Source organism: Morganella sp. TYF_1 (genome assembly GCF_043105645.1).
In the GTDB taxonomy this organism is placed as follows: domain Bacteria; phylum Pseudomonadota; class Gammaproteobacteria; order Enterobacterales; family Enterobacteriaceae; genus Morganella; species Morganella morganii_B.
Map to the genome: position 1 here is coordinate 1 of NZ_JBICLU010000028.1, position 57,671 is coordinate 57,671.

General features: G+C 49.7%; 46 protein-coding genes and 1 pseudogene (1 of these 47 running past the window's edge). 14 read left to right on the top strand and 33 right to left on the bottom strand.

The window, feature by feature from the left end; all coding sequences use genetic code 11:
• From ACF8OF_RS19785 to ACF8OF_RS19835, 11 genes and pseudogenes are all read right to left on the bottom strand, one after another.
• Positions 1–506, bottom strand: a pseudogene (locus ACF8OF_RS19785) (hypothetical protein); the annotation flags it as partial.
• 61 nt (positions 507–567) lie between these two features.
• The gene (locus ACF8OF_RS19790) at positions 568–2,196 is read right to left on the bottom strand and encodes a hypothetical protein (RefSeq protein WP_262862384.1); all 1,629 of its coding nucleotides are present in this window, start codon (positions 2,194–2,196) and stop codon (positions 568–570) included.
• Between the two features lie 27 nt (positions 2,197–2,223).
• Positions 2,224–3,156, bottom strand: coding sequence for a DUF4123 domain-containing protein (locus tag ACF8OF_RS19795; protein WP_392497456.1), 933 nt, complete (start codon positions 3,154–3,156; stop codon positions 2,224–2,226).
• On the bottom strand, positions 3,149–5,203 hold the full coding sequence (locus tag ACF8OF_RS19800; RefSeq protein WP_262881783.1) for a type VI secretion system Vgr family protein: 2,055 nt from the start codon (positions 5,201–5,203) through the stop codon (positions 3,149–3,151). The genes ACF8OF_RS19795 and ACF8OF_RS19800 overlap by 8 nt, the downstream gene beginning before the upstream one ends.
• Positions 5,204–5,313: 110 nt before the next feature.
• Positions 5,314–5,832, bottom strand: a complete 519-nt coding sequence (locus ACF8OF_RS19805) for an Hcp family type VI secretion system effector (protein ID WP_025152584.1) — start codon at positions 5,830–5,832, stop codon at positions 5,314–5,316.
• Positions 5,833–6,486: 654 nt separating this feature from the next.
• Entirely contained in the window at positions 6,487–7,752 is a 1,266-nt protein-coding gene (locus ACF8OF_RS19810; RefSeq protein ID WP_279796834.1) for an ATP-grasp domain-containing protein, read from the bottom strand.
• A 16-nt stretch (positions 7,753–7,768) separates the two neighbouring features.
• Complete coding sequence (locus ACF8OF_RS19815; protein WP_392497459.1) at positions 7,769–8,056, bottom strand: 2Fe-2S iron-sulfur cluster binding domain-containing protein; 288 nt, start codon at positions 8,054–8,056, stop codon at positions 7,769–7,771.
• A 55-nt stretch (positions 8,057–8,111) separates the two neighbouring features.
• Positions 8,112–9,017: a diiron oxygenase gene (locus ACF8OF_RS19820; protein ID WP_337999359.1), complete on the bottom strand. Its 906-nt coding sequence runs from the start codon at positions 9,015–9,017 to the stop codon at positions 8,112–8,114.
• Between the two features lie 30 nt (positions 9,018–9,047).
• Positions 9,048–10,229, bottom strand: a complete 1,182-nt coding sequence (locus ACF8OF_RS19825; RefSeq protein ID WP_392497496.1) for an MFS transporter — start codon at positions 10,227–10,229, stop codon at positions 9,048–9,050.
• Positions 10,222–10,794, bottom strand: coding sequence for an alpha/beta hydrolase (locus tag ACF8OF_RS19830; protein ID WP_262861196.1), 573 nt, complete (start codon positions 10,792–10,794; stop codon positions 10,222–10,224). The genes ACF8OF_RS19825 and ACF8OF_RS19830 overlap by 8 nt, the downstream gene beginning before the upstream one ends.
• Positions 10,795–10,805: 11 nt before the next feature.
• Entirely contained in the window at positions 10,806–11,585 is a 780-nt protein-coding gene (locus ACF8OF_RS19835; RefSeq protein WP_392497462.1) for an arylamine N-acetyltransferase, read from the bottom strand.
• Between the two features lie 361 nt (positions 11,586–11,946).
• On the opposite strand from ACF8OF_RS19835, the gene ACF8OF_RS19840 reads away from it, so the two are divergent.
• Positions 11,947–12,192 carry a YmjA family protein gene (locus ACF8OF_RS19840; RefSeq protein WP_045137977.1) on the top strand — a complete coding sequence of 82 codons (246 nt, stop codon included), beginning with the start codon at positions 11,947–11,949 and terminating at the stop codon, positions 12,190–12,192.
• A 74-nt stretch (positions 12,193–12,266) separates the two neighbouring features.
• Here the strand turns inward: ACF8OF_RS19840 and ACF8OF_RS19845 are convergent, their stop codons facing one another.
• Positions 12,267–14,960 carry an autotransporter outer membrane beta-barrel domain-containing protein gene (locus tag ACF8OF_RS19845; RefSeq protein WP_392497464.1) on the bottom strand — a complete coding sequence of 898 codons (2,694 nt, stop codon included), beginning with the start codon at positions 14,958–14,960 and terminating at the stop codon, positions 12,267–12,269.
• Positions 14,961–15,920: 960 nt separating this feature from the next.
• Between ACF8OF_RS19845 and ACF8OF_RS19850 the strand changes: the two genes are divergently transcribed.
• Entirely contained in the window at positions 15,921–16,259 is a 339-nt protein-coding gene (locus ACF8OF_RS19850) for a helix-turn-helix domain-containing protein (protein WP_262881788.1), read from the top strand.
• Positions 16,260–16,441: 182 nt separating this feature from the next.
• Entirely contained in the window at positions 16,442–17,374 is a 933-nt protein-coding gene (locus tag ACF8OF_RS19855) for a VWA domain-containing protein (protein WP_262861200.1), read from the top strand.
• Positions 17,375–17,431: 57 nt separating this feature from the next.
• On the opposite strand, the gene nikE is transcribed toward ACF8OF_RS19855, so the two are convergent.
• From nikE to nikA, 5 genes are read right to left on the bottom strand one after another with little or no spacing between them, the layout of a single operon-like run.
• A complete protein-coding gene (nikE, locus tag ACF8OF_RS19860) occupies positions 17,432–18,241 on the bottom strand; it encodes a nickel import ATP-binding protein NikE (RefSeq protein WP_349466285.1) in 810 nt (269 codons plus the stop codon).
• Positions 18,238–19,032: a nickel import ATP-binding protein NikD gene (gene nikD, locus ACF8OF_RS19865; protein WP_392497467.1), complete on the bottom strand. Its 795-nt coding sequence runs from the start codon at positions 19,030–19,032 to the stop codon at positions 18,238–18,240. Before nikD ends, nikE begins: the two co-directional genes overlap by 4 nt.
• The gene (nikC, locus tag ACF8OF_RS19870) at positions 19,023–19,877 is read right to left on the bottom strand and encodes a nickel ABC transporter permease subunit NikC (RefSeq protein ID WP_197539461.1); all 855 of its coding nucleotides are present in this window, start codon (positions 19,875–19,877) and stop codon (positions 19,023–19,025) included. The genes nikD and nikC overlap by 10 nt, the downstream gene beginning before the upstream one ends.
• Positions 19,878–19,882: 5 nt before the next feature.
• Positions 19,883–20,827 carry a nickel ABC transporter permease subunit NikB gene (nikB, locus tag ACF8OF_RS19875; protein ID WP_025152574.1) on the bottom strand — a complete coding sequence of 315 codons (945 nt, stop codon included), beginning with the start codon at positions 20,825–20,827 and terminating at the stop codon, positions 19,883–19,885.
• 13 nt (positions 20,828–20,840) lie between these two features.
• Positions 20,841–22,415, bottom strand: coding sequence for a nickel ABC transporter substrate-binding protein (gene nikA, locus ACF8OF_RS19880; protein ID WP_392497469.1), 1,575 nt, complete (start codon positions 22,413–22,415; stop codon positions 20,841–20,843).
• A gap of 388 nt (positions 22,416–22,803) precedes the next feature.
• Here nikA and ACF8OF_RS19885 point away from each other — a divergent pair, with 388 nt between their 5' ends.
• Positions 22,804–23,139: a zinc ribbon domain-containing protein YjdM gene (locus ACF8OF_RS19885; RefSeq protein WP_025152572.1), complete on the top strand. Its 336-nt coding sequence runs from the start codon at positions 22,804–22,806 to the stop codon at positions 23,137–23,139.
• Between the two features lie 150 nt (positions 23,140–23,289).
• Here ACF8OF_RS19885 and ACF8OF_RS19890 read toward each other — a convergent pair whose 3' ends face one another.
• From ACF8OF_RS19890 to ACF8OF_RS19930, 9 genes are all read right to left on the bottom strand, one after another.
• Positions 23,290–23,646, bottom strand: coding sequence for a helix-turn-helix domain-containing protein (locus ACF8OF_RS19890; RefSeq protein ID WP_262861204.1), 357 nt, complete (start codon positions 23,644–23,646; stop codon positions 23,290–23,292).
• Positions 23,647–23,712: 66 nt separating this feature from the next.
• A complete protein-coding gene (locus ACF8OF_RS19895) occupies positions 23,713–24,531 on the bottom strand; it encodes an adhesin (RefSeq protein ID WP_262861205.1) in 819 nt (272 codons plus the stop codon).
• A 19-nt stretch (positions 24,532–24,550) separates the two neighbouring features.
• Complete coding sequence (locus ACF8OF_RS19900; RefSeq protein WP_262861206.1) at positions 24,551–25,096, bottom strand: fimbrial protein; 546 nt, start codon at positions 25,094–25,096, stop codon at positions 24,551–24,553.
• Between the two features lie 10 nt (positions 25,097–25,106).
• Entirely contained in the window at positions 25,107–25,589 is a 483-nt protein-coding gene (locus ACF8OF_RS19905) for a fimbrial protein (RefSeq protein WP_025152557.1), read from the bottom strand.
• A gap of 11 nt (positions 25,590–25,600) precedes the next feature.
• A complete protein-coding gene (locus ACF8OF_RS19910; protein ID WP_392497473.1) occupies positions 25,601–26,137 on the bottom strand; it encodes a fimbrial protein in 537 nt (178 codons plus the stop codon).
• 18 nt (positions 26,138–26,155) lie between these two features.
• On the bottom strand, positions 26,156–26,914 hold the full coding sequence (locus ACF8OF_RS19915) for a fimbria/pilus periplasmic chaperone (RefSeq protein WP_262862377.1): 759 nt from the start codon (positions 26,912–26,914) through the stop codon (positions 26,156–26,158).
• Positions 26,911–29,568 carry an outer membrane usher protein gene (locus tag ACF8OF_RS19920; RefSeq protein WP_392497475.1) on the bottom strand — a complete coding sequence of 886 codons (2,658 nt, stop codon included), beginning with the start codon at positions 29,566–29,568 and terminating at the stop codon, positions 26,911–26,913. Before ACF8OF_RS19920 ends, ACF8OF_RS19915 begins: the two co-directional genes overlap by 4 nt.
• A 21-nt stretch (positions 29,569–29,589) precedes the next feature.
• The gene (locus ACF8OF_RS19925; RefSeq protein WP_262861210.1) at positions 29,590–30,147 is read right to left on the bottom strand and encodes a fimbrial protein; all 558 of its coding nucleotides are present in this window, start codon (positions 30,145–30,147) and stop codon (positions 29,590–29,592) included.
• A gap of 69 nt (positions 30,148–30,216) precedes the next feature.
• Positions 30,217–30,744 carry a fimbrial protein gene (locus tag ACF8OF_RS19930; protein WP_025152552.1) on the bottom strand — a complete coding sequence of 176 codons (528 nt, stop codon included), beginning with the start codon at positions 30,742–30,744 and terminating at the stop codon, positions 30,217–30,219.
• Between the two features lie 651 nt (positions 30,745–31,395).
• On the opposite strand from ACF8OF_RS19930, the gene ACF8OF_RS19935 reads away from it, so the two are divergent.
• Both ACF8OF_RS19935 and ACF8OF_RS19940 read left to right on the top strand, forming a co-directional pair.
• Positions 31,396–31,959: a tyrosine-type DNA invertase gene (locus ACF8OF_RS19935; protein WP_262861211.1), complete on the top strand. Its 564-nt coding sequence runs from the start codon at positions 31,396–31,398 to the stop codon at positions 31,957–31,959.
• A gap of 179 nt (positions 31,960–32,138) precedes the next feature.
• A complete protein-coding gene (locus tag ACF8OF_RS19940) occupies positions 32,139–33,089 on the top strand; it encodes a nucleoside hydrolase (protein ID WP_349466292.1) in 951 nt (316 codons plus the stop codon).
• Positions 33,090–33,516: 427 nt separating this feature from the next.
• On the opposite strand, the gene ACF8OF_RS19945 is transcribed toward ACF8OF_RS19940, so the two are convergent.
• From ACF8OF_RS19945 to ACF8OF_RS19960, 4 genes are all read right to left on the bottom strand, one after another.
• Positions 33,517–34,665, bottom strand: a complete 1,149-nt coding sequence (locus tag ACF8OF_RS19945) for a porin (protein WP_025152549.1) — start codon at positions 34,663–34,665, stop codon at positions 33,517–33,519.
• Between the two features lie 400 nt (positions 34,666–35,065).
• Entirely contained in the window at positions 35,066–36,313 is a 1,248-nt protein-coding gene (locus ACF8OF_RS19950; protein WP_392497479.1) for a sigma-54-dependent transcriptional regulator, read from the bottom strand.
• A complete protein-coding gene (locus ACF8OF_RS19955; RefSeq protein ID WP_275984208.1) occupies positions 36,306–38,228 on the bottom strand; it encodes an ATP-binding protein in 1,923 nt (640 codons plus the stop codon). The genes ACF8OF_RS19950 and ACF8OF_RS19955 overlap by 8 nt, the downstream gene beginning before the upstream one ends.
• A gap of 77 nt (positions 38,229–38,305) precedes the next feature.
• Positions 38,306–39,562: an ABC transporter substrate-binding protein gene (locus tag ACF8OF_RS19960; RefSeq protein WP_392497481.1), complete on the bottom strand. Its 1,257-nt coding sequence runs from the start codon at positions 39,560–39,562 to the stop codon at positions 38,306–38,308.
• 525 nt (positions 39,563–40,087) lie between these two features.
• Between ACF8OF_RS19960 and ACF8OF_RS19965 the strand changes: the two genes are divergently transcribed.
• Entirely contained in the window at positions 40,088–41,491 is a 1,404-nt protein-coding gene (locus ACF8OF_RS19965) for an MFS transporter (RefSeq protein WP_392497483.1), read from the top strand.
• Between the two features lie 112 nt (positions 41,492–41,603).
• Here ACF8OF_RS19965 and ACF8OF_RS19970 read toward each other — a convergent pair whose 3' ends face one another.
• Both ACF8OF_RS19970 and ACF8OF_RS19975 read right to left on the bottom strand, forming a co-directional pair.
• The gene (locus tag ACF8OF_RS19970) at positions 41,604–47,687 is read right to left on the bottom strand and encodes an autotransporter outer membrane beta-barrel domain-containing protein (protein ID WP_392497485.1); all 6,084 of its coding nucleotides are present in this window, start codon (positions 47,685–47,687) and stop codon (positions 41,604–41,606) included.
• Positions 47,688–47,861: 174 nt separating this feature from the next.
• Positions 47,862–48,890, bottom strand: a complete 1,029-nt coding sequence (locus ACF8OF_RS19975; RefSeq protein WP_392497486.1) for an ESPR domain-containing protein — start codon at positions 48,888–48,890, stop codon at positions 47,862–47,864.
• Positions 48,891–50,033: 1,143 nt separating this feature from the next.
• On the opposite strand from ACF8OF_RS19975, the gene ACF8OF_RS19980 reads away from it, so the two are divergent.
• The gene (locus ACF8OF_RS19980; protein WP_262860109.1) at positions 50,034–50,405 is read left to right on the top strand and encodes a DnaJ family domain-containing protein; all 372 of its coding nucleotides are present in this window, start codon (positions 50,034–50,036) and stop codon (positions 50,403–50,405) included.
• A gap of 12 nt (positions 50,406–50,417) precedes the next feature.
• On the opposite strand, the gene ACF8OF_RS19985 is transcribed toward ACF8OF_RS19980, so the two are convergent.
• Positions 50,418–50,873 (bottom strand): regulatory protein RecX, encoded by a 456-nt coding sequence (locus ACF8OF_RS19985; RefSeq protein ID WP_262881801.1) that lies wholly within the window; start codon positions 50,871–50,873, stop codon positions 50,418–50,420.
• A 73-nt stretch (positions 50,874–50,946) separates the two neighbouring features.
• Here ACF8OF_RS19985 and ACF8OF_RS19990 point away from each other — a divergent pair, with 73 nt between their 5' ends.
• From ACF8OF_RS19990 to ACF8OF_RS20015, 6 genes are all read left to right on the top strand, one after another.
• On the top strand, positions 50,947–51,129 hold the full coding sequence (locus ACF8OF_RS19990) for a hypothetical protein (RefSeq protein ID WP_025152541.1): 183 nt from the start codon (positions 50,947–50,949) through the stop codon (positions 51,127–51,129).
• Positions 51,130–51,748: 619 nt separating this feature from the next.
• Positions 51,749–52,381 (top strand): fimbrial protein, encoded by a 633-nt coding sequence (locus ACF8OF_RS19995; RefSeq protein ID WP_262862372.1) that lies wholly within the window; start codon positions 51,749–51,751, stop codon positions 52,379–52,381.
• A gap of 35 nt (positions 52,382–52,416) precedes the next feature.
• The gene (locus ACF8OF_RS20000; protein WP_262881803.1) at positions 52,417–53,130 is read left to right on the top strand and encodes a molecular chaperone; all 714 of its coding nucleotides are present in this window, start codon (positions 52,417–52,419) and stop codon (positions 53,128–53,130) included.
• An 11-nt stretch (positions 53,131–53,141) separates the two neighbouring features.
• Positions 53,142–55,631: a fimbria/pilus outer membrane usher protein gene (locus tag ACF8OF_RS20005; RefSeq protein WP_392497489.1), complete on the top strand. Its 2,490-nt coding sequence runs from the start codon at positions 53,142–53,144 to the stop codon at positions 55,629–55,631.
• A gap of 14 nt (positions 55,632–55,645) precedes the next feature.
• On the top strand, positions 55,646–56,713 hold the full coding sequence (locus tag ACF8OF_RS20010; RefSeq protein WP_262860114.1) for a fimbrial protein: 1,068 nt from the start codon (positions 55,646–55,648) through the stop codon (positions 56,711–56,713).
• Positions 56,714–57,011: 298 nt separating this feature from the next.
• A protein-coding gene (locus tag ACF8OF_RS20015; RefSeq protein ID WP_262860115.1) for a protein bax crosses the window boundary here: on the top strand, positions 57,012–57,671 show its 5' portion. It continues 132 nt past the right edge of the window; the window shows 660 of its 792 coding nt (coding positions 1–660); the start codon lies at positions 57,012–57,014; its stop codon lies beyond the right edge, outside the window.

The window sequence follows — 57,671 nt, forward strand, 5'->3', positions numbered from 1 at the left end:
TTGTGTAACGCCTCATAAAACGCTTTAACGGCAGGGATATCATCTTCAGTCACCGGCCTTGCATTGACCCATGGCCACTCCGGTAAATCCGCCGCGTGAAACGTCTGTGACACCTCACGGGTCATTTTTTCACTTCCGTCCGCTCTCGGACTGTCACCAAAGGACGTATACTGCCCGGTGTAATAACCGGTATCCGGCGTAATCCTGCCGTCACGGACAATCAGCTTCACCGCCGCCACGTATTCATCGGTTCCGTCCTGCCGTGTATCCTGTATCTTCGCCGAGCACCACATATCATCCGGCAGTTTATCACCGCCACCAACCGGCTTCTGCAGCATTGTGATACTCAGGGTATTCTGCCCGTTCTGCAGGTACGAACTGACCGTCTGTCCCAGGGTAAACTGCCCTTTCCACATACCGCCGTTGTCCGTCACCAGCATGTCATTGACTTTGACCAGACAGAACGCATCATTGGCGTTAAATGATACCGTGTAATTTGTTTTCATCGTTTCCTCTGCATAAAGCTGACAGCTCAGCAATAATCCGGCAGACAATACTAATCCCCGCTTAACCCAGTTTAAATTTCCAGTCAGACTTGTCTTTCGGCAGCTCTTCATAAATCACCCATTCCTCGTATTTTCCCTCTATCTCAGAATTGTCACGCATATCGACCTTATTTGCCCCAGAAATCTTTTCCTTGCTTTTTTTCACATACACCTGAGCTTTTATCCCGTCATGGTAAATCACCCCGGTCAGGTCATCACCCTCGTCCCGGTCAAAGCCCATCTTCAGCGTGGATTTAAATTCCGCACCCACTCTGAAAAAACCACTGACACCGAAGACATTCACTCCGGCCTCAATATGGGCATCCCCGGTAATTTCCCCGTGAATCTCAACTTCGCGGCCCGCTGACGAAAACCGGCCGTTATCGTCGGTTTTAAACTCATAAAACCCGTGTATCCCGAAACTGAACGTCAGTTCCAGTTTCAGAATGACATATGCCCCATCCTCTCCCGCTTTGACCGCTTCCTCTTTAGTCGCAGCTACTGTCCGTGCGGTATTGACAACATGACCATACGGCCCCAGAAACCGTGTTAGTGCCGTCAGTAAATCCAGCGTGATTTTAAACCCGAAGAATGGCGCAAAACCGACAATAACCTCGCCCCGGTTAATCACCCGGTTCTCCGCAGACATGTCAGTTTTAATACTGCCCTCTATCTCCAGTTTCGGGTAAAGAAACTCCGCACTCACCAGCGGAAACAGCCCCTCATCCTTCCCTTTGCGCAAAGCCTTGTTGATGGTGTTAAACCCGGTATCCATATAGTCGAGCAGCGACAGTTTGTTTTTGTCCTTCGTAAAGACCTGTTTCAGTTCTTTATTGTGACCAATACGGTCACTGCCGATAACGGACAGTATATCTCCTTCAATCGTGAGACTTTTTTTGATCTGGTATTTATTCGTGCGCTTCGTCCAGCCATTTGCTGTCGGGCGTTTTCCCGCCTTTGCGTTATTCCGTATCTGCTCTTTTTTCCTATCCTTCGTGCTTTTTTCATTAATCTCCGACTCCAGGCCTATGCTGACCTTCGCGATTAACTCACGGTTCAGAATCAGATGGAAACGAGCGTCCGCCAGCGCGCGGGCCCCCTCCGCGAACAGGACCGGCAGGCCATGTGTCACCGGAAGTATCGCCGCCGCACCTATCTGCACTGCACGGGGCAGGGACAGAAACGGCTTACCGTCACACTCCGACAGCCGCATGGTGTAATGCTGGCGGTAACGGGGGTCTGTCTCCGTGTTATCCCGCGTTATCAGCCGCTCCAGTATCACGACAGGATTGTGCTCTTCCAGCGAAAAACCGCTGATTTTGTTTGTATACAGCAGTGAGCCTGTAAACGGGCTTGCCGGGTTAAACTCCGCGAACAGGGCACGGTCTTCCGTGAAAACATTCCCTGTCGGACAGGTCTTACTGTTCGATATGCAGTGTTTTGGGGTTGCGGTTAATTCCAGCGGAATACGGGTATACGGTTTTTTATCCGGATCAACCAGATAATAATAGTGCCGGGAAAAAGAGGGTTCCTGACGGTATGTATCCTGAATACTGCCAAACGTGATACTGGCACCCAGTGTGCAGCGCGGGGGAATATGACACGTCTGGCAGACATTGCTCATCATGAAGCGGATACGGTTTGCTGACATAATAATCCTTGTTATGTAAAAATACAGTTATTGGTTATAGATATCAGGAAGCGCACCAAACAGAGAATCCAGTAACTGACAGACTCTGTAGTTAACTTCACCCTCTGATTCCGATAAGAAACGCAGCCATTCCGGCGGAATATCACTGAAACGTTTTATCCGGTAAAATGACAATGCATAGCAAAAATACAGATAAGATTCCGTATCCGGAGACGATAGCCCGCTGAAAAAATTAATGACATCCTGAGACAGAGTGAGGCATCTTTCGAGACCGGACGGGGACAGCCCCACAGATAACCGATCATAATCAAAACGATCATCCGTCAATGTGCGGTGCATTATGTCAACGATAGATAACGTCATGACGGTATTACTGCTGTTTGCTTCATTCATTAAAAAATAAACAGCCATTTTTTTTGCCAGCTCTTGATCGAAAGCCATCGTAATTTTGGCATAGTCATCAGCAGAGAACTTCATAAACATACCACGCAGCGTTGCCTGTTCCGGATATCCCTTCCGCTGTGCCTCAAACCGGTCCGATTTTTTGTTTCCCCACAGGTTTGTTTCCAGTTTGGTTACCGGCCCGAGAAACGTATGCAGCCGCCAGTCATCAAACGTGGCTAAAATTTCCCAGACATTTCTCGGATCATAAAAACGCCAGAAGACCGGTTTTTCCTGACCGGGAATGATCACCATGGTGAATTTCCGCAGATGGTGCCGTAACTCCCGCATCGTCACTGTGGTATAAACAACCATTCCCCACGGCGTATTACGTGTATCCAGCCATTTTCTGACATCCTCTGTCACTTCAACCAGATACGGGGCTAATTCCGCCATATCCGGTTGCAGGGGCTCACTGTACAGGCAGCACGCCGGCGGACTGTATTCATCCAGCAATGAAAAAATGTCCGGCTCTGACGCCGCATCAATGATTGCGTAACCGGTTTCCGGTTTAGCCATTGTCTGTTTCCTCCGGCGTCTCCTCCAGCGGGCAGTGCGCCACAAACGCAGACCCGCTGGCCGCTGCGGCTTTCAGCACGGCAGGATTGGTGGCCTGCAACAGCTCTCCGGGACTGCCCCCGGAGTTCAGATTAATCAACGGCCCTTTGATATCGACACCACCGCTGTGGATCACCACAAAACTGCCGCCGACCTTCAGGGTGATTTTTCCCTGACTCTGCAGCGTGATATCACCATTGGCATCGGTGCTGACCGCGCCCTGTATACGCGCCACATGATCCCCGGCCACAATCCGGTGGCGGTCTCCGTCGACCTGCTCCTGATAATTACCGGTCGTTTTATGCGCCTGATTTCCTTCAACCGTCACTGTCCGGTTTCCGGCGACAACCAGCTCATCGTTATGTCCGATGCTGGCAGTTCTGTCGTAATGGATCCGCTCTCCGCGTGAATTCAGGACATTGATGGCCAGATTTTTCTGGGCATGAATATACACCTCTTCCTGCCCGGCCAAATCCTCAAACCGTAATTCATTAAACCCGTCCCCTTTATGGGTTTTCGTGCGGAAAATAGTCCGGGTTTTTTCCTTCGGCAGGTTCAGCGGCGGGCGGTTGCGCCCGTTATAGGTGCAGCCGGTGATAACCGGGCGATCGATGTCCCCGCTGAGATACGAAACAATCACTTCCTGCCCGATACGGGGGATCGACATAAATCCGAAACCATCCCCGTTCCAGCCATGAGCAACCCGCACCCAGCAGGAGGCGCTGTGATCCGGTTTGCCCCGGCGATCCCAGTGAAAATAGACTTTCACCGCGCCCTGCTCGTTGGTGTAGATTTCTTCCCCCTCCGGGCCGACCACCGTTGCCAGCTCGTCACCGTCCGCCTGCGGACGGAAACGGTATGGCGGGCGCCATTCGCGGGTGCCGGGAATGAACTGCACGGTATTACTGAATGTTGTGCCCTCGCCGCCGCCGTTATCCGCCAGCGGCTGGCGGCCGCGATGAGTCACGGTGACCACCTGCCATGACTGATTCATGGCCCCTGACGGGTGATTTTTCAGGGTGAAAATTTTCCCCGGCATCAGCGCAAAACAGTTAGTGCCTGCAGTGCCGATCTGACGCGCGTTCTGGGATTGTTCATAGCGCAGCATCGTAAAGTAGCCGCCCTGCTCATCCTGCTGAAAACGGCCGTAACTCTCGAACGTTCCGTGCTGCCGGTGTATATCCCCGGACAGCTGATGCTCAAGAGGGTAAGACGGATTCTGCGGGTTGTAATCTTTGTGAGTCTGAATATCACTGCACAGCTGTTCGGCATAGCGCCAGGAGAACGCCGTGCTGTCACGGGTGTCCGTATCCGCCTGCGGGTTATAGGTCAGATGAATACCGGCGGTCATGCCGAGATGACTGTCGCTGTAAAACAGTTTCGGACCTTCCTCGAACCAGAAGTTAATTCCCTCTTCTGCCGCCAGACGGCACCAGAAATCATAAGCGGATTCCCGCTTCTGGGTGATGTAATCGCGCTTCCCGTGCAGTGCGCCGTCATAAAATTTCAGATCATTTTTGACGTGGGCTTCATCCAGCAGGGTGGCGAGGACTTCCGGTACCGATTGTTTCTGAAAGATACGGCTGTCCTGGTTGAGCGTCATGATCCACATTTCCGGACGGATCAGAAAGTGATACCAGGTTTTGTTACCGTCAGTATTGCCCTGTTCAGCGGAGGCCAGCAGTCCCTGCACGGTACGCACTTTGACACCGTTGCGGGTGACGGTCAGTGACGCGGCGGAGCCGAGATGATCCTCAAAGGTGATCGACGGCAGCAGGCTGACGGCACTGATGGTCAGCGAAAACAGCGAAGACAGGGATTCACTGAGTGAAAACTCGGTGACCAAAAAGGTCTGTTCCGGTAAGCGGCCGATTTTACAGGTAAATACCAGCCCGGAAGGCGAATTGCCGGAAAGCAGCGATAACGCCGTCTGCGCCGGTTGTTGAACAAGGGAGTCTTTCAGTGCGGCAATATCTGCCGCCTTCTTTTTGGGGTCTTCAGCAAGCATGCCGGCTCCGGTACGGGTCTGACGGATGAATGCCCGGCATGCCGGTGTTCTCCGTAATAAAGCAAAAACACCACAAACCCCGGACGGGATTTGTGGTGTCAATCAGTACATTACGCTTCGATTGGCGCACGCCAGTCATCAGCACCGGAGGTGCCTGCAACGGTGTGATCCCAGCTGACTTTACGGTAGGACAGTGAGACTTCAATCAGCTGCGTGTAATCCGATTTGGACGGATCCTGGCAGTGAGGCATTTTGCAGTCGATATTGACGATAGTGGCATCTTCCAGTGACGTGGTGAAGAAGTGCTCCTGTTTACCTTCAACAGACGTGCGGTACCATTTCAGTTCGACATTCGGCAGCATTTCACCGGCCGCCAGGGCGTTGTACAGCAGCGGAACCGCTTTGTTCATTGCCACAGTAAATTTGAACGGACGGTGTGCACGCTGACCGGACGGCTGACCGGACTGCGGATCTGTCGGAACGGTGACGATATGGTCAAACTGCTGTACCAGCATCTCATCTTCGTGACCCTGTACATAGATGTTGCCGACAGACTCAGCGGTAAAGGCACCGGCAGTGATGTTGCCCTGGGTTTTGCCTTCGATGGAGATATAGCACGGAGTTGGCATGGTAAATTCCTTATAATATAAAATGATAACAATGAGTTATCTGACAATATGTTGCCATCAGCCAATGCGCATGGTGGTAAGCCGCGAAATAATAAATTTCACTTACCGGCCTGTAAAGACCAGAAAGACGTTTGTATCTCACAGGATCCGTCACTTAAGTTAAAATCGTTGCAAAAACAGGATATATGACTACAGGAAATGGCTGATTAAGAGTGAGGAGGTGCAATAGTTTAGATCACAAAAGAAACAAATCACTACGTTTTTTAACATAACTATCTAACGTATTGTAAAAAATAAGAAAAAAGTCATTTTTTTTCAGATCACAGAAATAAAATATGTAACAAAATACAAAGCATCAATAACAATATGAATAATAACAATAAAAATGAAATTTCAGGGAAATATTACAAAAATACCGTATTTTTCACTCTGTCCGATGCGACATAACCGGCCGAAAACACTATATTCTGCTGTTTTATTTTTATTTTTTCCTTTTTAAGAAAAATAATACAAGTATTTCAATAGATTAAAAAGACAGGAAATCGCCCGCCACTGCAGCCAAACTGCACATCTGTGCTTCAGCCGGGATCTGCGCCCCGGGTAAAGGTGTATCGCCGGACATTAACGCTGTTGGTGCGGAGGCGCTATGTGTCATCATGCCGGCGGATATCGTAATGTCATAAGCATGCCCTTTTTTTCCAGTTCAGTGATAACCCGTACATCCGCAATCAGTTTCGTTTTATCGGAATTAAACAGCACAATCCTGCCATACGATGTCACCAAATCCGTTGTTTTTTCCAGCCAGTCCCCGGGGCGGTATTTGCATACACAAAATCCGTAGCTTTCGAGAAATGAGCACTGTGACTCAATATTCAGTGTATTCAGGACACCGGATTGCGGTGAGCTGAGAAAGTATTCTGCCGCATATTTTTTCAGAACAGGGGGGGTTTGTACCTTATTCTCAAATTCACGGGGGGCTATCCGGGCCAGCAGACTCAGGTCAATCAGAGAGTGCGAATTACATTCCTCCGCAAGCTGCGGACCTAATCCGCCATGCATCCTGGCACCGGATTCAACCAAAACCGGTCCACCGTCAGACATAATCACTTCATTATGTGATGCGCCGTTGCGAATACCGAGGGAATCCAGTACCTCTTTAACGTAGCTGATTAATACCGGATGTTCATCAACCGGCTCAGTCACCATTTGATGATAAACAGGAACACCATTAATCTCCTGCTTAACATACCTGAATATATTCACAATAAAATGGTTTCCGTCACAGCTGACTGCATCAGCCACATATTCAGTGCCATGAATTTTTTGCTCAACCAGAACAACAGTGTTGTTATTGCCGGCATAGTCAGTTGTGTTTATCAGAGAATGGAATGCATGTGTAATTTCAGCGGTATTCTTACAGAACAAAACACTGTCAGTGCCAAAGGAGTTAACCGGCTTGATCACATATTCATCAAACGGGTTTTCCTTGCACCAGTGTAATATATGCGCCAAATCACCGGACTGATAATGAGGAATGCAGCGAATACCATCCAGCATAAGTTGTTGCTGCATAAGATATTTATCCCGTCTGGCAGTACTGCGCGCAGGCACATTAGGGCGTAATCCCCAGTGATAGCAAAGTTTATCAAAGATAAGCACACCCGGCTCTGAACCACAGACAATGAAATCAGGCGCACGCCCAATGACAGACTCAATATCCTGTACCGTCCTGCCAAGAGAGTGGTAACTGAAAACAGCGGAGTAATCCTCCTGACGAAAGGTCGCCATTACCGCTGAAGGCAGTGCCTGATTCGTAATAAGAGCAACAACATCATAGCCAAAAAGCGTTCTTATTCTGTTTGCAAAAACAGCACCGCTGGAGAAAGGATCAACAATCAGTACATATTTATTTTCCATCATTTCTCTCCGTTCCGGCTCAGAGAATATCGATAACGGTATCACTCTCAGGAAAAGAGCAGCAGGCAAGATGTATGTGTTGTTCTTTCTCTTTTACCGATAAACAGAAATCCGGTTCACTGCGGATATATCCGTTTTTCAGTCTGAATTTACAACTCCCGCAAATACCTGATCGGCATTTATTTCTGATGAAAATATTGTGCAGTAATAAATTATCCAGAATGGTTTTATTTGTATCCACGCTTATTTTTTGATTTCTGTTTAATACCTGAAGGGTAATACTCTGCGAATCATATGAATCCATCATTATTTTTCCGTTTTCTGTGCTGAAGTGAATGTCATTTTAACGTCGCCGTATATATTCAGAGACCAATTCTTGAGATAATCAGTTCTGCTGAATCAAGATAAATGTTTATTTCATTACTGTTTTCAGTTTCAGAAATGATATCGCCGGCACAGGGCATTTTCGTCAGCTTAAAGATTACATCCCAGGCTCCGAGTTCATTATCGGCAAAAAAATGCGCTGTTTTCAGCATGGTATTTCTCAGGTACCGGCGTTCACTTAAACTGAGATCGCGTACAATGTCATACGCAACATAACTGAAAACACTTGAGTGGCTCCATTCATCCTCAGCATGAATCCGGGTAACGTCATGGCATATTTTCTGAATACCATTATCCTCAGCCATAACTTTCAGGTAATCCGTTATCAGCGTCTCACTGGCACACGCAATGGCAAAACGGGTTAAACGCCTTTGCCATTCTGCACCGCAATCGGCCAGAATGTTGTCCTTCCATTTTATAAGGTTAAAGTCAGTATAGTTGAGTGGCTCAAGCTTACGCTGATCACAGATGTAATTACACGCTATTACTGACATCCTTGTATGAAGCGCTTCATCCAGCAATGTTTCTGACATCACATCCTGCAACCCCGCTCTGTTGGGGGAATTAACCGGCGGATATTTTATGATGTCCTCACAGGCCGGCGTCACAATGTCGCATTCGATACAGATAGTCTTAAGATTGTACATAACCCATGCATAAGAAAGGCAGGTATTTTTAATTTCATCCGATGCTTCCCGCCAGGCATCATGTTGCCTGAAAGGCAGCAATGATTCACTGAAATCCTGTTTGGCTGAATCAAATTCAGACTCAGGATATTCCGGCTGCACGTTATTAACGGCAGCCCGGTTTTTCCATAACGCCGATAATTTTTTCAGCATAAAAGCGACATTTTCACTATCCGGTATGACAATACCTGCTTCCATTCACCACCCTCCATTATCTGATGTCAGTTTTTATTCTTTCCTTACACGGATCAGGCTCATGAAAACAGCGCCCGCCAAAGCAAATACAGACGAAATCACCAGTGTTTCCTCCCAGCGACCCGCATCCAGCAAATCGCCGTACAAAATGGCAGATAATGCACTTCCCATATAAAACGAAAGCTGCCTTATACTGGTTGATAACAATGTTTTTCCCTCTGCGAATCCGGTAATCGCTAATGTATCCAAAAGAGGCATCAGACAATAATTGAGAAAAAGCCGGATAAAATAAAGAGAGATAAACAGCACCACTGAAATAGGTAATGACTGTAAGTACAGGCAGATAAACGTCATGATACCAATAATGATTATTGCTATCTTTAAAGAGAATCGTTTTACAATGAGGGGGGCAAATACAGCACCAATAATACTGACTATTTTATCGGCCCCCATAATAAGTGATATTTCACTGATATTCATCGTATAGGCAAGATGGAATACAATATTTATAAACCTGAAAACCAGTGTAATTGAGGCGCCAAGAAGCAAAGCAGCAATAAAAAGAGTAATGAAATTCAGCCATTCAGTACTCTTTATACCCGAAAAATGCCGGTTATCTTTCTCTGGTTCTGAAATCCCCTGAACAGATTTAACACGAAAGCCGATCATCAGCAGAGATGAAATAAATGATGCTGTCAGGATCCACTGATAATGACGTAATGCTGCTGTCTCCGAAAAATGGGTGACAATACTCACCACGACGGAGCCGGTCATCGCGGCACCCAAATAGGAAACAAAAAACCAGCTGAATAATGTTGTCCTGCTTTTCGGATCAATATGTGAACCCATAAGGGAATTACCCAGAGATAATAGTGCAATCATACCGGAAAGGATCAGCCCGAGAGTGACGGCGCTCGCCCACACCGAAGACAATACCGGCAGCAGCATAAAAGGCAGTGAATAAAGACAGGCGGCGATCAGAAGCAGTTTTTTCTGCGCGATTTTTCTGCTCAGATAAATCAGGGGAACCACGGCTGCTGCCATCATCGACATTGCCACCGCATAAATAAATCCCGTTGCAGTTTTATCGATACCGCGCGCTTCGAGGTAAAAATTATACACCGCGTCAAACATGCCGTTACTCAGTCCCATCAGGAAGGTGGCTATCAGAAAATAACGGGCGGTAATACTGAATTTTTTAATATCTTCAAACATATTTCGTCCCTGCTTCGGCAACCTGCAATCTCCTTCCCGTAAAGTCTTCAAACACCCGTTCACCGCCGGGCCAGGCACCATAGCCGGAAGCGGTATTAAAATGCCCGGCACCGGGGACAAAATGTGTTTCACATCCCCATTGTGATGCCAGTATCTGCGCACGGGCTTCACTGAGGTGTTCATCATTATTGCTGTATATCAGCATCGCACGGTATTTCAGTAAACCGGACGGTAACGGGCTCTGCTGCCGGATCGGTGTTATCGCGGTTTCGGCATCAACATCCGCCGGTGCCACTAAAATCAGGGCGTTAACCCTGCTGCAGGAATACTGTGCAGCCCACTGGGCGGCGGTTACCGCTCCGCAACTGTGACCCAGCAAAACAATATCCCCTGCTGTGTGCGCAATTGCCTGATTCAGGCTGTCGATCCAGATTTCCCGTGACGGGTTATTCCAGTCCCCCTGCTGTACACGAAAAACATTGCGGTATTTTCTTTCCATAAAGGACTGCCAGTGTTCAGGCCCTGAATTCGTATAACCCGGAACGATGAGATAAGTCGTTTTCATTGATACCTGCTTCACTGACGTTGCTGAGGATGAATACTGATCCCGAATTTTCCGGACAGTAGTTGTGAAAGTTCTTCGTTATCCGTAATATCCGCAGAACAGGAAGACAAACCGTTCACTTCGGTAAAAACAGTATCCCGGATACTGATTCTGCCGTTTTCTGTCGGCAGACTGGCCACTTTATGTATATTAAGCAGGCTTTCAGGAGAATGGAGCGTATAAAAATACGCCATGCTGATATCCGGCGGAAACGTTTCTGTATCATGGAAAGCGTAAATATCCTCCCAGTCAGCATTGGGCCTGCTGTTTTCTCTGACAGACACGACCCAGCCATATGCAGGATGACGGCTTACTTTTGATGATAAAAAAGCATGCTCGTGAACATAACCATCCACCATACGCAGAGGTGCCCGCGGCCCTCTGGCACCGAAACCAACATCAAAAATCCACTCTTCCCCCGCAACAGAAATAATAAATAACTGATGTGTTGCCGGTGTCAGCAACGGGATCAGCACTCTGGCCAACCGCGTACGGTACACAAAGCCGGTATAACTGAAAAAAGGTGCAAGTAATGCCGCAAACTCAAAGCAAATACCGCCACGTTTATTAAATATTATATTATCTGCAATTATTTGGCTGAAAGATCCGGATGCCGCATTTTCATTCATACTGAAATTTTCAAACGGAACCGAATAAAAATGAGCATGATGAAACCGAAAAAGAGAATAGTTATCAGCTTTAATATTTTCGTTTATATTTAAACGTGTTAAATAAGATGAAATATCCTTCACGCCGCGCTCCTGCAATCAACCCGCCTGCCGGTTGAGTTGATATGATGATTTTGCCTTTGTTCTTAAATAGTAAACACAAGATGCTATAAAACAAGATAAACTGAAAATTAAAATCATCAGAAAAATGATTTCACCTCTCTAATTAAATATAAAATACAGAAAAATTAACAGGATGGTATGAGTGATTTTTTTATTTAATTTTATATTAAAAAATAAAAAAGAATCTTTACGGAAATTATTTCCACCCAACCATTCACGCAGAAAATACAATAATTCGCCGGGTAAGGTGCGAAAACGAAGCCGGATCGGATACAATGCTACGATACACACCACTGACACCGGCGTAACCCCGGAGGGATTTATGGAAAATATAGTACCGGATAAATACTACGATATCGCTGATGAGTACGCGCTGGAATCGGAAGATCCGGTTGAAGAACAGGAATATGACGGACTGGCACACTATTTTCAGTTACTGATCACCTGTCTGACAAACAATGAAGAGATCAGTGAGGAAGCCCAGAAAAAGATGGCGGCTGAAGCCGGTATCGATAAACAGCGTATCGATGATATTGCTGAATTTCTCAACCGCTGGGGTAATGATTAAGTCACTATCAGCGCCGGATACAAAAAAACCGGGATAACCGCATTCCTGTTATCCCGGCGGGATGTTACTGACCGTTAAAAACGGTATTTCAGGCCTAACATACCCTGCGTATCCGAGTAGTGATCACTGCCGGCCTGCTGTGCCACGTTAAACCAGATGTCCGCATTGCGGGTCAGTTGTCCTTCAACCCCCACTTTAATTTCACCGATATTACGGGTGCCTGACTGACTGACATGAGCACTGTCCATGGAGACACCCGCCATTTTACTGTTATTCAGCCAGTTAATTTCAGCAAACGGCCGGAAGTGACGATCATTGTCGTTATCCTGCAATGCCCGTCCCAGTCCATATACCCTTACCCCGAGACGGGTCTGAATATTTCCTTCACCGGTCGCCGATACGCGGGTACCGCCCCGCTCTGTGTGGGTATCCATTTTCACACCCATATAGGTTACCTGCGCTTTCGGCTGGATATACCAGCGATTAATACTGCCTTCACTGCCCTGTGTTTCATTGATCAGGACGCTGTACCCGGCTTCGGCAGAAAGTGTGATACCGTCAGAGTTATATTTTTCTTCTGCCAATCCCCGTCTTTCAACCCGGTTTTTAAACCAGTTATATTGTACCCAACTGTCAACATACAGGCCGGTTTTATCCGCCTCATTAGCATAGTAAGTACTGTATATCCCGACACTGTACCCGTCAGCATGTGAGGTTGATTCCGTGCTTTTTACACTGTTTGCGGTTTTACCGCTGATACGGCCATATCCCGCCATCAGTCCGATATGGTAACGGTTAAGATCATTATCAGACCACTGTGCGATATCGCCGCCCAATTGTGCCACATACCGGTTTGTCCCGGTTCTTAACTGGCCGTTGCCGCTTTTCACCACTGAGTGCCCGGCCACATTCCGCAGCCACAGACTGGTGACTTTACGCTCACCGGTCAGCACATCGGTATATTGGGTTTCACCGAGGCGATCATGCAGGCGCACGTTAAACAAGGTATTCGCCATTTGCAGGTTACTGATATATCCCCCGGCTTCCGGGCGAATAGCCGGATTGACCGGCGGCTTTATAATGGGTTTTTCCGGTTCAGGATCGGGATCAGGTTTTGGTTTCGGTTCCGGCTCGGGTTTTGGTTCTGGTTCTGGTTCTGGTTCCGGCTCAGGATCCGGTTTTGACGGGGTATATTCTGATGTCAGATACCAGTTTTTTTCATTACCGTTTTTACCGCGTCCCAGAGAATAATCATATGCTCCCGCAACAATCGGCCCGCTCTGAGTGAATATACCGTCAGAAATACCGTCAACCGTGATAACTTCAATACCGTTGAGTATGGTCAGCCCGCCCTGCCCGCCGATATTCACAAAACTGACCGTCGTGGTGCCGGCAGAATTACCTTTTATCCGCAGTTTATCCGTCAGTGAATTATCGTCATTCAATACGGTATTGAAGATTACGTGCCCGCCGTTACCGGTATAGTCACCAGCCACGGTCAGTGTTTTCGGTACAAAGGCGTCCGGATCGGTCAGATCGTCCGGAGAGTTATAACGGAGTGTCGCACCGGTCAGTGTCAGGTTTGACAGCACAGAATCGGCGGTCATATTCCAGAGACTGTTTGTACCGGCAATATCCAGGTTAATGGTACCGTTTGTAGTCGTATTCGGTGCGCCTGCCACGTTATATTCCAGTGAATTGGTACTGCCGGTAAACCGGCTGTTATCCGCCATCTGCAGGTCAACACTCCCTTTTGTCTCCGCTTTCATATCACCGTCAACGGTGAATACACTGCGGATACTGTTACCGGACAGGCGATCAGAAGAGGATATCTGTGAATCAGCCCCTTTGGCATACAGGGCAAACTTCCGGCTGTCACTGGTCACATTAATGGTGGTATCACCGCCGAGATACACCTGACTGCCGGCAGTGACCGTTGCACCACCGGCCTTTTTCGATCCGGCTTCCGCATAAATACCGTGTGCCGTTGTGCCTTCGGCGCGGATATCCGTTGAACCCAGTTCGATAATGCCGCCTTTGTTGGCATAAACCGCATGGGCTGAGCCCCCGTTTGCCACAATGGTGCTGTTGTCGCCGATCACCACACGGGCATCCCCGGTTGCCGCAGAGTTGGTGTTCCCGGCATAAACGGCATAACCGGTGCCGAATTCACGCCCGAATATTTCCAGATTGCTGCCGGCTTCGTGAGAAATAATGACCGCATTTTTTCCGAGTGTGATCAGGTTTTCGCTTGTGCCGGTGGTTGATGAATTAGCACGCACCCCCATCCCGAATGCATCAATATAGGCATCGTCACCCACGGTAATCACTGTGCCGTTACTTTCCTTACCGGCGTTCAGACCATCTGCGGAAGAACCGGTGGTTTTAATGGTCAATTTATCAATATTGATTTTACTGGCACCGTTTTTTGTCACAATACCGTCAGCTTTGGCGCCGCTGGTTGCAATATTCAGTTCATTAAAATTATAGGTGCTGCTGTTCCCGTAAACCGCCCAACCCTGTAGTGGCGAGAGTGACGCGTCCTGCGTCGTGTTGATGGTCACACTCGCGTAATCGGATAACGGGGTTCCGCCGTGCTCACCGGCACTGTAATAATAGATGGTTGAGGTGCAAGTCAGGTGTTTTTTTCCGTCACCGTCTGTCACCGATGTACAGGGATCCGCCATACCGGGAAATGAATATAATCCCGTTCCCAGTATAACCGATATCGGTAATGCAAATTTTTTTACAGATTTATATTTTTTCATAAGGGAAAACCTCCCGGCGTAAAAATAAAAGCAGGATACAAATGCAGAAATTAATTAAAGGCATTCCAGCTGTCTTTATTAAAATAAAAAAGTCAGCGTAGTAATATTATTATCAGTAATAACTAAGGTTATATTTATGAGTAACACTACGTGTATTTATATATTATTACAACCACGATGATAGATAAGATAATTTTATGATTACTGTGTTAATAAATTGTTTTCATTATTTTTGCCTGATATTTCAATGAATTAATATGAAAGATGTAAGCAGATATTACTTGGTAACAAAAAACCCGGAATGTTTGTTCTTTATTTATCTACAATTGGATTAACAATGGAATAAAATACCAAAATATTGCATTTTACATAAAATTTAATGCATTGAAATCAAAACAAACACTATTTTGTTACAAACGTTATTTTTTATAACATATTCCCACCAAAAACTTAACTCACATTCAATGTCACTGCAATGACACTCCTGAGAAGATAAAAACAACATAACCACCTGTAAAATAAGAAGTAGTAAGATATTATTTTATTGTCATAACAGCGAATTCGACTGAAAAAACGCTTTACTGCAGATAAAATAATGCCCTTTTTTACCTCTTCTTGCTTAATAAGTCTTACCTGACGATACACAGAAAAGATCGAATAAAAAATTTCAACAAAAAAATCATGTAAAACATGAGATATTCTTTATATTTTGCGCTGTATCAAATAAAAGTGATTAAATTACGCATCCATTTTGTAAATTTATGAAAATAATAAAACATACCAATATTATATTTGCATCAAAAAATAACATGTGTTATTTAATTTTAATCATCAGATACAAACTTCCTTTTTTTTAAAAAAAACACCAGACATGTTAATAAGACTAAAAAACACAACCGATAATTATTTGCCGGTAATAACAACCATTCCTGCTATGACAGATTTAATCTACGGAGATAAATGGTGCAGAAATATCAATGCATAGATTCAGATTTACTCAATAAAAATATCGGGGAGGTACTGTACAGATTTCGTAAGCTGAAAAAAATAAGCGGTGAGAAGTTAGGTTTTACACTTGAAATCAGTCAGCAGCAGGTCTCCCGCTATGAGCTGGGTAAAGGAAATCTGACGGTCAGTCTGCTGTTCAGGGTACTCACTGCACTGGATATTTCACTGATCGTTTTTCTCAACGAACTCAGAAAACAATATGACTCCGCTGATGTCGTTCACACCTTGCTGGATATAGATAATATATTGTTTTTAAATAAAAATTTAAATAAATCTGATTTTATATTGTAAAAATAATCCCGCCTTCCAGCCCCGGCCATGCCACTGTCACCGGGGCCATCATCCCTCTCAATAAATAGCCTGACGCTGTTATTTTTTAGGAAATACTTCCCTGAAAAATAAAAAGATACTGCTCCTCTGCGCAACAGATTGCACAGAACACATATACCTGCAATAAACACAGAGGAAAAATAATGAATCAGGATCTCAACACACAGGATATGTCTGTACCGGCAACCGGTATTGACCCGGTAGTACAGGTCATGGGCGGCAACAGTGATATCGCTCTGGATTTAGTGGTGATTATTGATACCAGCGGCTCAATGTCAGATGAATCAGCCGATCTGAGTCGTGAAATAGACGCGGCGATAGAGAAAGCGGCTGCCCGCTGCCCGTCTCAGCTGCGGGCAACATTCCTGGGTATTCAGGGCACCTGGACCGGCACAAAGTTTGATCAGACCGTGAGTGATTATCTGGTTGGTAAAGGTGCACATGAGGGGAATTTACAGGCCAGAAAGCCGTTTACGGAGGCCGATGGCCGTGACCATGCCGGGAATAAGGAGGATTTATGCCGTGCGGTTATTGATACCAGTAAATATTTTGACTGGCGTCCCGGTGCCCGCCGTGCCATTTTTGTGCTGGGTGATGAAGGGATGGAAGGCGGCGGCGGAACACTGACCAATGCTGCGGTCGCGAAAAACAGCGAAGCGATTGGTGTCGCGCAGCTTCACGGTGTCAAAGTGTATACCTATCAGGGAACCCCGGATGATCGTCCGGAAAATCTTGACCGCTTCCCGTCGATTGCGGAAAGAGATAAAGTGACAAAGGAGTATCAGCGGCTGGCAGAGCAGACCGGCGGGCGCTCATATATCTACACCACCGGTATCGCGAACTTCCTGCTGGTATTACAGGAAATTCTCTGTGACAGTCTGACGCCGCCGGTGATTCCGGATAACGGTCATTCACATGCAGACTGCCGCGACGTGTGCGAACAACTTTCTTCAATTATTTCCACCGTCAATAAGCTGGCGGATATTATCAATAAAGCCATTGATGCCTGTTGCGGCCCTGATGTTCATCATCACAAAGAGACTCCCGCCAGGTGCAGTTGCTCCGATAAAGTATAAATCGTAAATAATGAGTAAAAGCGCCCTGTTAATATCACGGCGCTTTTTTTATTTTTATCAGACAGATACCGGTTTTCGCCGGTGAGAAGACGGGAATGGCGGCAGCACCGCATTTTTCAGTGCCAGCGATGCCGGATGGCGCAGTTGTTCAATACATCCCTGCGGTGAGGTCTCCGCAATTTTCCCCTCGTCCATGACCACTACCCGCGCGGCAAACCGGCTGACCAGCCGCAAATCATGCGTGACAAACAGATAGGCGATTCCCTGCGTTTTCTGTAACTGCCCGAGCAGTGTCAGCAGCGATGCCTGCAGATGAATATCCAGGTTTGATACCGCTTCATCCAGGATGATCAGACGCGGATCTGGGGCCAGCGCCCGCGCAATACAGATACGCTGCAACTGACCGCCGCTGATCTGTGACGGCAGTTTACCGAGCACCGACAGCGGCAGCTCCACCATATCCAGCAGTTCCGCAGTCCGGGCTTTGCGCTGTTTTTCATCCAGTGAGGTCAGTAGCTTCAGCGGCTCGGCAATGATCTGTTCCAGGGTAAAACGCGGATCAACCGCACCGGGCGGATCCTGAAAAACCATCTGGATCTCCGAACGGAACTGCTGCCGCTGTTTTTTGTCCAGTTTACGCACCGGCATTCCGCGGTAAAAAACATCGCCTTTTTCCGGATATTCCAGCCCGCAGATCTGACGCGCCAGCGTGCTTTTTCCGCAGCCGCTGCGCCCGAGCAGCGCAACGGTTTCCCCCTCATTCAGGGTCAGGGAAATGTCATCAAGAATACAGCGCGGCTTTCCCGCTCCCATCAGTGAATGGCTTTGGTAGCTTTTGCTCAGGTGTTCAACAGAAATCAGTGTCATGCGGAAAGCTCCAGACCATACAGTGAAAGGTGTGCAGAAATAAGATTGCGGGTCACCGGTGAGCGCGGCCGGGAAAAAATATCCTCCACCGGGCCGGCTTCAATAATGTTCCCGTCTGACAACACCGCCACCTGATCGGCAAGACGCGCCACCACGCCCATATCATGGGTGATCAGCAGAAGCCCGGTCTGCCGGTCAGTCACAACATGTTCCAGCAAATCAAGGATTTTAATCTGCACCACCAGATCCAGATCAGTGGTCGGCTCATCGGCAAACAGAAACGGTGCATCGCTGAGGATCGCAATCGCGATCATCATCCGCTGCAACATGCCGCCGCTCATCTCAAACGGATAGAGCTTCAGGATATGTTCACTGTCCCCCAGTTCCACTTCCGCCAGCACATCACGGATGCGTTTATCAATGTTATGCAGCGGTTGCCGGGTGGCTTTCAGGGTTTCGGTAATATGCTGATGCATGGTCCGCACCGGGTTAAATGCACTGCGCGGGTTCTGCATAATCGATGCCACTTCCCTGCCGCGCAGGGCCTGCCCGGTGACCGGCTGCCCGTCCAGCTGAATAGTGCCCTGTGTTTTCTGCACGCCCGGCGGCAGCACATCCAGCAGCGCAGAACAGGTCATGGATTTACCGGAGCCGCTCGCGCCGACCAGCGCCAGCACTTCGCCGCGCCGCAATGAAAATGACAGATCAGAAAGCAGGAAATGAGCATGGTTGTTATGCAGATACCCTGCCGACAGATTGCTGACCTCCAGTACAGAATGATTTAATGACATGTCCCGGCCCTCAGTGTCGGATCCAGACGATCACGCAGTGCATCCCCGAGGATGTTAAACGCCATCACACTGAAAAATAAAATCAAACCCGGCCAGAAAATCAGCATCGGTGATGTCCAGACAAACTGGCGGGCATCACTGATCATCACGCCCCACTCTGCGGTGGGAGCCGCCACGCCCAGCCCGAGGAATGACAGCCCGGAGACATGCAGCATCATATGACCGATATCCAGGGTCGCCAGCACGATCAGCTGGGAAATGGTGGCCGGAAACAGATGCCGGAGAAAGATCCGCACATTCCCGGCGCCGCTCAGACGTGCGGCCAGCAGAAATTCCCGGTGACGCAGCGAGAGGATGATCCCGCGGACAATCCGCGCATACCATGCCCAGTGTGACAGTGCGATCGCGATAATCACGTTTGTCAGCCCGGTACCGAGGATGCCGATTAAAAACAGTGCCAGCACCAGTGTCGGGAACGTCAGGAACACATCGGTAAACCGCATGATGATTTGATCCGTCCGCCCGCCGGTAAACCCGGCAATACCGCCGATCACCAGCCCGAGCGTCATAATAATCACCAGCGTGATAGCGACAGTGCCGAGAGAAATCCGCGCCCCGGCAATCAGGCGGGAAAAAATATCACGCCCGAGATGGTCGGTACCGAGCCAGTACTGACTGTCCGGTTCCTGAAGCCGGTTGGATAGCTCCACCAGATCCGGGTCATGCGGGGAGATCCACGGCCCGGCAATCATAGCCAGTACCAGCAGCGCCACCACAGCCAGCGCAAACCACAGCAGAAGATTGCGGCTGAGTGTCCGCCAGGCGGACGGGGCTTTCAGTATCATATCGCTCATTCGATACCCTCCGCAGAGAGACGGATGCGGGGATCCGCAATCGCATAAATAATGTCCACAATCAGGTTACAGAGGACAAAAATCACCACCATCAGCAGGGTAAAGCACTGAATCACCGGATAGTCCCGGTTCATAATGGCAGAGACCGCATAGCGCCCCACACCCGGCCAGCTGAAAATACTCTCGATAATCAGCGCGCCGCCGAGCAGTTCCCCGATATGCATGCCGATAGCCGTGATCACCGGCAGCCAGGCGTTACGCAGAATATGCGAACGCTCCACCGTCATTTCGGATAACCCGCGCAGCCGCGCATAACGGACATGGCGCTGCCCGGCGACCTCGAGCATGCTTGCCCGCAGTAATCGTGCATTAATTGCCAGTGACATCAGCGAGATAGCAATCACCGGCATCACCAGATGTTTTGCTTCCCCTTTGCCCATCGGCGGCAGCCAGCCGAGATGAATGGAAAACAGCAGGATCAGCAGGAACCCCAGCCAGAAATTCGGCATGGAAACCCCGATAAACGCAATCACCCGCACCAGCTGATCCGGCCATTTTTCGCGGTAACGTGCCGCCAGCATCCCCATCGGCACAGACAGAATAATGGTCAGCGCCAGTGCCAGCCCCGCCAGTTGCAGCGTGGCGGGCAGAAAATAGAGCAGATCCGGCAGCACCGGTTTCTGTGTGGCATAAGAGATACCAAAATCCAGATGCAGCGCGTCAGACAGCCAGTGAAAATACTGGGTCATGACCGGCTTATCGAGACCAAGAAGCTCGCGGGCGCTTTCCACTGCCTGCGGGGTCGGCGGAATTTTGGATAACCGCAGATAATCCAGCGCGGGATCAGACGGCCCCAGGCGCAGGATCAGGAAGATAAACAGCGAGGTGCCGAACAGCATCGGGATCAGCAGCAGCACCCGCCGGAAAATAAATCGCATCATAATCGCAGACCTGTTACTTCGCAGCCGGTGTCAGCTGGTCAAACGGGATCTCATTCGACATTGCGCTGAACGGCACATCGCCGATTTCCGGTTTTGCCACCGCAATGGCGGTGATGTAAGTCAGCGGCAGATAAACCGCTTCTTCATGCAGACGGGTCAGGATGTCGTGATACAGTGCGCGGCGCTGTTTTTCATCCGTGGTGGTCAGCACCTGTGTGATTTTGGCATCGATCTCTGCTTTATCCGCCAGTCCCTGCTGTGCCTGGTAATCAGCATGGGACGGAATACGCATGGAACTGACAAACGCGTGCGGGTCAAACGGCGCACCCCAGGTGCCGTTGAAAATCATCCCGAAACGACCATCTTTCTGACGCGAGTAGATACTGCTTTCCTCTTCCCCGACCAGCTTCACATCAATCCCGGCGCGACGCAGATCGGCCTGAACCACTTCAGAAATCGACTTCGCCACCGCATCGGTACCGACAAAATTCAGCTCCACCACCAGCGGCTCACCATCTTTTTCACGGATACCGTTTTCGGTTTTCGCTTTCCAGCCGGCATTTTCCAGCAGGGATTTCGCTTGCTCAACGTTATAGGCATACGGTGTTAAGCCGGCGTCTGCATACGGCACATTTTCTGAGAAAAGGGTGTCCGCTTTTAATTGCGTGCCATACAGTACCTTTTCAATCATTTTATCTTTATCAACCGCGTGATTAATGGCTTTACGCACGGCTACATCACGGGTCGGACCGGTTTTGGTATTGATAGCCAGTACCAGTGATTCCAGTGGCGCTGAGAGTTTGGTGGTATAGCCCGGCATATTTTTAAAGCGCTGATAGGTGTCCGGATAAATAATGCCGTCCGTGCCATATAATAAATCCACCTCACCGGCTTCAAATGCCACGGCACGGGTATTCGGATCCGGAATCACTTTAAACGTGACGGATTCATACACCGGCTTTTTACCCCAGTACAATTCGTTGCGGATAAATTCATCTTTCTCGCTCAGACGGGATTCCGTTAATACCCACGGGCCGGTACCAATCGGTTTAATAATGCCGTCTTTGGTGCCGCCGTCTTTAAACTGTGACGGCGCAATAAAGCGGAACGGACGCGGCAACGCCAGCTCCTGTAAAATAGGATAGTAAGCATCTTTCAGGGTAATTTTTAACTGATTCGGGGCGACATCCTCAACCGCCGTAATCTGATTGGCCAGTTCAAGCCAGGCATGGCGTTCACGGTTTGCCAGAATGGCATCAAAGTTTGCTTTAGCCGCAGCGGCATCAAATGTCTCACCGTTGGAGAACTTCACATCATCACGCAATGTAAAAATATAGGTTTTGCCGTCATCCGAAACTGTCCATGATTCCGCCAGCCAGGGCTTTACGGTTCCGTCATTCATATAACGGACCAGCGGCTCATACACCATGGTTTGTCCGGCCATCTGATTCGGCGCGTACTGATGCGGATTCAGCGGCCCCACATTCACCGGCCAGGCAAAATTTAAATGCGGATCGGCAAACGCGGTATTTAGCGACCCGGCCACAAGCGCCGCAGACAATAATAAAGAACGGACAACGTTACGCATATTTCACTCCTGATGTGCCACAGACAAATAAATAAAAAAGTCAGAAACCGGTTATTAAAATAATGCAGTTTCAATATATAAGAGTCTGTTGCGTAATTATGTACTCCCCCTGAGTACTTATTCTGAAAAAAAAGATAAACTCCGGTTATTTTCAGTACTGACGGGTTTTTCAGGAAACCGGAGGCTGTTATTGCGTGAGTTACCTGTTTATTGTCCGCGGATCGGAAAAAGCGATAACCACACGCTTTATCCGGTAAAAGCTGCAAAAAAGTGCCAATCCCGCTATACTGGCGGCCGCACTGGAGACAGTGCGCCTGAACACGGGCAAATATCACCTCATCGTGTGACGATTTGCTGCTCCCCATTGTGAAAATCTGAGAGTCTCATTATGTCATTACCTTCATGTCCGAAATGTAATTCTGAATACACCTATGAAGACGGTGCAATGTATGTGTGCCCTGAATGTGCCCACGAGTGGAATGATGCCGAACCGGCAGCAGAAAGTGATGAGCTGATTGTCAAAGATGCCAACGGTAATTTACTGGCGGACGGTGATGCCGTGACAGTCATTAAAGATCTGAAAGTCAAAGGCAGCTCATCCATGCTGAAAATCGGCACAAAAGTCAAAGGTATCCGTTTAGTGGAAGGTGACCACAATATCGATTGTAAAATCGACGGCTTTGGTCAGATGAAACTGAAATCTGAGTTTGTGAAAAAGAACTGATTGCCTGATATAAGATTGCTGACAAAATCCCGGCCTGTTTTTTCCCGGACTTTGCCAACAATCTGAGGCTCCGCCATACCGGCGGAGCCGCTTTTATTTTTCTGTTCTGTTTAAATACACGCAATCGCTGATAATAATCAGATAGATTATTTATTGCTTTATTTCATCCGGTTTCCTTTTGTACCGGGAGGGTACGGATAATCCATATTCCGGGACAGATTCCGCCGTATAAATATCCGCTTTCCCCCGGACGCATTCGCGGTATGAACGCGTATCCGGACAGTCAGCAAAAAACCAGCTGACCGGTGTCTGTAAAACGTCAGCCGCCCTGACCAGCAGGCTGACATTAATCTGGCTGCATCCCCGCTCATAACGCGAGAACTGCTGCTGGCTGATCCCGAGATGGTCTGCCAGGCGGCTGCCGGACCAGCCCAGTTCTTTCCGCTTGCGGAAGATCCGGTAGCCGACAGATTTATTCACGGTTAAATCAGTATCTTCTGTAATCATATTTCAGTCTCCTTCCGGGCTCACAATGCTGCCGGGTTCCGCAGCACCATGAAAGAAAATAAGAAATTACGGCATAACAAGAATGATGGATCCGGACCCTTCAAAAGCCCCGGGGGCAACCCGTCCGTTCACTTTCAGTACCGATTTCACATCCACCTGAGTCGCACCACCGGCCGGGACATGAATGGGCGCACCCCGCTCGCCGGGATTGCCGTTAAGATAAAGATCCGCATACAGGCTGTTATCCGGTCGCAGCGGGACACGGCCGCTGTCTGAGCCGGAGGCGATCACGAGGATATCCATATCCAGATTGCAGGTGACGGTGATATTTTGATTGCGGGCCGCATCCGGCAGACTGACTTCATCAATATCCCCGTAATCCAGAATGACTGAGCCGCTGGTTACCTCACAGGCCCCCACCGGTGGCGGCGCGATACCGCACAATGATCCCGGCAGCAGACGACCGTTCTTCGACCAGCCGCCTGATGCGGATTCATAGAACAGCCCCACACACTCCTGATTAGAATTCAGCGATGGCCCTCTGTGTTCTGCTTTTCCCTGATAAGGCAGAGAGATATTGTTCAAAACCGCATCGCGTACTTCCGCCAGCGTTTTCAGCTTTTCCACGCGGACAATGGATTTGGTGGAGGAACCGGGAGAACCATCCACATCATGTTTGTGGTTGATATTGATCCAGCAGACAGACCAGCCGTAGCAGGGATTAGGGGCAGAAGGGTCTTCCGGATCCCAGCGTTCGATAATGTAGGTGTAAACCGCATCCGTCGGTTTCCCTGAGGATTCCGTGATATAAGAGAAGATGGATGCCCCCGCCGAAGCGGACCAGAGCAGCGCCACCGCCACTGTTATTTTGATAAATCTGTTCATAGCGAGTCCCGGTTACCCGTCAGTCATAATTAAGATGAAATGTCGCAATGGCACTGAACGGCCCGCGTTTAATGGTTTTGTTTGCCAATGCATCCGGTTCGCCCTGCACATAGGCACGGAAATTCAGCAGCGTCAGTCCGTCGTTCAGTGTGATCTGCGGTGATACTTCATTGACCGCCAGCGCCGTACCGTCCGCATTTTCCAGCCCGACCGCAATCCCTTCCGCCTGACTGCCCGGACTAATGGCCAGCGCCCCGCCGATAAACGGATTTTCATCCCCGGCAAACATCACCGTGACCCGCTTGCCGATGGAGGTATCACACTCCGAAAGCCGGATTTGAAACTCTTTTGACGGTGTCCGCTGATAGGCGTACAGGTTTTTATCAGGGATATTGCCGAACGGCAGTTCCACGGTTTCATCCCCCGGATGTATCGTGCAGGGTTCATCCACCAGCGTGCCGTGAAAATACAGGTTGTCAGGGACAGCCCCGGCATCCGCACCCGGCAGTGATAACAGAAGCACACCGCAGGTACTGATAAAAAAGCGTCTTACTGTTTCATTCATTGCCTTGCTCCTACTGATATTCCGCCAGCAGTGTGGCGGTCACATCAAATGCACCTTCCGGCAGTGTGCTGCCCGGCCGTTTTACCGGCACCGCCTGAATCACCGGCGGGTTATCCGGTGATACCGCAATGCGTTTGTTGAGCGTGAACGGTTTTCCGTTCTGCGTCAGGTGGATCGCCAGGTCGGGGATGTTGGTCTGTAAAGCCGCATCATCAAACCCACTGACCGGGCCGGTGACCGATAATCCCAGATCCCAGCCCTTGATATTATCCTCACACACCAGGGTGTAATTGACCGCCCGGGTGTAATTGACACCATCCACTTTATGCACGCCGACGTTGTCACCAAAAAACACATCGATCACGCCGTTGTCACTGATTGTGCAGGCGGGCGGCACCAGCAGAGTGCCAAACAGCTTCATGTTCGGAGCGGCTGCGCTGCCCGCTGCGGCACACAGCAGCAGTATCAGTAACCGCCGGTAATGTTTTGCCATGGTCAGGCTCCTTACTGATAATCCAGTTCCAGTGTTGCCACCGCCGAGAAATCCCCGCCGGTCAGCACCGCCGTCATATCACGGACAGGTACCGCTTCCAGCGCCGGAAAGGCCGGATAAGTAAATTTCACTTTCTCACCGGGATTGAGCTGCCGCCCCTGATAAAGCATGCGCACCCCCAGCCCGGCGATTTCGGTCTGCAGTAATCCGGCATCAAACCCGGCGGTATTGCCGGTGATAGCCAGCGTCATGGCATTGGTTGGCATCTTTGTGCACTCCGCCGTGTAATTGACCGGCTGTTTGTAGCGCTGACCGTCAATGCGGGTGCTCATCACCTCCCCGAAATCCACCAGGATGGTATTGCCGTTGTTGATGACACACGGCGGCGGCGCAATCACATTGCCGCGGATAGTGATATAGGTGATCCCGGGCACGCCCCGGATACCGGATACCCGCTCCGGCAGTGCAGCCGCACTTCCCGCAGAGATACAGAGCACAACCGCCAGTGTCCGCCGGAGGAAACGCTGTTTTCTGATCCGCTCATCCATGGTTTATCCCCTGTCTGCTCAGTTACCGGCTGCCGTTTTTGTCACACGGCACTCTGTGCCGCTGCAACTGAACTGCAACTGCGGACGGCCGCCGTAGTCATTGATATAACTCAGCACCGGCGCACTGCCGAGCGCAGATGCACTGAGGCCAAGTGTGCCCTGACTTTTCGGTGCCACCATCAGCGGGGAGAACCCGTTCAGGCTTTTGCCGCCCAGCCCGCTGAGGGCATCCACAATCGTCACGTAATACGCGGTCGGGTTATGGACTTCATAGTGATCACCACGGCGCGTCAGAGTGATTTTTTCCTGCCACGGATTCGTCAGATCCGTTTGTGAGGCATAAATCGCTTCTGGGCGGTAAAACAGTTTGATGCGGGTCTGCAGGGCGATTTGCAGGACATTCTGCCGGTTACTGCGCGGCGGAATTTCCCGCAGATTGAAATAGAAGACACTTTCCCTGTCCTGCGGCAGTGCGGCTATCGCCGGTAACGCCTGAATTTTTACCTGACTTTTATCACCCGGCTCAATACGCTGCACCGGCGGCAGAACCACCAGCGGCGACGAAATTTTTTCTCCGTTCTGATCCTCAATCCATCCCTGCGCCAGATACGGCAGCTCTTTATTCAGATTGCTGACATTCAGGCTGACCGATTTTTCCGCTCCGTTGAAAATGACGCGGGTTCTGTCCAGCGCAATCGCCGCGTGCGACTGTGCTGAGGCCAGCAATACAGCGGCAACAGCCAGAACAGAGAGACGGGTTTGTTTAACTGACATCATAATGAATCACTCATTTCGTTACGTGTGGAAGGTGCCGGGTCTGCCCGGCCTGTGATATTCAGCCATTTTCCCTGCTGTGGGCGGTCAGCCGGCGGCGGGGAAGGCGGCAGCGCAACCGGCTGCGGTTTTTCCGGGACGGGTTGCGGCTCTGCGCCGCAGGTCAGCAACAGGGTGTACAGCGCCTGTCCCGGTGCAAGTTCCGGTACCGTCATGCGGCACGCGGCCTCACTGCCGCGCCGCAGCGTCAGAATATCCCCGCTGTTGATACCGCTGAGATACACCTGCCCGCCATCATTGACGATCCCCAGTTCGCGGTTATCCGCCGAGGTCACCACGGCACCGAACGGCGGCGCACTACCGTCCGCCAGACGGATAGTGGCCATGGCTTTTTGTCCTGACAGCACATCAAACTGACGGTAGCCGATGGCGCCTTCTGTCAGCGTCAGCTGCTGAACAGAGCGGCGTGCTTCCGCATTTTCCGGCAGTTTGTTGATATCGATGGCGGCACTGTTACGGAAATAATTATTCATATCCGGCAGAACGGCTTTCCCGAAGCGGTTGGTATAGCTGAGTGCCCCGGTGCTTCTGACCGGCACATCCGCCACGCCGCCGGTATCCACCAGCAGACGGGCGCTGCCCGGCATATTGATGCGGTGGAATGCCCCGCCCTGCGGTGTCATCGTCACCCCGCCCTGAAGCGAAAGTGATGCTGAGGTATATTCCCCGTCAATATGTCCGGCACTGGCAGTGACCAGCGCGCTGTCGGCATAGTGCATGTAATAGCCGTCAACGGAGGCTTTGCCGTTGCTGCTCAGACCGGTGCCGAGGCGGTAACTGTTGTTATCATCCGGACGATCGTAATAACTGACATTATGGGAATTACCATGACGGTTGATCATGCTGTTGTAGCTGACCGTGGCGCGATCCCCCAGCGGCATGCTGATATTGAGATACACCCCGTCATCATTCTTATCCTGATATTTATTGCGGTATGCGGATACGCTGATATTGATGTTCTTATAACTGCCGATATCCATGTACTTCGCCAGCGACAGGTTATAGTTGTCGTTATCCGGCCGGTTCCAGTAAGTCTGGTGGCTGTAGTTCAGATAGGTGCTCAGCCCGATATCCGGGAACTGCTTGCTGAACATGATGGTGTACAGCTCTTTATTGTTATCCGCGCGGTTATCGCTGTAGCGGCGATCCAGATACTGATTCATGCTCATAAAGTCGCGTTCGGAGAAACGGTATCCGGCGAAGGTGACCTGGCTGTCCAGTTCCTCAAACCGTTTGGAGTAACTCAGGCGGTATGAGCCGCCGCGATACTGTTTGTCTTCCTGCGGCAGACGGGCAAAAGATTGGGTGGCATCAAAAGAGATGGCCCCGAAGGCCATCAAATCACGACCAACACCAAGAGAAACAGCGTTATAGTCCCCGGCAACCAGGGAGCCGCCGTATAATGACCAGCCGTTACTGATCCCCCACGAGAATTCCCCCATACCAAAAACAGGGCCTTTCCCGTGGCGGCCGATTTCGGACGGCTGCCCGGCGGCAAGTTTGTACTGCACCCGGCCCGGGCGGGTCAGGTAAGGAATGCTGGCGGTATCCATCTGAAATGACTGTACAGAGCCATCCTGCTCTTCCACCCGGACATCCAGTTTGCCGCTGACCGCATCATTAATATCCTGAATACGGAACGGTCCCGGCGCGACCAGAGTTTCATAAATCACCCGTCCCTGCTGACTGACGGTAATTTTGGCATTGGTTTTCGCCACCCCCGTCACTTCCGGTGCATAGCCGCGCAGATTCGGCGGCAGCATATTGTCATCAGTGGCCAGATTGACCCCGATATAGCGGAAGTTGTCGAAAATATCCGAGCGCGAGAAGGTTTCCCCCATCGTCAGTTTTGCCTGTAATGAGGCAATCGCCCGGTAGAGATAGGTCTGGCTCCATGTCCAGTTATGTTCGGAGCGATCCCCGGAACCGGTGGTGTGACGGAGATTGGCCTGCCAGTCGGCACGGACACGCCAGACCCCGAGGTTTGCCCCGGCAGTCCCGTTCCCGGTGACCTGCTGCGTCTGTTTGCCCTGTGCCGGGTCATTAATACCGGCATTCACGTTGTAATCAAACAGTACGCCGGAAATCCCCTCATCCCAGCGGGAAGGCGGATCCCAGTTAGCGGCGGTGTATTCCAGATAAGCCTGCGGCAGTGTCAGGATAAGCTCACTGTCCGCCAGTTTCGGTGACACCGACATACCGGGCAGTGACGCGGTATCCAGACATTTGCCGTCATTCCACCAGCGCATGCGTTCTGTCCACGCCGGTTTCAGCCCGGCCTGTGCCATCAGTTCCGGAGATAAACAGGCAACACTGCCTTTCGGATCATCCGGCGGCGCAATATAGGAGACCGGATAACTATCAGGTAACTCACTGTTATTCACCCGGATAAAAAAGTCGTAGGTGCCGGGCATGATATAACCGGCACGGGAAAAATCGGACAGATCAATATTCTGTTTATCGTTTACATCGAGAATATCAGTATTAAATTCAACATCCTGATTATCCGGATAAGCTGCCTGCGGGATACCGGTCAGAATAAATGAAATCAGCACTGTCAGTCTCCGGCGGGAGACGGTACTCAGCGGAGTTACCATAATGGATCCAGTCAGCTCGGTTTAATAATATTCCAGCTTGAAACCCACTGTTGCCCGGTAATAACCGGACTGAAGTTCATCACTGTTTTTCACGAGACGCGCCTGATATCGCAGCGCCATATTATTGAGATCAATATCTGCGGGCGGTAAGGGTTTGCCGGGAACCGCCTCATTCCCGTTGCGGTCTGAAATCGATAAGGAAGCCCCTTTGCCGGAGCCGGTCAGCTGAAAACGTCCGTCCTGCTCAGCGCCCTCAAACGTGACCCGGAAACGGAGATTATCCGCCGTACCGCCTTTCACCGGCTGCACGGTGCATTCCGTCAGCCTGATCCAGAAATAGTCTGCGGGTCCCTGCCCTTCATCACGCAGCTGCGGAACGGAAACATCGGTCAGCGCCACGGCCTGCTCACGGCTGGCGGTGGAAATCGTACAGACCGGCTCAAGGATTGTGCCCTGCATCTGCACCGCACCGAAACGCAGACTGGTTTTTGCATCCTGTTTCGTTTCGCCTGCTGCTGTATACGCGGAAAAACACACTATTATTATCAGCACTCCCTGAGGGATGACTCTGCTCACCATTTCCTGCCTCCGCTGAACGCACACAACTGAAAAGCGGCACGGCTCATCCCTGAACCGTACCGGTATTAATTACTGATAAGTCAGTGCGAATGTCGCGATAGCGGTGAAGTCACCCGGGACCGCTGCTTCAGCAGAAGAACCCTGTAAATACGCCGCGAAGTTCAGATCGTTATTACCATCACGCAGTGCCTGTGCCGCGCTTGGTGTGCCTAATTTGATCTGTTTTCCGCCCGCATCGGTAATAACAACGGCTGCATTTTTGGCGATCCCTTCAATACCCAGGGAACCGGCCAGAATATCAGCGGCCTCAGAACCGGTGAATGTGGTCTGTACGGTTTTGTAGGTTTCTGTTGTGCAATTCTCTAATGCGATTTTAAAATCACGGGAATTACTGCGGCCGCCGTCTTTCAGTGCGGCAGTGGAGATCTGGCCTAACGGAACAGTCTGGTTTTCGGTATCAGGTGTAATAGAGCAAGGTGCGTCAATAATTGAGCCGGTGAATTTAACAGTACCGTGTCCCTGATCAGCAGCAGACGCCGCACCTGCAACCACAGACATACCAAAGCCCAGCACTAATGCTAATTTATTCAAAGTCATGTTATTTCCTATATTACGTTCTGCTTTTTTGATATTAAAAATAACGCGGTCACACGCGGAAATATGAAACCGCGCGGCGTTATCGTTATTTGATGAATATGTCTGTTCCGTTATACGGATATAAAAAAACGGGACAAAATACATCAAATTGTCCCGTTAAGAATGAATCGCTGTTATCGTAAAAAAATAAAGAAAGCTGTTCTTTTTTATCACGTAAAACAGGTGAATATCACGTTTATACCCTTCTCTGTTTTTAAGCACTGTAAAAAATAATGACAGCCCTGAAGCAGACAGCCGCCACCCGGCAGAATAAAATATTAACCTTTTAAAAATTAATGAGTTATGTATTGATAATTTGACTAACCCATCAGTATTTGACTAAGGTGAAACCTTTAGTGATAATTACAAACAATTTGATGTATTTTGTCTTTTTTTAAATTGAGAATATTTACCTCTTTACAGAAGTCTTAAACTGATCACTCTCAGATTAAAAAAGGCCAATTCCTGATTGGTTTTTATGAATATATTGTCAATACGTAAACACTTTGTAGTACTTTCTTTCCTGTCCGTTGTCTTTATTCATTTTTATTACTTGCTATAGTGATATCTCTGGTTTTTATGAAATTATCGGACAATAAACAGGAATAAATCATGGACAAACGTAAGTTTCTGACCCGTTATGAGGTTGACGCCATCCTGAAAGAAGCCGGGAAAAGCCGGTATGCCGAACGGAATTACTGCATGATTTTAATGTGCTATCTGCACGGTTTCCGCGTCAGTGAATTATGTCATCTGTCACTTTCTGATATTGATCTGGACAGCCGCCTTATTTATGTCCGGCGTCTGAAAGGCGGGCTTTCCACCACACAACCGCTTATCGATGTTGAATATAATGCGCTGGTCGCATGGCTGAATATCAGAAATACCTGGCGTAACCGGGATTTGGAGTGGGTATTTTTATCGCAGAAAAGCGGGGCAATTTCCCGTCAGCAGGTGCATACCTTATTAAAACAGTACGGCAAGGCGGCCAATATTTCCGTGGCACCGCATCCGCATATGCTGCGCCATGCCTGCGGCTATTCCCTTGCGGATCTCGGCCGTGATACCCGTCTGATTCAGGATTATCTGGGGCACCGGAATATTTCTCATACTGTTATTTATACCGCCAGTAATTCAAAACGTTTTCAGCAAATCTGGGATCCTCTCCGCGGATAATCCGGTAACCCGTCTCTGAACTTTCTCTGTTCCCGAAAACAGGCATTATTTTCCGCTGTTATTGTGTTGTTCCTGTGATTATCCGGTCACCGCTCAGATCTTCGGGCGGATTATTATTTTTCCGGGTACAGAGTGTGTAACATAGCAGTGCATGTAAACGGAAAAATAAAGAGGAATATGTGAAGAAAAAAATCATTCTTGACTGCGATCCCGGCCATGATGATGCCATCGCACTCTTACTTGCTTACGGTAATCCGCAGATTGATCTGCTGGCGGTCACCACGGTGGTCGGCAATCAGACACTGGAGAAAGTGACACGCAATGCACTGGCGGTTGCCCGTATTGCCGGGATTACCGGTATTCCGTTTGCGGCGGGCTGCCCGCGCCCGCTGATCCGGGAGATTGAAACCGCACCGGATATTCACGGTGATTCCGGTCTCGACGGGCCGGTTTTACCGGAGCCGGTACTGGCTTTGGATCCGCGCCATGCGGTGCAGCTGATCATTGATACCATTATGGCGCATCCGCCGAAAACCATTACCCTGGTGCCGACGGCAGGGCTGACGAATATTGCGCTGGCCGCCCGGCTGGAGCCGCGCATTATTGACCGGGTCAAAGAGGTGGTGCTGATGGGCGGCGGCTATCACACCGGCAACTGGAGTGCGGTTGCGGAATTCAATATCAAAATAGATCCCGAAGCGGCACACATTGTGTTTAATGCGGGCTGGCCGCTTACTATGGTAGGGCTGGATCTGACACATCAGGCACTGGCAACCCCGGAAGTTGTCAGTAAAATCGCGGCTGTCGGCACAGCGCCGGCGCAGTTTGTGCTCGAACTGCTGGAATTCTTCGGCACCATGTACAAAAGCGCTCAGGGATTTGATTACCCGCCGGTACATGACCCCTGTGCAGTTGCGTATGTGATCGATCCGTCCGTCATGACCACCTGCAAAGTGCCGCTGGACGTAGAGCTGACCGGCACACTGACGCTCGGTATGACCGTTGCGGATTTCCGGGCACCGGCTCCTGCGGATTGTCTGACACAAGTCGCCGTAAAACTGGATCATACCCGCTTCTGGGATTTGGTCACTGATGCCCTGCGCCGGATCGGAGATGTCCGGGTCGCATGACCCTGCAGATGTGCCGGTTCGCCGGCACAATATATAAAACAATCTGATCGTTCCCCCCTCCGGCGGTAAAGCACAAATCATCAAAAATATTATTCATACTTCCTTACATTCTGTCTTGATTAATCATAAGCACAAAATGAATAAATAAAAAACCCAAAATCACATCAATAGTTAAATGTTTTATCCTGATATGAACTATTATTACAGCGTTCGAACAAATTCTTATTGGTGATTTGTCTGTGTCGATTCAAATTACAAGCAATAAGCCAAAAAAGGAGGCAACCGCCTCCTTTTTTACCGTCTGAAGAAAAGTAAAATAATAATACTTCCCGCCATGACAGTTTTTTAAGTGATTATTTCACTGATCTTCAGATATAAAAAAAGGAGGCTTTCGCCTCCTTTTTCATTATATGTTCTCTGAATTAAATCAGAACTGGTAAACTAAACCTAAGCCCAGTACGTTGTCGGTATTGATACCGGTACCACGGGTGAAATCGTTTTCGTCTAACAGGTTAATTTTGTAGTCGATCAGTGCAGACATGTTTTTGTTGAAGTAGTAGTACGCACCTAAATCAACATATTTAACCAGATCCTGGTCGTCGCCGTAACCGCCGCTCAGGCTCTTACCTTTAGACTGCAGGTAAGCGATGGACGGACGCAGACCGAAATCGAACTGATACTGAGCCACTAACTCGATGTTCTGAGTTTTGTTAGCAGTTAAGCCACGGTTGTCATCGTTATTACCGTAGTGAGTCATGTTACGGGTTTCGCCGTAAACTGCAGCCAGGTACAGGTTGTTAGCGTCGTATTTAGCACCGAAGTTCCATGCTTCTGCACGGTCACCCAGCGCGCCGCTTGCCAGGTTGTCTTTCTGACCCTGCGGACGTGCGGAGCTTGAATATGCGCCACCAACACTCACACCCCAGCCGATGTCATACGCGGTGGAGAAACCGAAACCGTCACCGTTAGCGGTGTTGTCGTAGCTGTAGGTATCGTTGATTGTGTTGTGAGAACCACGGTTAGCGATAGAGTTATCGTCGTTCGCACCCTGATACTGTAATGCGAAGCTCAGGCCGTCAACGTAACCGAAGAAATCAGAGTTACGGTAAGTCAGCAGGTTTGCAGCACGACCGGTCATGTAGACGTCGGTCTGGGTCATGGTGTCGTTACCGAAGATTGGCAGCACATCGGTCCATGCGTTGGTGTCATAGATAACACCGTAGTTACGGCCGTAGTCCAGTGAACCGAACTCAGCGAATTTCAGACCCGCGTAAGCTAAACGAACCTGGTTTTTGTTTTCGCCTTCAGTGCCGTTGGTTTTGATTTCGTTTTCGAAACGACCAAAGCCGGTTAATTGATCAGTGATCTGAGTTTCACCTTTCAGACCGATACGGAAACGGGAGTCATCACCGTTCTGGCTGTCGCCATAGTGGTCATTGTCGCTGAATAAATGACGAACATCGACTTTACCGTACAGATCCAGTTTATTACCGTCTTTGTTATAAATCTCTGCCGCGTTTGCAGCGCCGCTTAATGCAACAAGCGGGACTAATACAGCTAATAATGTCTTTTTCATTTTATATTCCTATTATATTAACCACTACTCTCTGACTCTATTGACATAAAGCCTTGTAGATTATTCACCCTGAAAGTTCATATTACAACACGATTACAGCTTCATTTGGCGATAAATAGCAATATATGTCAAAAAAAGCACTTATTGCATGCATAATGTGACAAACAGTGTCAAACACAAAGCATTTATTGTTAAATAACAGCCACATAAAGCGCACGAATCGCTAATCATGATGATTACATTGGTGATAGGCGCTATATTTTACGATTAACCGTATCGTTAAAATAATACGAATAAATCATTCAAAATTTTTAAATTAAAAAGCGGTGAAAATAAACAAAAAAACCGGTTTATTTTGCATAAACCGGCTCAAGGCAAAAAATCATCAGATTAGTTTATGTCATATACGGTAATGATGCTTATCCAGCCCGTATTTTTTCATGCGCAGATAGAGTTTCTTACGCGGGATTTGCAGATATTCGGATACATCGTTAATCCGCCCCTGATGAATATTCAGCGCTTCAGTGATAATCTGCCGCTCATAGCTCTCCACCCGCTGATCCAGCGCAGTGGGGGCCACGGACGGCAGCAGCGGGTTCGCTGTATCGCCCATCGGCATAATCCCGACCGCATACAGCTCCGCCGCATTCGCCAGTTCACTGACATTGCCCGGCCAGTGCCGCCGGGTCAGTTTTTTCACCAGCGGTTCCGCAAGGTTCGGCAGCGGATGATTCAGACGGGAACAGGCCTGTTCCAGATAATAGCGGAATATCGGTGCAATATCGGCTTTGCGCTGGGACAGCGGCAGACAGGCAATCTGTGTCATCGAGAAACAGTAATAGAGTTCGGCAATAATCTTCTGCTGTTTGGTCAGCATAATCAGCGGCGTGTCAGCGATCCCGATCAGGCGGAATGTCCGCTGCTCCTGACGGATATGCTGTACCAGCCAGCGCTGCTGGCTGAGCGGCATCAGATCGATATTTTTGATCACCAGTGTGCCGTCCGTCACTTCATCCAGCCAGGCATCCAGCGGGATCGCTTCATCACTGAGCAGGGTTTTGATCACCAGCGGCCCGCGTTTATTGCTGCTGATCTGATGCAGGTAACGCGCCAGATAGGTGCGGCCGCTCCCCGGCTCACCGTGCAAAAAGACCGCTGCATGGGTTTCTGCCAGTCCGCGCAGCTGCTGACGGACATGTTCTGTCCATTCACTTTCTCCGGCAAGATTCAGTGTCAGCTGTTCTGAGCTCCAGCGGCGCTGGGTGACCCGCTGCCTGCGGGCAGCCAGGGCTTTTTCTGTCAGGGTCAGCAGATGCTCCGGATCCACCGGTTTCTGCAGAAAATCCCATGCCCCCTGTTTGACGGCTTCCACGGCCATCGGCACATCGCCGTGACCGGTGATCAGCAGTACCGGCAGGTATTTGTCTTTTTCCAGGAATAACGCCATCAGATCGATACCGGAGCATCCCGGCATACAAACATCACTGAGCACAATGCCGCACCAGTCGCGGTGAACCAGCTCTTTTGCCGCCAGCGGGTCATGACAGGCATAAACACGATATCCGGCCTGCGCCAGCAGCATGCAGTAAGCTTCCAGCACATCCGTATCATCATCAATTAATAAGATATCGTAGTTATCATCAAGCATATTCAGTTACCTTTTTAAAACTCAGGATCACACATCCGTTACCGGTCAGTGTGGATGCGATCCGCAGACTGCCGCCCAGCTGCTGCATGATCGAACTGCTGACCGACAGGCCGATCCCGAGACCGATTTCTTTACTGGTAGTAAAGGGTTTCATCAGTGAATCCGCCAGTTCTATCGGCCAGCCGCTGCCGTTATCACTGATAAAGAGGGAAATTTCATCACCGGATTCCGCAAAATCGATAACAATTTCCGCCGCTGCCGGTGAGGCATCCAGCGCATTGGACAGCATATTGACCAGCACCTGCTGTATACCGATGGTATCTCCCTGCACCTGCGGCAGAAAATCAGGCTGATGCAGAGTGACATCACGCATTTTGTTCTGCAGTGCCAGGATATCCCACGCATCCTGAATGCTCCGGTGCAAATCAATCGGCTGTAATGTCGCGCCATCATCCCGCCGCCGGGCAAACTGACGCAGAGAGCGGATAATACCGTCCATTCGCGTGATCAGCTGCGCGGATTTATTCAGGGCATTCACGGCATGGGTGTTTCCGTCTGCCGCCAGTGCCCGCTTCGCCATATAGATGTGCATGGATAATGCATTCAGCGGCTGATTGATTTCATGCGCCAGGGTGGTCATGGTCTGCCCGACCACCGCCAGTTTGGCGGTCTGGATCAGCTCATTCTGTGTGGCGCGTAAATTAGCCTCAATGGCTTTTCTGTCGGTGATCTCCTGCTCCAGCTGTGCTTTCTGCCGGTTGATCTGATTGAGGGTCTGACGCAGCAGCATGGCCACACGACCGATCTCATCCCGCCCCTCAACCGGAATATCCGCCGTCAGATCCCCGTGTCCGATCCGTGCAACCGCCTGGTTCAGCACCGTAAAGCGCCGGACCAGCCGGGTGCGGATAAAATAGTGGTTAAAAATCACCGCCAGTAATAATGCCAGCAGCGCGGTAATAATAATGATGGTGCCGCTGTAGCTCATAATACCGGAGAGATGATGATTCAGAGTCTGTAACTGACTGTGGCTGTTATCCAGCTGCACATCCAGCTGAGTGCGGAACCGCTCCAGAATGCGATCCTTTTCTGCTGTGGCAGCCGCCAGCTCCGCTTTTGCCGCGCGGTAATTTTTCAGCACACCGGGCATTTTGCTGTCAGACAGGCCGATATCCAGCAGCTCATCAATGGTCTGACTCAGTGTCACGGTGCTCGGATACATATCCAGCGCCGTTTCGTTTGATTCCGCACCGGACTTCAGATAGGTGAGATAGCGGACATAACTGTGCGAATCCGCGCTGCTTTCCGTGTTTTCATTCTGCTCGTCACGCAGACGCCCGGTCAGATCGTCCATAATCTGCCCCTCCAGCCGGGCAAGGGTATAGATCAGCTGTAACTCCCCCTGCACTTTGCGCAGGCTGCCCTGTAAGGCGATAGCCCGGGACGGCTCCTGCTCTATCTGATCCAGCAGAGATCCCTGCTGCCAGCTGATATCCTGTGACAGCGAACTGAGTTCGGTATTGAAATCGTCATGCAGCCAGGCGATCCGCGCGGACAGTGTGTTTACATTTTCCCGCGCCAGAAACAAGGTATACAGAGCATTATCGAGGCGCTGCAACAGAGCCTGCCCCTGCTGCACAATCGCCGCTATCTGAGCCTGATCCTGACCGCTCAGTTTCCGGTTGATCGCTTCGATCTGCGACAGATGCAGGGTGATCTGGTTACGCAGTTGCAGACGGGCCGCCGTATCCGGCGCTTTCAGAAACTCATTCAGCTCATCCACCAGCGTGTTCAGTTGTCCCTCGATCAGAAACGACGCCTGAATACGCGGAAAATAATCGCCCAGCGCGTAGCGGATTTGCCGGTTCTGCGCCTGCCAGGCATACAGACTCACACAGCTGACAATCAGTGTCATCAGTGTGCCGATCACAAACGCGCCGCGCAGGATAGCACTGATACTGAAACGACCGATATAACGGGCAATACGTTGTTTCACCGGACTTTCTCCAGTTCAGCAATCGCTTTGCGCTGCTGTTCGCGGAAGAATTTCTGCCAGCGGATATACTCTTCCTCCGCTTTGCGGTTATCGTCAAAACGCGAATAATAAGCCGGGTCGGTACTCTCCTGTACAGAGACCGGCATGGCGGTCAGCAGCGCACGGATATGCGGCAGCGGATGCTTCACCCGGGCTTCCGCGGTATACAGGGCACGCCAGGCATCGATGGATTCCGTCAGACGGAAGGTGATCGCGGTATCAAACAGCTGCTGTACCATGCGCTGACGTTTGAGCACCAGATTCTCATCCATCTGATGCGGAGAATTCAGCAGGCGGCGCTGCACCGGCTCACGCGGATTTCCCTGCGGCAGCGGTGTGACCGGATATTTACCGGTGCTGCTGTCTGCCAGCACGTTCTGCCCCTGCTCACTGAGCAGAAAACGGATAAAGGCGCGGGCCTTCTCTTTATTCAGGCTGTGGCGGCTTATCGCAACAAAGGTCGGGGATGTGGCGGAATCCGGCAGATAATTAAAAGCCAGCTCCGGGTCACCCAGCAGCAGCCAGGCGTAGTTATCAATCACCGGTGCGGCCCCGCCCAGCCCGGCTTTGATTTTGTCCGCCACACCGAAACTGCGTGATGAGATAGTCGCCAGATTCCCGGAAACATTAAGCAACAGCGCCCAGCCCTCATCCCAGCCGCGCTGCTGTAACAGCGATTCGACCATCAGATGATAGGTGTCCGAGCGTGACGGACTGCTCATCAGCAGCAACCCCTGATAGCGGCTGTCGGTCAGGGAATCCCACGATGCCGGCACCGGCAGATTGTTTTCCGTCATCCGCCGTTTATTCACCAGAATGCCGTAACCGGAAAATGCCACCGCAGCCGCATTACCGCGCAGCCGCAGCGGCACCAGACGCCGGGAAACATCCGGCAGATCCGGAAGTTCCGCCAGCCGGTCATGCTCCTGTAAATGCTGTAATAACATCGGCGACGATGTCACCACCAGATCAACATTTTCCAGTGCCGGGGTATCCAGCAGACGCTCCAGTGCCGCACTGGTGCGGTTAATGGTCCGGATACGGACGGCGCCGGGCTGCTGCTGCCAGCTGCTGATAATATGAGCAGTCGCTTCCGGTGAAAGGGTGGTGGCAATCACCAGCTCATCCGGTTTCGCGGATGCTGACAGACTGAATATCAGTGAGGCGGCGGTTATCATACTGGCCGCAAAGCGGCGGATTCGGCGTTGTGGCATAAGCTGAGTTCTGTATTCGTTTGCGGGGTGTGATTCACATCAAAAAAATGACATCTTTTTCAGTTTGTCGCAAAAGCCCGTTTGAGACAAATATTACCCGTTTGTTTACCGGCATCTGCGCGGCAGATAGTAAAGAAAATAACAAACAGGCACGGTAATTGACGTGATATTTTAAATCATCGCCATAAACAGATAATAACAATGCAGGAAACAATAATAGCAATAAATTACCGCAACGACAAAATAAGAATAAAAGCCTTTACGTTCAATATAAAAGCGATTCATTCATTTTTACTTATCATTCACCTTATTAATTTCACAATGTTTTTCATAGTGATACAAAACAAACATACCCATAAACTTATTTGTGTCATTTTATACCTCTTCTATTTCATATTGAGTCAAAAGTGACTCAAAACCATGATATTGAGATATTTATTCAGCCGGAACATGATGACCCTGTCAGAAAAAAAAGACCATACACACAGTAATCCTATTTTAAAATACATTTCTGCAGGTGAAATTATGCTGTCATTTTTAAAGCCGGCTATGGCAAAAAATAAAGTCGCACCTGAAAAAGTGCCTGCCACTTACAAACGCTATCGCGTTCAGGCATTGCTCAGCGTGTTCCTCGGTTACTTAGCGTATTATATTGTCCGCAATAACTTTACGCTCTCCACGCCGTATCTGAAAGAAAACCTCGATCTGACCACAACGCAGATCGGTATGTTAACCAGCTGCATGCTGATCACTTACGGGATCAGTAAAGGAATTATGAGCAGCCTGGCGGATAAAGCCAGCCCGAAAGCGTTTATGGCCTTTGGTCTGATCCTCTGTGCCGTTGTTAACCTCGGTATGGGCTTCAGCGGCGCATTCTGGCTGTTCGTCGGTTTCGTTGCCCTCAACGGTCTGTTCCAGGGCATGGGCGTCGGTCCTTCTTTTATTACTATCGCCAAATGGTTCCCGCGCCGTGAACGCGGTCGTATCGGGGCGTTCTGGAATATCTCCCACAACGTCGGCGGCGGTATCGTTGCGCCAATCGTGGGCGCGGCTTTCGCGGTTCTCGGTACTGAGCACTGGCAGGCGGCAAGCTATGCGGTTCCGGCGGTTATCGCCGTGGTCTTCGCGGTGATCGTCCTGCTGCTGGGTAAAGGTTCTCCGGAACAGGAAGGCTTACCGGCGCTGGCGGAAATGATGCCGGAAGAAAAAGTGGTGCTATCTGACACACAGAAAGAGCAGTCTCCGGAAAATATGTCTGCATTTCAGATTTTCTGTACCTATGTGCTGAAAAACAAAAACGCCTGGTATGTCTCGTTTGTTGACGTATTCGTCTACATGGTGCGTTTCGGGATCATCAGCTGGCTGCCGATTTACCTGCTGACGGAGAAAAACTTCAGTAAAGATCAGATGAGTGTGGCCTTCCTGTTCTTCGAATGGGCAGCGATTCCGTCCACTCTGCTGGCAGGCTGGCTGACAGACAAACTGTTCAAAGGCCGCAGAATGCCGCTGGCGATCGTCTGTATGACCCTGATTTTCTTCTGCCTGATCGGTTACTGGCAGAGCCAGTCCCTGGCCGTTGTCACCTTCTTTGCGGCGGTTGTCGGTTGCCTGATTTATGTGCCTCAGTTCCTGGCATCCGTGCAGACCATGGAAATCGTCCCGAGCTTCGCGGTCGGTTCTGCGGTAGGTTTACGCGGTTTCATGAGCTACATCCTGGGTGCAACCCTGGGAACCACCCTGTTCGGTTTCATTGTTGACCGTATGGGCTGGCACGGCGGTTTCTATCTGCTGTTAGGCGGTATCGTCTGCTGCATCATCTTCTGTATTCTGTCTCACTTCGGTGCGCTGGAACTGGAACGTAACCGTCAGCAGGCACTGTCAGAAGAAAAAACCAAAAAAGTGACATTAGAACCTGCTTCTGCTAACTGATTTCACCCTGTTCGTTTACCCTTTCGCGCCGCGGCGCTGACATCAGGAACGTTATTGATAAAAAAAATCCCCCTGTGTTGCCACAGGGGGATTTTTATCTCAGCAGTTCAGCTTATTTCCACTGGTATTTCACGCCGATCATCGCACGGTCACCGGAGTAATCATTCGCCCCCATCTGGTGAGAGACGTTACCCCAGACGCTCCAGTTTGGTGAAATCTGCCCTTCCACACCTGCTTTGATTTCCACCCGGCTGGCGGGCATATCATCACTGAAGGTGTAGTGTTCATTAAAGGTCATATCACTTTTCGCATTACTGTACAGCCAGTTCACTTCAACAAACGGCTGCGCGGATTGATCGGACTGCTTCTGATTTGCATAAGTCAGGCGGGCACCGAGACGGGTATCCACACTGTTGCTGCGCTCACCTTTCATTTTCAGTCCGGTGCCGTTGCTGCTGTCATCAGCATCATAAGAATTAAAGATAACCTGTGCCTGCGGTGCCAGCAGCCACTGTTTATCCGCATCCGGTTTGTATACCGCCATGCTGTAACCGGCTTCAGCAGAGGCACTGATTACGTTGCTCTTATAGTCAGATGAATGACCCGCCACAGAGACGTGGTTATCAAACCAGGCGTACTGCGCCCAGACATCGACATAGGCATTATTTTCGTCTTCGCGGTTCTGATACCAGGTACCGTATAAACCAACGCTGTAAGCCCGGTCAATTTTGGCATCGGATTTGGTGCCGGTTCGTTTGGCGCTGCTGGTGTAATCCGATTTACCGACAGCCCCCATAATACCGCCGCGGATTGTGGTGTCCTGTGCATCATTGTTCCAGTTGATGATATCGCCGCCCAGTTGCGTGGTATAGGTATCCCCTTTAATACGCATGGAACGGTTGATCGCATCATGGCGCTGACGGTCACCGGTGATGCGCAGCCAGACAGAAGAGGCATTCTCTTCCCCTTTAAAGCTGTCAGCATAGTGCGGTTCGCCCAGGCGATCATGCAGGGTCATGGTGAACATACCCAGTGCCGCAGTACGGTTCGCCATGTAGCCACCACCACCCGGGTTCACGTTATGATCCGGTTTGTCGTCGTTTTCATCCGGCGGATAGACATTGGTATCGTAAGAATCAAGATACCAGCTGTCATCTTTATACCCTTTGTGCAGCAGGTATTCGTACACCCCGATGGCAACCGGCCCGCCCAGTTTAAACGCATCTTTATCCGATTTTCCGCCGACATCCACTACTTTAATCGCATCCGGCTGTTTCAGGGTATCCGCACCTTCGCCGCCGACATTATTAATATTCAGCGTGGTCGCACCGTTTTTCCCGGTAAACACATTTCCGTCCACCACCAGCTGATCCGTCATGGTTTCCTCATGACCTTTGTTCAGTATCGTGTTCAGTGTGATCGAACCGCCGTTTGCGGTGAAATTCCCGCCGACATTCAGACGGCTTTCGGTCTCTTTCTGACTCGCAAGCCAGATGCGGCCGCCGTTGTTGACAAAGTCGCCGTCAACGCGGTAATCCGTTGCCTGTCCGAGATCTTTCTTATCCAATTCACCGACATAGAACTGACCGGCGTTATTCACGCTGCCTTTCAGTGTGCCCTGACCGGCAAAGGTTCCCTGAGTGCCGATATTCACCTGACGGCTGTTCATTTCCAGCGCGGAATCATAGCTTCCCGCCTGTAATGTACCGTTCTGAATTTCCGTGGTACCGGTATACTGCGCCGATTTACCGGTCAGCGTAATGCGGCCCGCCCCCTGTTTTACCAAAGTCCCTGTCCCGGTGACACTGTTGGTCAGATCCCACGGCTGTTTGCCGTCATTATGCGTCAGTACCAGCGTACCGGCGTTTTCAATCGCCGCACTGCCGATATGCTCTGCCCGTGAGGCACGCAGTGTACTGTTTGCATCCGTGGTGAAACGTCCGCTGAACCCGCTGTTATCCGCCGTCAGCTGTGCATCCGATGTCTGCGCGATTTCGGTGGTGCCGCTGCCGGTCAGCTGATTACGCAGCAACCCCTGTGCCCCTTCCGTGCGCAGTGTACCCGCCACCGCGATCAGGCTGTCGCCCAGACCGGCGATATTGCGGATAGTCACCTGCGCAGGCTGATCGATAGTCACTGCGGAATGCATCCCGGTATTCGCCCCGGTAACCGTCAGCGTGTCATTATTCACCACCAGCTGACCCTCGCGGGTACCGCTCAGATAGCCATTCACCTCACCGCCATTTTTCACCGTCAGTTTGCCGTTACCGAGCGCCACCAGACTGTTTTCCGCAGACGTGAGTTTCCCGGTAGTCTGCTCTGTACCGGCACCGGCGGTACTGGTCAGTTCAACCGCCGTCCCGGACGCCAGATCCAGCAACTGCGTATTCCCTAATACATTGTCAGCTTCTGCCCGTAATTTACCGTGACGGACAAACGTGCTGCCGGTGTAATCATTGTTGTTATTGGACAGCGTGACATATTCACTCGCGGTATCAATTGCCAGATCGCCCTGTCCGGTGATTTTCGCCCCGAGGTTAGCGGCTGAACCGGATTTCCCGGACTGTGCCGCCAGCACCAGCGCATCAATGCCTTTGCCCTGCAGATCCACTTCGGTCAGCTGATAAGCCACATACAACCCGTCCGCGTTACCACCGGTATTTTTACTGGTCTGTAAGCCGTAATCGTAGGTTCCTTTCGCCACCACTTTGCCGTCCTGGCGCAGGTCCTGCTCTGTCTTCGTATTGGACGGGATCACATTGCCGTCTTTATCCGTCAGCTGCAGATTCAGTCCGCCGGTATAATCCGAGGCTTTACCGGCATTCACCAGCTGAACCACGGAATCGCCTTCATCCTGCTCCAGCAGCGGCACTTTATTATCCGCTGACGGCGTTGGCAGATTATCAAACCCGTCCGCTTTCACCTGAACGTTGCCTTTCGCGTTGTCCAGTTCGAGGGCGTTCACGCTGATATGACCATCCGCCTTGCTGCTGCCGGTGATATTGTCGTTAAAGGCCAATGTCCCGCCGCTCATTGCCAGGCGATCAAATGACTGAGTACCGACCCCTTCGCGGACGGTTGCCACAGCCTTATCACCGATATCCAGACGGGATTTTTGCAGCGCACGGGTGTTGTCACCGGCGATATCAAAGGTACCGTTTGTCAGACGCAGCGTGCCGGTGAAGTTATCCCCCGCAAAAGCTGCGCTCTTATTAGTAAAGTTAAATGCCTGACCCGCTGTTGAGGTAGTGACCAGACCATCCCCCTGCAACTGATGAGCAAAGGTATGAGCGTTATTCTGATTGATAAACAGCTCACCGCCTTGTTTCACGGTGATACCGTCATCCACCGTCAGTTCATTCAGTGTGATGTCGGTATTGCGCAGTTCGAAACGGCCTTCCTCAACATTCAGTTTTTCAAAACCACTGATTTTGCTGCTGTTCTGTAACACATAGTGGCTTTTTTTGCCTGTCAGCGTCAGCGTATCCTGTCCGCCGCTACCTGCGGTCAGATTGCCGAACAGGGCATCACTTTGTGCTTCAGAAACATTTTTCAGAATCACATTGTTCTGACCATTACCGACAGTCCCGCTCACCAGTTCCGTGCCGCCGTTCAGTGTCACGGTATTGTTGCCGTTACCGGCTGTCAGAATGCCGGTTTTGGCTTTTCCGGTCATTTCAATGGTGTTATCGCCGTGACCTGTCGCGATATCACGGGTGTTACCGCTCAGCGTAATGGTGTTATTTCCGCTGCCCAGCAGCGATTTTCCGCTGATCGTGCCGCTGTTGGTAAAGCGGATATTACTGTTTTGATGTGCATCCACCGCCATGCCGTTGGTACCGGCGGTCACGGTGCCGCGGTTGGTGAAACTGAAATCATTTTTCAGCGCGGTCAGATCCACCACACTGTGATCGGCGTTTGAGGTCAGTTTGCCGCTCTGTATGATGTTTTTAGTCTCACCCAGCACCACCAGTGCAGATTTCCCTTCCGCTGATTCGATATTCACATTCATTCCGCTGATAACATCACCGGAGGTATTGGTCACAATGCCGTTGCCGCCCTTATCTTTCACATTGATCGTGGTGCCGTTGGCGCCCGAAGTGTCGAGATTGCTTTTCGCCATCGTCACCCCGCCTTTGCCGTCATCCGCTTCCAGTTTCAGGCCGGAGGCATTCTCACCGCTGACATTGATGGTGCCGCTGCCGGACAGTTTAAACGCGCCGCTGTCATCATCGGTATTCAGCAGATGCAGACCACTGCCGCTGCCGGTGACGTCAATATTGGCTTTATCCAGTTTCACGTTTGAACCGGAATGTGCCCGTACCGCATCCGCCGAATATTCACCGAGGATCTTACCGCTGCCGCCGATAGTCATTGAGGCACCTTTATTCAGGCGGACTGCGGCGGTGCCGCTATTGGCGGTAATATTACCGGTGTTATTTACCACGGAATTTTTGCCGTAAATATCAACACCCACTCCATTCACAGTAATATCGGTGGTGTTATTCACCGTTCCGGTTTCCACACGGATACCGGTGGCGTTGTCTGCTTTACTGAAGTCAATATTACCGTCGTGATTGAGCACACCGCCGTTGATCAGCTTATAACCGATGGCGTTTTTCGCGATATTGTCATCGGTTCCGCCTGATTTCAGGTGCGCTTTTGAGGTCAGTGTGGTTTTGTCCGATCCTTTGGCGATCGCATTACCGTTGATATCGTAATAGTTGCCGTCGATCACCGCGATGGTTCCGCCTTCGCCGGTAACATTAATGGTAGTCTCTTTATCCAGCACAACCTGACCGTCCGCCCCGGCACCACTGGCCAGATAAAGCCCGGTTGCCTTTTTTCCGTTGACATTCAGTTGCATATTGCCGGTTTTCACTTCGGTACCGTTATCCGCAATATAGAAACCCCGGCTTTTTTCACCGTTGATATCAAAGGTGTACGTTGTGCCTTTGCTGCTGTCCCCCAGGAACTGTGCTTTCTGATCAACGCGGAACAACGTCGAATCGGTGTTATCCAGAGTCAGCGCCACATCACTTGCCCCGAAATTAATCCGCGAACTGAAGGTTTCGTCTGCGCCTTTACGCCCGGCGATCCAGTAACCGGTCTGGTTGACCGAGTTTTTATCAAAAATAACATGACCTTTCTTAAGATCGATGATCCCCCCCACACGGGCAAAGACCCCGACGGTGTTATTGCCTTTCAGTTCAACAGTTCCGCCGTCGATAATCACTTTCGCATCATCCGCCCGCACCCCGGTGGTACGCGATGGTTTGGTTGTGCCGTCTGCGGTTCCGTTGTTGGTGGCGATCACTTTCCCGTGATGGATGATCGTGCTGTCGCCCAGAGCCAGCAATCCGACCGAACCGGAACCGGAGACATTGATCGTGCCGTTATTTTCAATAATATCCTTATCACGATTAGTACCTGACACCCGCATACCGACAGTATTGGTGCCCGCCACGTCTATTTCACCTTTGTTAACGACCGTCAGCTGTGAATCTGCATGACGGTTCGGTGTCGATGACACGTTAATACCGACAGCATTACTGACGCCGTTATTAATCTCAATTTTTCCATTATTTTCAATATGATAACTCTCACCCGCTTTGGCGGTTTCATCCAGCAGAGCGGCCACGGCGTTCGACATAATCCGCATATCCCAGGTATCATCCTCACGACCGCCGGACAGACTTACGCCATCCTTACCCATCAGAATATCGCCGTTATTGACAAACGAAGCCCCTCTGACCTGCACGCCGGTCACGGTTCCTTCATTTTCGCCGATCCCTTTCTGCCCCAGCAGCAGTTTACCGCCCTTCTCGTTGGTGACCTGTGAACCGCCGGATGCTGTCACACCGGTGTTGGCAATTTCATCTTTATCCGCCGGGTCATTATTGGCGAGGTTGAAAGCCTCAACCGCAATGGTACCGGCGTTGGTATAGCGTGCATTTTCCCCGGTGACCTGATCACCGTGGATACGGGTTTTGCCGTCTCCCAGCAGTAACGTACCGGTGTTGGTAAATTCCGCATTATCGATTAACGCATTCTGCCCTTTATAATTCGGGACGGAGGTAGTGGCATCGTGGAATACTTTCGCGCCGTTATGCGCAAAAATATGATAAGCACGATAACGACCTGAATCTGATGCCGTTTCACCACGGATATCCGCGCCGTCCTTAATATTCAGCACACTGCCTTCACCATCGGCCTCAAAAATAGATCGCCTGCCGATGTCGGCGGTAATGGCCTCATTCAGCCGGATATCTTTATCTTCCAGACCTTTCAGATCGATATTAACGTCAAAATAATCTTTGTCCTGCGGGCGCGGGACAACCGTCGCTTCAATCAGCGCTTTATATGCCGCTCAGGGTAATATGTTGTGTTTTACCGCGTCTATCAGTAACGCATTGTAATCCGCCAGTCCCCGGGCATTCCCGATCGCAAAAGTATCACCAAGGGCATAGGTTCTGCCGTTTGAGACAAACCCGTTTAGTTCTTCCGGGATAGTGACTCTCTCAACCAGTTCATTCTGCGGCTGGAAACGGTATTTATACTCACCGGAGGATAAATGCATGCCATAGGCTTCACCGAACGTGACATGCAGCTTGCTGGTGGTATCAATAGTTGCGGATTTCCCGTTGTCTGCTGCCGCCACAAACAGTGAACTGTCTTTGATAAAATTAATATTCCAGTCAACATTGTCAGCTGCAGTCATATTCAGGGTACCATCGTTGACCTCTGCCAGTGTCAGATGGTAGAACGGTGATAATGCCGGTTGTTTTTCCAGCAGATACACGCCCAGCTGAGGGTCGATCTTTTTTTTGAAAGCGCCGGTGTTATACGCCTGCATAACCGCAATTTCCCCGTCTTCCTTCTTCCAGGTAATCTCTTCCATTGCTGACGGGTTATCCGGGATCTGCCAGTCTTCAATAGCATTCAGGGAAGCATCACCGGGAACCGCCTGTCCGTTACGGTATTCGGTAATTGAAATAACCTTATTTTCATCTGTATTCTTTCCCCACAATTCCTGTAATAAAAGCCAGGTTTCATGGTAATCAAGATGATTCGTGAACTTGGTATTTTCATTATTTAAATTAAGGCCTTTAACACCACCATTATTAATAACCCTGGATTGTTCTTTCTCGTTTGAATTATTTACCCATGTTTTAGTTGTGCTGTTATATTGTCCCGGGAGATATTCCGTTTCTAACCACGGTTCTGCAGAAACCGCCGGTTCTGCGGCCTGTACTGATATACACAGCCCGCATCCCGTCAGCATGACCAGTGATAACAGTGCCAGTCTTTTCCCTTTTTTTGCACCCTTTGCAAATTCAGATGCGACAACAGAATTCCCTGTCCGCTGATTTTTTACGACTTTGAATATTTTATTCATTGTTTATTTTTCTCAAAATTGAAAGACGTGAATAAGGAAATTCCGGGTACAGCAACCCCTGACACCATTTAATGCGTCACAGAAAAAATGAGCCGTCACCGGAAAGGCTGACGGCTATCTGCATAGCCGGGTTATTTAATTAATTTATTTAACGTTCACCTGAGTTGTCCTGTATCCGGACTGAAAAAATTTTACTTATGGAGAAATCGGCGGCGTATTATAGGGAGGCGATTACAGATGTCTACAGGGGTTTTAAGAATCACCCTAAGTCAAATTAACTGCAAAATAATCACAATGTGATAAATAACCATTTTTTTACAAATAAAATGCGTTAAAACTGGCAGGTAATCACGTTGCACCACTTTTTTCATCCGACCAGAATATCGCCACAAAACAAAATAAATGACCATAAGGAATAAAATTTACAGAATTTAAATTGATTTAAATTCTTATTACCAGAGTTATTAACTAATGACGTTGAAACATATAATTCATACAATTTATTTCAAATCATAACTAAATGCGAAATTCAGTTACGCAATATAAAGAATATTTATTCACAAAATATGAATTTAAAAACATTAACTTTTTCTCGTCTTTTTTTGATAAAAAGCACAAATAACTCATTTTACGTGTTCAGATGACATAAAAATAAACACAAAAAACACAACGGCAATACAAAAAACCACAATTCAAGCATCATAAAATATACTTTTACTGTGTATTTGCTTAACAACATATAATTACCTCCGGGTAGTCCGCCACGTTACCATTAAGATAAATTACTTATTTTATGTGTTTTCATCGACTCTATCGCCTGCTTTAACCGGGTTATTTGCGACATTTATGCTTGATAACTGAAAATATCAGTGAAATATCGCAATGGAGCAAAAAACAAAAAATAAGCAGCAGAGCGATAAAACAGGTATTCCATGTGTAATTATAAACAACTGACAGGTGTAACTCAGACAGCACGTCTGACAGGTGCCGGATACCCTAAAAGTGAATATCAATGCACAAACACCCCTGATATAATTCATTTATCACTCAGCGGTAAATGCGGATTTTTTGACTGAAACAGGTGATTTATGCGGGGGAAAGACACTGCTATAATGAATCGGTGACAGGAGGAACAAAAGCGCTATGACGATTTTTGACACACTGGCAGAACGCCATATTCAGGCGGCGCTTGAAAGCGGGGAATTAGAAGGACTGGCCGGAGAAGGTAAGCCGCTCACATTGGATGATGACAGCCATGTTCCGCCGGAACTGCGGGTCGGCTACCGTTTACTGAAGAATGCCGGCTATCTTCCCCCGGCATTACTGGCCCGGCAGGAGGCGGTTTCTCTGGCGGAATTATTGTCTGTTCTGCCGCCGGACAGCACAGAATATGAACAGACAAATAAGCGGTTACGATTGCTGGCGATACAGTTACAGCAGGCGGGGCTCAATACGGATTTTCTGTATCACCGCTACCATGAAGCCATACAGCAGGCACTGAATAAAAATAAATAATTCCTGATCGCGTCAGTACAATTCATAAATCTGATCAGAGGTAAAACCGCGGTACATCAGGTAACGCATCTGTTTTTGCTTCTCTTTATAGTCAGCCGGTATCATCTCCCCGAATTTCTTCATTTTTGCCTCACGGGCCTGCTCAAACCAGTCGGTCTCCTGCGCGGAAAAAACCGCATCAATCAGTTCACCGTCAAACCCTTTCTGGCGTAATTCCTGGCGGATCCGCACCGGCCCGTGCAATTTTCTCACCCCGGCCTGAAAAAACAGCGCGATACTGCGGGTGTCATCCAGATACTGTGAGTCGGTCAGCCGCGCCATCACCCGGGGCAGAACACGCTCTTCCGTCGGGGAGGTTTCCTGCTTTTCGGCTATTTTCCGTTTCAGTTTGCGGGCCAGTTCTGCGCCGGCATATTCCCGCCGTCCCAGCAACCATATGGCATAATGATAAAGTTGTTTTTCATCCATCGTGACACCTGCGTGTTATCCGTTAAAATCGTGATAACATACCATATTCCCACTATATTCAGAGAGACAGACAATGGCACAACTGACCCCGCAGGAAAAAGTATATGTTGATGACCTCGCTATGCAGCGGGTTGATGATATGAACAGCGATGAATTTCTGGTTCGTCAGCTGGATGACAAAATTCACGGGCTGGCATCTCATCTGAAAGCCTATTTTGAAGAACGTCTGGCTTTCCATAAACAGAACAAAAACTGATTCTGTCCGGGCAGCCGCAACGCTGCCCGCCGCTGTCCTCCGCCTGAAATAATCGCCATATAAACAGTTACACTCGTTATCAGTTGATTCTGATAGTTATCCTTCTGTACCTAAAATAAAGTTGAAAACAATTAAAGTTCTCTGTGATTGCGCCGATAATGAATAGCAGGATCATTCTGAGTGATTGATTTTTCGCTGTTAACACAGTTAATGATAATTATTCTTAATTGTTGTAATCAATCATTATAAAGAAAAAATAATATTAAATACTGCATTTTTTAACATATATTAAATGAATATTTAAAAATATTAACAACAATCAATGCATAACATCGTAATAACATAAAAAGACAGTATATAAATCCATAAGTAACTGTCTGTATCAGGATATTACAGATAAAACCCACCTTTTAATTCTAAAATCAGAAAAATACTTCAATTAATCATTTCGTGACTATATAATCTGTTTCGTTTTAGTTATGCCTTCCATTCTGATGTATAAGAAACCTCTTTCCTGTTAACGGTAATAAAAAATTGCCGGGGAAAACTATTTCTTATTGATGCTACTAACTAAATAAACCCTGCTGATTTGTTTTTTCAGAATCCGCTAAAAATCACTATGACTAAAAATAAATTTACAGGTAACGTAATTAATTCCGTTGCCGGATTTATTATATATTCCATCCCGGAGAGGATAATGAATAAAAAATTCGCTCTTGCAGCGTCTCTTTCCCTTATTTTTGTTGCTAACTCTGCGTCTGCGGCTACCACCGCATCCGGTGGTTCCATCAATTTTACCGGCTTCATTACAGATGCTACCTGTACCATTAATAATGGTAATGCAAACATGTCGGTATTATTAGATCCGATTACGGTTAATCAAATCAATCATCCGGGCGCAATAGATGAAGGGAAGAAAGCATTTTCTCTCGAATTATCAGACTGTAACGCCAGCGACAAAGATAAAAAATCACTGCACATTAATTTCGCATCCACCAATCTGATTGCCAATAACGGTAATTACCTGATCAACCAGGAAACGGATGAGAAAGGCAATCATAAAAATGTCGGGATTGCGTTAACATCACAAAAAAGTGATGAAGTCATTAATTTAAATACACCATACGATACAAAAATTATGGCTGATAATGGTGTTATGCAGTTTTATGCAAAATATTACAAAGTCGGCAGTGAACCCGCTCAGCCGGGTAAAATCAATACCATGCTGACATATAACCTGTCTTACTTCTGATATTTTCAGGCCTCTTTAATTCAGGGGCCTGATTTTTGAAAATACCTATCATGAAAAAAAGTATCTTAACATTATTATTATTGGCGGTGACATTTGTCAGCCGGGCGAATGTTATTATTAACTCCACCCGTGTTATTTATCCGCAGGGAAGTAAAGAGGTTCCGGTACAATTATTTAACACCGGGACACAGCAGGCATTAGTCCAGGCGTGGATTGATGACGGCAACCCTGATTCCACCCCGGAGACCGCCAATGTTCCGTTTATTCTGACACCGCCGGTGGTGAAAATTGACGGTAAAAATGGTCAGCAACTGCGGGTGAAAATGACGCCGGTACAGCTTCCGGCAGACAGAGAGTCCCTGTTTTATCTGAATTTACTGGATATTCCGCCGCTGCCGGACAGCAGTACGGATAAAAACATGATGCAGATTGCTATCCGCTCCCGTATCAAACTGTTTTACCGCCCGTCCGGCCTGACCCTGAGTGCGGATAAAGCCCATACCCGCCTGACATTCACCCGTGACGGTCAGCACTATATTCTGAAAAATGACTCTCCGTATCATATTAATATTCTCGGTCTGAAAGAGACCGCGAACAGCCGTGATCTGGCGGAAGAAGGCACGATGATTGCCCCTTATTCTCAGTTCACGCTGCCTGCCGCAGCCGGATTACCGGCCGGAAATCACTATTCGCTGACACTGATCGACGATTTCGGTGCCATCAATACCTATCCGCTGTCCCTGAACTGAACAGCAGCCTGATGCCGCGCCCTGTCCGCCGTTTTTCCGCCCTGATTTCATTATTGCCGGTGCTGCTCAGCACACCGGCAGCCGGGGCCGGATTTAACACCAACTTCCTTTACGGCGATTCCGCCAAAGCGGATTTGTCACGCTTTGATCGCGACGATACCCTGCCTGACGGTGAATACACCGTTGAAATCAGTGTGAACGGGGAATGGAAAGGGCGTTTTTCGCTGCGTCTGCAACAGAGCGGACACACGATTCTGATCCCGCAGGAGGATGTGCCGAAACTGGGACTGCGTGACAGCACACCGCCGCCGCAGGCCGATGAAGACGGTTATGTCGCACTGAGCAGTCTGGTGCCGCCGGACAGCTATACCCTGAATACCGGGCAATTTCAGCTGGCACTGAATGTGCCGCAGGCAATGCTGAATACCGTACTGAAAGGGTATGTCGATCCGTCACGGTGGGATCAGGGCGTTAATGCTGCGATAGTCAGTTATAATGCCAATTACTATCACGCCACCCATAAACGTGACGGCAGTGATAACGACAATGCGTATCTGACCCTGAACAGTGGTCTGAATCTGGCGGGCTGGCAGCTGCGGGATCAATCCTCAGTGACCTACAGCAGCGGACAGAGCACGCAATGGAATACCAATACCCGTTACCTTCAGCGCGGTTTTCCGGCAATTAAATCGGATTTCCGTGCCGGGGACAGCTATACCTCCAGCGAACTGTTCGACTCTGTCCGTTTCCGCGGCGCAACCCTGAAAACAGATATGCGTATGTATCCCGATGCCTGGCAGGGGTTCTCTCCCGTCGTGCGCGGTGTGGCACAGACCAATGCCCTGGTCAGAATCTATCAGGATGCACAGCTAATCTGGCAGCAGAGTGTTCCGCCCGGTCCGTTTGTGGTCGATTCCCTGCTGCCGACCGGATCCGGCGGGGATTTGCAGGTGGAAGTGAATGAAGCGGACGGGCAAATCAACCGCTTTATGGTGCCCTTCTCCGCTGTGCCGAATATGTTAAAGGAAGGCCTCTTCAAATATGAGCTGAATACCGGTGAAGTCCGTCTGACGGATACCGCTTACCATCCGGATTTTGCACAACTGAATCTTCAGTATGGCATTAATAACACGCTGACCGGCTACGGCGGTGTGATTGCGGCGGAAAATTATCAGGCGTTTCTGCTCGGCAGCGGGTTTAACCTGCCGATCGGCGCATTATCCGTGGATGTTACGCACTCCGATGCCCGGTTCGGACAGGAGATGCCGCGTTACCGGGGCGAGAGCTACAAGGTGGCCTACAGCCGTTTCATTCATCAGACCAATACCAATTTTTCGCTGGCGGCTTACCGTTATTCCACCAGCGGTTATTTCAGTCTGGCAGATGCGGTGCAGTATCAGGAACTGCTTAACCGGCAGGATCTGACCGGCGATCTCTCCCCGCAGTCACAGAGTTACCGCCAGCGCAGTACCTTTAATGTCAACATCAACCAGCGGATCGGTGCGGATTACGGATCGGTTTATCTCGCCGGTACGCTGCGTGATTACTGGGGCGGCCAGGGCAGCACCCGCGAATATCAGCTGGGTTATGCCAATAACTGGCGGGATATCAATTACACTCTCAGCGCAGGCCGGACCCGTTACAGCAAAGACAGCAACAATCCGGCAGACAGTAATAATGAAGAAACGCGGATAAATCTGACACTCTCCGTTCCGCTGACCCTGTCCGGGCACAAGGTGTATCTGACCGCAAACAGCATGACAGAAGAAGGCCGCTATCAGAGCAGCAATATCGGCCTGAGCGGCACCGCCGGGCAGGGCAACGCGCTGAGTTATAACGTCAATGCCGCGCATCAGCAGTCCGGCGGCACCACCTTCAGTACCAGCGCCGCTTACCGGGCAGCCCCGGCGACACTGAATGCCTCTTACAGTGAATCCGGCCGTTACCGCCAGCTGGGAGCCGGTGCCACCGGCAGTGTGGTGGCCTGGTCCGGCGGTATTCTCACCGCCAATCAGCCGGGAGAAACCTTTGCGGTGGTGAATGTGCCGGGCACCGCCAATGCCATCGTAAACAATGACCGTAATGTCACCACCAACACTCAGGGTCAGGTTCTGGTGCCGTATCTGTCCGCCTACCGCAAAAATGCGCTGATCCTGGATGCCTCACAGGCACCGGAAAATGCAGCGGAACTGCTGGGTAATGTGCAGGATATCGTGCCTTACGCCGGGGCGGTGACACTCGTGAACTTCAGAACGGATACCCGGCAGGAATTTTATCTGCATGCCGTGCGCCAAAACGGTAAACCACTGCCGTTCGGCACAGAAGTCACTGACGGGAACAATAACAGCATCGGCTATGTCGGGCAGAACAGCCTCATTTATATAAAAAGCGAAACACGGCCGGAACAGATCAATGTCCGCCTGACGGATACGGACAACGGCTACTGCCGCATCACACTCACACCGGATCCGCAGAGTACGCCGCTGCCCTGTACAGAATAAAGGAAACATCACCGATGCTCAGAAAAACCCCTCTTTTTACCGGCCTGCTGATGCTGATCGCCGGTTATGCGCAGGCGGAGTGTACCAACGACGGCAACAAACAGGCACCGCCGCTGATAGCTGATCTGTCGGAAACCTTTTACCGTCAGACGGAAACCACGCTTTATTTAAATACCCGCTACAGCGGGGAATTCAGCTGTAACGGCTACAGCAGCAGTGTTTCCAACGCCTCTTACCTGCAAAAACGCGCCGTGGTGGTCGGTTTTCAGAACGGGCGCTATCCGGTCGAGTTCAGGGTGATTGACCTCCAGCCCGGCGGCAGCCAAAAATTCGGTTACAGCCGAAATCCGTATCCGGCGGGGAACCTTCAGGCACGTTTTACTCTCAGCGCCCGGGTGATGCCGCAGGGCTCACGCAGTGATGTGACGGTACCCGGCAGCCAGTACCGTTTTGACGGCGCAGTGATTGCCGCCGACACCACACGGGTCGGGATCTTTCAGTTCGTTATCCGTCTCGGGCTGGATATCCTCACCTATCTGCTGAGCGGACACTGGCCGGAGCACAATGAAGATCTGTTCCTGCAGCCGCTGGATGTCATTTATCAGCCGCGTGAAACTACCTGCACCTTTGATAACGCAGATTTATTAGTCGAACTGCCGCAGGTGGACAGAGCGCAGCTGGTACGCAACAAAACCGCCGGAATGACCCGCTTTTATCTGGATATCTCCTGCCGGGATCGCCTGAACGGTCGCGCCAGCCGTCCGGTAAAAGCCTATCTGGCCAGCAATCAGGTCTGGCTGCGGGATATGAAAACCCTCATTGATACCTCACAGGGTGCGGCTCAGGGAGTCGGGATCCGGGTTGGTCGTTATGCCGATACCAATGACAACAGTGCGCTGGTCATCAATCCGCCGGGACGACAGCCGCGCGCTGATTCCTATCTGTTTGAATGGGGAAAGGACAAATTTATTGAAGTAAACAACGGCTTCAGTCTCTGGGCTTACTACTATGTGTATGATGCTGCCCGGCTCAGTGCCGGCCGCATCAATACCACGGCAATCCTCAATTTCGAGTACTACTGAGGGCAAATCCGGATAAACATGACCGGTAAAAACCGCAGAAAAAAGGGGAAAAATGGCCGGTCACCGCGTGAAAAACATTAATTTTCCGGATAATTCCGCCATTTTTGCTGAAATCCGCTATCGTTTAATGTCCGTTTTAACTTACTAATAGTCATACATAAAATCAAAAAACAGAATTTTATCCTGCCAAAACATACCCGATTAATATTAAACGATGGATAATAAGGCTGGCCTTGGTTTTTATATTTTGCTAGTATTCGTTCGATTTTTGTTCAGACAATAAAACGAGGAAAAAGCAATGCCCTCTCTTTCGATGAGGACAAATGCAGTCTTCGCTTTCTTGATTTTACTATTCTTTACCGGTTCAGGCTTTGCCTCAACCAGTACCACGACAAGCTTGCCGTATTCGCATCAAAACACGCAGCAGTTACAAAAAACGCTGCCTGATTTGAAAAAATACGCGTCAGGTACACCCCGTAAGAAAGCGTTTTTAAATGCCATTGTCCCCGCGATTGACAAAGTGAATCGCGAAATCATGAATGACCGCACCTGGTTACTGGAACGCCGGAATGCCAAACACTGGTCACAGAGTGATATTGCAAAGCTCGGAAAGCTTTGCCGGAGCTATGATATGACATGCAGCTCGCCTAAGCGCACCGACTGGAACGCGCTGCTGAGCCGTGTCGATATCCTGCCCACCCACTTCGTTGCCACACAGGCGGCAACCGAGTCAGGCTGGGGAACATCAAAACTGGCTCAGTCCAACAACAACCTTTTTGGTATGCGTTGCGGACGGAGCTGTAGTGCCAAAGCCGGACAGGTTCAGGGCTACTACGCATACAACACTATTGAGGATAGTGTCACGTCCTACATGAAAAATCTGAATACGCACCGTGCTTATAATTCACTGCGTTCAGAAAGGGCAAAACAGCGTCTGGGTGATGATGACTCACTGAGC

Excerpts from the sequence above, each read along its gene's own strand:
- ACF8OF_RS19790 (WP_262862384.1), bottom strand. The coding sequence starts at position 2,196 with ATGTCAGCAAACCGTATCCGCTTCATGATGAGCAATGTCTGCCAGACG.
- ACF8OF_RS19795 (WP_392497456.1), bottom strand. The coding sequence starts at position 3,156 with ATGGCTAAACCGGAAACCGGTTACGCAATCATTGATGCGGCGTCAGAG.
- ACF8OF_RS19800 (WP_262881783.1), bottom strand. The coding sequence starts at position 5,203 with ATGCTTGCTGAAGACCCCAAAAAGAAGGCGGCAGATATTGCCGCACTG.
- ACF8OF_RS19805 (WP_025152584.1), bottom strand. The coding sequence starts at position 5,832 with ATGCCAACTCCGTGCTATATCTCCATCGAAGGCAAAACCCAGGGCAAC.
- ACF8OF_RS19810 (WP_279796834.1), bottom strand. The coding sequence starts at position 7,752 with ATGATGGAAAATAAATATGTACTGATTGTTGATCCTTTCTCCAGCGGT.
- ACF8OF_RS19815 (WP_392497459.1), bottom strand. The coding sequence starts at position 8,056 with ATGATGGATTCATATGATTCGCAGAGTATTACCCTTCAGGTATTAAAC.
- ACF8OF_RS19820 (WP_337999359.1), bottom strand. The coding sequence starts at position 9,017 with ATGGAAGCAGGTATTGTCATACCGGATAGTGAAAATGTCGCTTTTATG.
- ACF8OF_RS19825 (WP_392497496.1), bottom strand. The coding sequence starts at position 10,229 with ATGTTTGAAGATATTAAAAAATTCAGTATTACCGCCCGTTATTTTCTG.
- ACF8OF_RS19830 (WP_262861196.1), bottom strand. The coding sequence starts at position 10,794 with ATGAAAACGACTTATCTCATCGTTCCGGGTTATACGAATTCAGGGCCT.
- ACF8OF_RS19840 (WP_045137977.1), top strand. The coding sequence starts at position 11,947 with ATGGAAAATATAGTACCGGATAAATACTACGATATCGCTGATGAGTAC.
- ACF8OF_RS19845 (WP_392497464.1), bottom strand. The coding sequence starts at position 14,960 with ATGAAAAAATATAAATCTGTAAAAAAATTTGCATTACCGATATCGGTT.
- ACF8OF_RS19850 (WP_262881788.1), top strand. The coding sequence starts at position 15,921 with ATGGTGCAGAAATATCAATGCATAGATTCAGATTTACTCAATAAAAAT.
- ACF8OF_RS19855 (WP_262861200.1), top strand. The coding sequence starts at position 16,442 with ATGAATCAGGATCTCAACACACAGGATATGTCTGTACCGGCAACCGGT.
- nikE (WP_349466285.1), bottom strand. The coding sequence starts at position 18,241 with ATGACACTGATTTCTGTTGAACACCTGAGCAAAAGCTACCAAAGCCAT.
- nikD (WP_392497467.1), bottom strand. The coding sequence starts at position 19,032 with ATGTCATTAAATCATTCTGTACTGGAGGTCAGCAATCTGTCGGCAGGG.
- nikC (WP_197539461.1), bottom strand. The coding sequence starts at position 19,877 with ATGATACTGAAAGCCCCGTCCGCCTGGCGGACACTCAGCCGCAATCTT.
- nikB (WP_025152574.1), bottom strand. The coding sequence starts at position 20,827 with ATGATGCGATTTATTTTCCGGCGGGTGCTGCTGCTGATCCCGATGCTG.
- nikA (WP_392497469.1), bottom strand. The coding sequence starts at position 22,415 with ATGCGTAACGTTGTCCGTTCTTTATTATTGTCTGCGGCGCTTGTGGCC.
- ACF8OF_RS19885 (WP_025152572.1), top strand. The coding sequence starts at position 22,804 with ATGTCATTACCTTCATGTCCGAAATGTAATTCTGAATACACCTATGAA.
- ACF8OF_RS19890 (WP_262861204.1), bottom strand. The coding sequence starts at position 23,646 with ATGATTACAGAAGATACTGATTTAACCGTGAATAAATCTGTCGGCTAC.
- ACF8OF_RS19895 (WP_262861205.1), bottom strand. The coding sequence starts at position 24,531 with ATGAACAGATTTATCAAAATAACAGTGGCGGTGGCGCTGCTCTGGTCC.
- ACF8OF_RS19900 (WP_262861206.1), bottom strand. The coding sequence starts at position 25,096 with ATGAATGAAACAGTAAGACGCTTTTTTATCAGTACCTGCGGTGTGCTT.
- ACF8OF_RS19905 (WP_025152557.1), bottom strand. The coding sequence starts at position 25,589 with ATGGCAAAACATTACCGGCGGTTACTGATACTGCTGCTGTGTGCCGCA.
- ACF8OF_RS19910 (WP_392497473.1), bottom strand. The coding sequence starts at position 26,137 with ATGGATGAGCGGATCAGAAAACAGCGTTTCCTCCGGCGGACACTGGCG.
- ACF8OF_RS19915 (WP_262862377.1), bottom strand. The coding sequence starts at position 26,914 with ATGATGTCAGTTAAACAAACCCGTCTCTCTGTTCTGGCTGTTGCCGCT.
- ACF8OF_RS19920 (WP_392497475.1), bottom strand. The coding sequence starts at position 29,568 with ATGGTAACTCCGCTGAGTACCGTCTCCCGCCGGAGACTGACAGTGCTG.
- ACF8OF_RS19925 (WP_262861210.1), bottom strand. The coding sequence starts at position 30,147 with ATGGTGAGCAGAGTCATCCCTCAGGGAGTGCTGATAATAATAGTGTGT.
- ACF8OF_RS19930 (WP_025152552.1), bottom strand. The coding sequence starts at position 30,744 with ATGACTTTGAATAAATTAGCATTAGTGCTGGGCTTTGGTATGTCTGTG.
- ACF8OF_RS19935 (WP_262861211.1), top strand. The coding sequence starts at position 31,396 with ATGGACAAACGTAAGTTTCTGACCCGTTATGAGGTTGACGCCATCCTG.
- ACF8OF_RS19945 (WP_025152549.1), bottom strand. The coding sequence starts at position 34,665 with ATGAAAAAGACATTATTAGCTGTATTAGTCCCGCTTGTTGCATTAAGC.
- ACF8OF_RS19950 (WP_392497479.1), bottom strand. The coding sequence starts at position 36,313 with ATGCTTGATGATAACTACGATATCTTATTAATTGATGATGATACGGAT.
- ACF8OF_RS19955 (WP_275984208.1), bottom strand. The coding sequence starts at position 38,228 with ATGACACTGATTGTCAGCTGTGTGAGTCTGTATGCCTGGCAGGCGCAG.
- ACF8OF_RS19960 (WP_392497481.1), bottom strand. The coding sequence starts at position 39,562 with ATGCCACAACGCCGAATCCGCCGCTTTGCGGCCAGTATGATAACCGCC.
- ACF8OF_RS19965 (WP_392497483.1), top strand. The coding sequence starts at position 40,088 with ATGCTGTCATTTTTAAAGCCGGCTATGGCAAAAAATAAAGTCGCACCT.
- ACF8OF_RS19975 (WP_392497486.1), bottom strand. The coding sequence starts at position 48,890 with ATGAATAAAATATTCAAAGTCGTAAAAAATCAGCGGACAGGGAATTCT.
- ACF8OF_RS19980 (WP_262860109.1), top strand. The coding sequence starts at position 50,034 with ATGACGATTTTTGACACACTGGCAGAACGCCATATTCAGGCGGCGCTT.
- ACF8OF_RS19985 (WP_262881801.1), bottom strand. The coding sequence starts at position 50,873 with ATGGATGAAAAACAACTTTATCATTATGCCATATGGTTGCTGGGACGG.
- ACF8OF_RS19990 (WP_025152541.1), top strand. The coding sequence starts at position 50,947 with ATGGCACAACTGACCCCGCAGGAAAAAGTATATGTTGATGACCTCGCT.
- ACF8OF_RS19995 (WP_262862372.1), top strand. The coding sequence starts at position 51,749 with ATGACTAAAAATAAATTTACAGGTAACGTAATTAATTCCGTTGCCGGA.
- ACF8OF_RS20005 (WP_392497489.1), top strand. The coding sequence starts at position 53,142 with ATGCCGCGCCCTGTCCGCCGTTTTTCCGCCCTGATTTCATTATTGCCG.
- ACF8OF_RS20010 (WP_262860114.1), top strand. The coding sequence starts at position 55,646 with ATGCTCAGAAAAACCCCTCTTTTTACCGGCCTGCTGATGCTGATCGCC.